The following is a 57671-nucleotide window of genomic DNA, read 5'->3' on the forward strand; positions in this document are numbered from 1 at the left end:
AATGATTGAGAACGAGAAGGAGGCCGGGATGGCCTCGAACACCAGCCCGAAGGAGGCCGCGGGGAACCCGCATCCCGTCGGAACCATTGACAACGCCTGCGCAACTTGCGTATATGATGGTCAATGGACGCCGGACGACATCACGATCAAGATCCACGACGATCTGACGGACGATCCGATCGTGACGGCGGAAATCGGCACCCCGGACGGTACGCTCTGGGTCATGGCCGAGGTGTCCATCGACAATGAAACGCGTGTGATGACCCTCAAGGGCCTGAACACGCATGGGCACGATGTCGGCAGCCAGGAATACGGTACCCATCGGCTCATCCGGTTGGCCAAGGTCGTCATGGAGGTGATGGATGTCGATCAAACAAACATTGAAGGAGCGATTCGGCGGTCGGGTGCAAATCCAGGCCGTCTCCCGCGTCCCTTCCGGATCAAGCGTTCGCCTCCGTCTCAGCGTCCTGCCGGAAGCAAAGCCGAACACGCCGAAGGCGGCGGTGATCCTGGCGCAGCGGCACCTGGGGATGAAGAAGGCGCACATCGCCCTGACCCGACTGCTGGATGAAGGCAGCGTCGTCGTGGAGGTTCCCGTCGTGGAAGATGTCGGTGTCCTGATCCAGGAACTCACCGAGGTCGGCCTCGACGCGGCCCTCCACGAGCCGCCGGAGACGGTGGATGTGAAGGCCCTGCGCGAGCGGGAGGGCATGAGCCAGGAGGAGTTCGCCCTCTGGTATGGTCTTGACGTCTCCACCCTGCGCAACTGGGAGCAGGGTCGCTCACAGCCCGACCGGACCTCGCGGACGATGCTGCACATGATTTCCGTGTCGCCGCGTCAGGTCAGGGAGAGCCTCGACCGCGCCATCGCGGCCGAGTGATCCCGGCACCAGCCGAAGGGCACAACGACACCGACAGGGCGGCTTCGTGCCGCCCTTCGTCGTTCGGGGATCAGGTTCGCAGGCCGTAGATCATGCGGTCCAGCAGCCGCATCACCCGTTGCGCACCGTCTTCGTCTTCCGCGACATCGAGGGGCCGCTGACCGCCGAGATCCGGATGCAACGTCGTCAGCCACGCCTGAGCGTCGGCGTCGTCGGACCAGACGCTGGCCGTCCGCCGCACCATGGCCATGACCTGCTCATCCGGGTTGCCCACGCTCTCCTCCACCGCGCCTGCCTGTTGGCTGCGACATGCGTTATCATATCCAGGGTTGATGGCGGAGAGACAACGCTGGAGGGCATCATGCACTTGGATCTGGAGGGAGGAGCACCGGACAAGGCCACCCTGCGGTCTCTCCTGCTGCAGTCCGTCGGCGAAGCCCGCGCGCAGGGCATCACCGGCCGCGACGCCCTGCTCGACCACGCACAGGCCGCCGTCGCCCGTTGGGCTGATGAGTACCACCAGACCGTCGATCTGGCTCAGACCAGGGCGCGGATGCTGCGCTTCGCCGGCGGGGTGAACGCCGCCTTCTGGGATCAGCCGATCCCTGAGCGGGAAGCGCTGTCTGAAGGGCTGGCGGCGCTGATCGACCACGCCTGGCGGAATTATGCGTCATGCCTGTGGGCGGAAGACCTCGCCCAGGACGATGATCCGCAGTCCGTCTGGCCGGCGGTCGCATGGGCCCTGCGCACCCGCGGAGCGCCTGATCCCCGTGCTGTCTGGCTCGCCGACGCCATCGAAGCGGCCGGCACCGGGGAAACGCGTCCATGATCCTGATCCAGATGGCGTTGGTGCCATTCGGGGACGTAATCGCCGGCGAGCATCCGCTGGTCACGGGGGCGATCTCGTCAGCCGTCGGCAACGATGGCCAGCCGGCTCATGCCTACCGGATCACCGTCCTCAACGCGGCCGGGCCGGGCCATGTCGTGAGCGGCACGGTCTCCAAGACGGCCTCCGGCCACCGGAACCCGCTCCACCTTCTCGCTGCCGTCGCCGCCGACGTCGATCTTCAGGTGCTGGGCAGCAACTACGCCGCCACGATGCTCGACCTGCCAGCCGACGATCCACGGCGCCTGATGGACCGCCGTCTGAAGACCAACGACCGGGCCGACACCGCCATCGCCGCCATCCGCTCCCTGGCTGCTGCCGGTGAAGATGGCCGCGCGGCCCTGGAGCGCATCGAGGCGGCGCTGGTCGTGGCAAGAGCCGGCGCCGCCGGGCAGCGCGAAGCCGAGGGCTTGCTGACAGATCCTGACATCATCGACGCCATCGCCGACGGATTGCCGGTGCCGGGGACACCCGGTATCGACTACGAGATCCGCAGGTTTGTCGACGATGACGGAGCAGTGGTCAGCGTTGCTGGCGGTGGCAGTTTTCTGGCAGAACGCGGTCGGTACGCTGACCCGGCGGCGAAGCGTGAGCAGATCCTGAGCGACCATGACCGCGGGCTGAAACGGCGATGAGCATCGACTTGAACCGCCTCATCGCTCGACATCAGGACCGCCTCGACATTGGGATCGCGTCTGATGCCGAGATCGTTCGCGTGATCGTCGACAAGATCGACGACGCGCCCGTCAGCGAGATCGATGCCTGGCACATCATCGCGCTCCGCGACCGCAGCGGGGACGAAGGGGCGGACGTGTCGCTGCGGTATCTCGGCTTTGCGCATCGAGGGCCTTGGATCACCTCCGATGTCCTGTCCATCTCTCGGGATCTCAGCGCAATCCAGACCAGGACCAAGGTCTATACGCTTCTTGATCCGGCCCCTGGTGAGATGATTCATCCGCGCTTGGTCGGGCTGGTGAAACAGGCGCTCGTCAGGTGGGGTTTCGACGAGGCACTGGATCTCGGCGTGTCCGACAGAGATACCACTCGGATGGAGTGACTGATGACGACCCGAGACGATCACCTCGATCTCGTGGCCCGCCTCCTGGGTGCTGCCGACAACTTGCCGACGCCGGAAGAGGCGCGCCGCAAGGCCGTCGACACCGGCCTCACTCTTGGCCTTCCGCGCGTCTGGCTGCACGCGCTGCCCACGATCGATCTGCTGCCCGAAGGCTACCGCGATGGTCCTGGCTCCGACCGCAGGTACGAGCCGGACTCCTTCCTGAAGTTCAAGGGACTGGAGCATGCCGTCCGGTCTGGTCGTGTTGCCGATCTCAGCCCCGATGATCTCGACCTGATCGCGGAGGCGCTGGAAAACGAAAGTGCCGGCGACGGACCCAGATGGATGCACGACCGGATGGAAGACGTGCTGTTCATCCTGGCTTGGCCGAAGCGCACATACGCGCTCCATGTCGACCTTCGGATCGCCGCCGAGGGCATCCTCGATGCGCTCGACGCCTCGCCGTCGTCGCTGCTCTACTCCAGCCCAGCCGACATCGATCAGGAGTGGCAGTCGGCGACGTACCGGATCCATGCGCTCGATCCCGACGTCGTGCTGCCGGAAACGTCGCCGTGGCCGGATCTCGCCGCTCTGCTGCGCGCCGTCGCCGATCGGATCGCCGAGGGCTTCGAGGCCGGGCAGGGAAGTCTGCGCAGCGCTGGAGCAGATGTGGCGCAGCATCTGCTCGAAAAGGGTTGGTCGCGCGAGCGCGTGATCGCCGATCTCGCCATCAACACCACTGAGATCGAGCGGATGCGGGCAGCCGGTCGCTTCCCTGTCCGCAGCGGCGACGGCCAGCAGGAGCCGCTGTTCGGTACGCATTTGCCTGACGCGGCCGCGGTCTGGCTTCGCGCGGAAGTGACCGCCGCGATGCTCGCTGCCCGCGACCGGTTGCCCGCCGAGCGGATCGCCGCCGAGGTCATCGGCGTGGCAGAGCGGGAGCAACAGTAATGACGGATCTGTTCGGCTTTTCCCCATTGGGGAAAGGCCGCCAACGGAGGTGATGATGACACCGCACGATCGGGAACTCGTTGACTTGCTCTGGGCGGCGTTGCCGCCAGAGGGGAGGGAGGCGTGGGCCGACATCTGCCGGCATCTCGGCCCGGAACGCCGCCGGGAAGAAACGCGCGATGTCGGCCGGGTCATCAACGACATCGCCCACGATGTCGCCGTGGTTGTTGGCGACCCTGCGGCGGTCGCCCGTGCCGTCGAAAGGGCCGTCGCGCTCCGCCAGGCCGACAATGCCGCTTCCAACCGGGGGAGCGCACGCATGGCGGTGATCCGCGCGGCCATCGACGCCGGAATGAGCGGGTTAAAGTCCGTCGCCTGGTATCGCGGTGCGGTCCTCGGCTGCGGGCTGACGCCGGCGGAACTGGTCGCCGCGGGCCGCGTCGCGGAGGCCATCGCCGCGGCGGCACGCGCCAAGCCGGACACTCCGTGACCGACCTTCCACCACGACGCCCGCCCTTGGAAATCCTGGCGGCCGCCGCCAGCACCCGAAGCGTCGACCAGGTGACGCCCGACGACCTTCGCCTGGCCTTCGGCGCCGTGCTGGCTGGCACCGCCGACCCGATCCAGATCAGCCGGGCCCGCCGCGCCATCGCCGACGGCGACCCGCTGGTGCTCTACGTCGCCTGCGGCCACAGCGAGACGGCCGTGGAGCGGTTGCTGGAGGCCCTGGTTCGCCTCGATCCGACGTCCGCCAGGAGTGCCGTCGTCGCCGCAATGCACCTCCGCCTGACGCCCGCCCTGATCGCCGGCTGGGCGCGCCTGGGCAAGGGATAATGCCTGAAAAAAGGAATGATCATAGGGCGAGGCCATCGCGCCAAGCCGTTGTGACGCCAACACATTTCAGCGCCGGGATGACCTGATTTCGGAATTGTTCGACAGAAGAATTCTTCTGGCGTTCGCGCGATGTGGCGGAAGGTCAGCGGGTCTTGTGCGGCAGCACGATGCGGAGCCTGGCCTTGGCCATGTCGAAGCCGGTGAACATCGAGTTGGCGCGCTGCAGGTCAGCCGGCGTGATGCGACCTTCTGCGATGGCGCGGTCGTCTTCATCGCGCCATCGCTGTTTCCGCTCGTCGGCACGTAGGGTCTCGTCGTCGCTCAGCCCACAGTACGCGCGCATGCCGCCCCTCCACGTAGTCCAGATGATGGTGTGCCGGCACCGGCAGCGCGTCAACGGCCCGGTGTTAGAACAGCGACAGTTGCCGGGATGCCTCCTCGACCCGCTCGGCATGCCGCCGAGCCGCGGCTTCCGCCGCCTCCATCGCCGCCTCCATCGTCGGTGCGACGCCGTTGCCGACGTGCTGACCGGCGCCATCGCCGGCGGCCGTGACGACCCAGGCGAATGCGCCTTCCGAGCCTGCCATGGCCGTAACGGTCAGGACGCAGCCATGGGCCGATGCTTTGGCCGCCGTGTAGGTTCACCTGGTCTTCCTCGGCACGCCATCCTCCACCGCTTCCCGCCGGCTTCCTCGCTGCCGACGCCGGTCTCGACGGCGATGTCGACACCGCCCGGGCGCTGCTCGTCGTCGCCGTCGTCTGCGCGATCACTGCCGTCGCTGCGCTGGACCTCGACCGTACGGCCCGGCTGCTCGGCCTCATCGGCATCCGGAGGCGCTGAACCGGCACCGCTTTTCGACACCGTTCCGACCGGCCGAAAAGAGCCGGCGGGCATATCAGAGAGGGAAGCACTCCATGAAGAAGAACACCACCACCGCCCGCGCCGCTGCGCTGCTGGCCCTAACGCTGGGCCTGACGGGCTGCGCCGGCATCGGCGAGATCGTCGTCCACCGCGGCAGCCGCTCGACCGCGGCAGCCGTCGCGCCGTGATGGAGGTCGTCATGAACGTCACCGCCGTCTTGGTGCCATCGCAGAAGATGTTGGAGAACGCCCAGGGCTACATCGCGGACCTCGAAGCCAGCGATGCGGAAGTGCTGGCCGGCCGCACCGGCCATTACTGGGTCAACTTGGCTGGCCCACTGCTGGCGCACACGCGCACCATTGCTCGCGCATACGCTGGTATGCCGGCCGGCATGGCGGCCCTGGCGGCCCTGGCTGACCCGTCTGACGCCGCCTGGATCCGCGCTCTCCTGCTCGATCCCGACCGTCGTCAGCGCCTGCTCGCCGACATGGCGCACGTTCATCCCGCCGGCAGCGGGCCGCTGTCCGATGCGCTGATCTACTGGCGCCGGACCGTGCCGCAGATGTCTTCCGAAACCCTTCGCGGCGCTGTCGCCGTGGCCGTCGCGCTGATCGACCGGCCGGTGCCGGCGCCCGTCCCTGAAATCTACCCGACCCTGGCCTGAGCGCCATCATCACAGGAGCAAAGCACATGACTTCGATCGCCCCGCCGCCCGGCACCCCGACATCTGCCAGCGTTTACGTCCTCGGCGGCAAGCCCATCAACTTGCCGACGGAGCAGGGGTCCGAGTAGCAGAGGAACAGAAAGTCCGATTGGCGCATCATTATGTTATTTCGTTGGGCCCTTCTGACGAAAGGCACGGTGAAACTCGACACAGCAAGCCAGGATGATATCCTTACGAAGGTGGAGGCAAGGGGCATTCACAGAATTGCCATTAAAGAGGATGGTCAAATGCCGCAGCAAATGAAAAAGTTCATAGACATTGTCAACAAGTATAATGAGGCCCTCATTAAGAGCCAACGCATTTTGCTACAAATAAGTCAATTTGGAACTGGATTCGAGTCAGAGGGCGTTGTGATTTCACATTCTGGCCATGGCAGGCCAGAGCAATATTATATCCCAGCAGATGCCAATTTGACTGATGATGTCTTGAAAGAATGTGAAGGAAAGGATGGAGACGAACTGCTAAATATTCTTACAAAATCAGGAATCCTGAAGAAGATATCTGCGCAATAATTCGACTTTGGCGCTGGCGGTGTCGGAAATCATGTGTTTTCCGTCAGGGGGCGGAAAATGTTCGCGAGACGGCGCAAGCCCCCGGAAATCGTGAACGGCAAACCCTGTCGGATTGGTCGGCTGTACGGAAACGGCTTCAGCGGGGATTTTCGTGCAACCGGCCGCCCCTTATGTCGGTTTCCTGTTCCGTTGGCCTATGGCAACGATTCGTGAAATATTGACACACTTCTCAACGCAACCATCTGATAAATAACGATACAGCACCCGCTGAGTGGCAGTTCCAAGCCTTGAAAAGGGCTGGCTCCGATAGCGAAATTCCACTGCCTCCTGCACAGGTGTTTACGAAACTATAGGTTCGTGAACGCCGAAAACGCCGATTCCCGCCTAAGCAATTTCAAAGGTTTGGCACCGGCCCATGCACAGGGGTTTAGTGAACGCCTCGGGCCTCCAAAAGAGGGGTTTGGTTTAGAAAACTCTGATGTATGTCTATAATGTCGGAATCGTTGCCGTAGGCCCCGTTGCTCCCGGAACCCCTGTTGCTGGTCGCTCCGGCTCGGACCTCTGCCGGTGTCATGACGAAGCATTGTGGCGATCCGGGCCTGCCTGCCTTGGGGAGACGGACGATGATCCAGAAATCGCCCATTACCTTGTTGAGCGTAGACCCAAGGGGCACGGCGTTCCGCCCTCTCACGGTCTTGACCTGAATTCCACGGAACGCGACTCCTTCGCCGTCATACGCGACGATGTCGATGCCAGCAGCATTCCGTGCGGTCGGCATAACATTCCATCCGATGGTCGAAAGATGAAAGCACGCGTAGTAAAGGCCAATGTTCCCGGTAATTTGATTGGACACCATTTCTCCCCTTTGCCTTGAACTTGCCTACGCCGAAACCGCTCCCGAAAGCGCTGGCTGAGCCCTAACAACCAAGCATGGCTGCGACAGCACGCCCACCCCGACGGGCCACCCGGTCCGCAGGAGCGCTGCCCCCAGAAGGTTCAGGCAAACGGAGTCCCCGAGGTCACTGGTCATGGGCGCAGGTCCTGCGGCCTTGGCCTGGAACCGGTGAAGGGCAGCCCGCGCGTCCGCGACATGATCGACGGTGGTCACCGATCCCTTTCGTCCGACGCCGCTGACGAACGCCTCGAACAAGAAGACTTCGCCGGGACGCGTCGGCAACGTTGTCCAATCCAGGGATGCCGTAGCGAAGGGACACGCCTTCAGGAGTCCGGCCAGGATGTAGGGCACGACAACAAGGCCCGTGACCAGCGCACCGCAGCCTGCGCCGGCGCTGAACGGGCGGTTGGCCTCGCCGGATCGGCCGCGGGTCAGGTACTCCGGTAAATCGCGCATCGGCACATACATCGGGGCCTCGAACCCGAGCGCCAGCGGGCCGGTGCGCATGACCTCCCCAGACCGCTCGATGAAACGGTCCACATCGCCGCCACTATCGGAAAGCGATGGTCCCTCAATGGCCCAACCGAGGTTCTTCTTCTCAGGCGATCCGATGTCGACGACGGCGACGTGCATGCTCATCCTTCCGATCGTGCTGGGACTGAACATTGGTCAGGTGTGGAGCAATTCGATGGCCAGAACGTCGCCAGCGAGGCACACGATGCCGCAGTCCTCGGCAACGGCCTCCGCCTCGGCGGTGAACCGGCTGGTCGTGACTACCATGCCTCTGGCGTCGGGCATGTGGTGCTGGATGCTGCCGACGAGTTCGCGGACTACGTCCGGTCCGACGGGCCGGTGGAGCGCCCAACACTTGCATTGTACGAACCAGGTCTCCCCACCCCTGACGCACAGCAGATCGATGCCTCCGTCGTTGCGCGGGGTCCGGTGCTCGACGGCGAAACCTTGGCGCTCCATCCAACGGCCAACGTCGCGTTCGAACGCGAACCACTCCGGGAAGGCTGTCGTCACGCGCACCATCTCGCTGCGCAGTAGACCGAGTGCGGACCGGCTGCGGTAGACCACCGACCGCAATCCGCCACGGACGGAATGGGGCCGCACGAAGGTGTGACGCTCGGGGATGACGTGACCGAAGCGCCGGGCGAGTTCCATCTGTAATGCGCTCGCTCTGTAACCTTTCGGCAAGCGACGGATATGCCCGGCTCTGACCTGCCCCTCCTCCCCATGATCCCTGAGCCCAAGGTGCTCTCGCACCCGGTCAGCCGACACAGACGTGACGTAGGCCACCCGCGGCAGATAAACGAAGCGCGGTTCGTCCCGGTCGGATCGTCGCTCGGTTGGTGCTCGGGGAGCGGCGAGAGAGATGACGCGTTCCCGTTCCTCGACGACCCAGAAATCACGGACGATCGAGGCCAGCACAACATGAAGGATACCAAGCGCCTCACCCGATTGGTCATCGTGCTCCATGTTGGGGGCCACCGTATCGATGTAGGCGGTCTCCGGGTCTATATGGGCGACGCGAAACAGCCGGCTGCTGGTCCGCAGGATGACGACGACGCCACCGATACCCTCGTGGAACTCCGCGCTCACGTACGGGCCGATGCGGATCTCGACTGTCGCTCCGGGTGGAATCGTCCAGCGCTTCTCAATGGCGGCTTCAGTGATGATGTCGGCAGCGATGCCGATGAGTGCTCCCGGCGTGTCGTCGGCGTGCACCGTCTCCCAAGCGTCGCGTTCAGTCTGTGTTGTGTCGATGGGGATGTCAGAACCATCAAGGACGCCGGGCGGAACGATGGCCAGCGCGAGGGGCAAGCATTTCCAGAAGATCGTTGCCAGGTGCTCGTCCATTGACGTTGGATCGATGCGGATCGGGTAGAGGGCGTCCGTGCTCGGATCGAGGGCCGTCCAACACCGACCCGACTCCGTCCACTGTGGAAGTCGGAGCCCAAGATCGAGCGTGTTCATGACAGTGCAGTAAAGGTCGATATGCTCCTCCGCGACATCAGCGCTCTCGTCGTTAATGAGCGCCGCGTGTTCGCGCTCCAGATCACGGCGACATTGGACGTCGCCGGCCAAGATTGCCGATTTTTCCAGGAACTCGGCGAATGTCGACGTGGCCAGGAGCACCTCCGTCAGACGGTTGAGTGTCGGGGTGTGGTGGAAACGCGTCGTCGGTGTCGCATGCTTTACGTCTTCGTACCGCTCTCCCACGGTCTCCGCGTGGACCATCAGGGACATCGCCCACCCCATCCGGACATTGCGATCGGGGGAGCCGTAATCCCTGAACGCCGACGACCAAGTGGCAACGATGGCATGCGCCTCCGGCACGTTCATCACTGGTGACGTTGCGGCACAGCCTTCCACGAAACCAACGCACTCAGTCCATGCTGCGTCGGCTTCCGGCGTCGCCCGGAGATCGTATTCGCAGGCGCCTTCGACCTTGCCCATGCGCTCGATCGCGATGATCAGGCGACCAGATCTCAACGCCTCGAATTCCGCCGTCCCGAGACGAGTCTGCAGGCGCTGAATACGGCTGGCCTTTCCCGCAATGAGAATGTCGAGGCTGGCGCCGAAGGCTGTCTGGCATGGAAACGGCTGTGGGTGCACCCGGCCGTTTTTGCCGGCAATGGACGTGAAGGCGACCACAGTGCCGTTCACGATGCGGAACGGTGCCTCCCATGGATCTCGGCGGCTCTCCATCTCCTTGGCCAGCCGTCGGATCGCGCCGAGTTCGGCTGGCGGAAGCAGGCGGGACCGCGGCCAGCATTCGGGGCGTGCCAGTCGATCCGGCATGTCCACGCTGACCGTGCGTATCGGCATGTCGTGGTCGATGCCAACCATTCCCGTCATGTTTATCCCCTGCATCGCGCCTGATTGCGCGGTGTAGACCTTCTCGCCCGGCATTCGGTTTCAGCCTTGGCCGGTGCCGGTCACCGCCATCATCACCGTGCCCCCGAGGGCGATCCAGCCGGCCGCATAGATCAGCAGCAGGAAGAGCATCGCGACCGAATGAACGATGCCTGTTATGACCACCTGGAAACCAGTCTCCGACCGGGCATCCCGGATCGCGTAACGGCCGTAGTAGACGGGCGCGAACACCACTCGGAGGACGCCGTGCAGTACGGCGCCGCCCGCCCGGACGGGATGGCGCCAGACCAGCACCGCGATCTCGCCGACTTCGTGCACAACCGCGCCGATCCCCTTTCCAGCGCAATCGGCCGCCTGGATCGTCCCCACCAGAACCGCGCGGACGAAGGCCCAGGCGATCGTCAACACGATCAGAGCCCCGATGCCCCACAGGAGGATGTGCAAGAACCCGAGAACGGTCGCGCTGCCAAAAAGCAGGGTCGCCAAGATCAGGAGCAGCAAGATGTCGGTCATTGCTCACCTCCGGCGGCAGAATGGCACCCGGTGTGTACTGGCGCAAGGGATCACCACCTTCAGGGGCAGCGCCGCCGCCATGCTCGCCGTTGTTGCGAAGCCATCGGTCGCATCGTAGCCTGCCGTGCAGGGACGGCAGGTGCGAGGCTGACGTGGCGAAGGGATCGGTGACGAGCATGGGGCTGTCGGAGATCCTCGACGAAGGCAACCCGCCGACGATCGAGCGGCTCCACGCGCTGACCCAGCGTGGATACGCGGCCGAACTTGGGAAGACGGACACGCCGGACGTCATCTGGATGCGGCATCCCGTCGCTGGACAGCCGCGGGTCATCCTATACGGCAATGGCATGATCGCCGTCCTGCGCGACCCAGCCAGCGCGCAGCAGATTGTGCCCGACGACGAAGACGGCTTCCGGACGTTCGTTGCCGGCATTCCAGTCCCGACTTGTTGGCAGCGTGGCGCCGACACCAGAATCCGGATCCTCTTCTACGCGGGGCTGGTCCTGGCCTGGGTCATGCTCTACGCCATGGGGGCCTGGGTGTGGGATGTCGAGCGGAGCCTGCTGTGAGCCCTGCGCCTGACGACGGAACCATCCTCGCCGCGCGCCGTGCCGTGGAAGACTGCCGTGATCGGCTCGGCCCAGAAATCCTCGCCTACAAGGGCGAGTTTGTGAACTCTCGTCTCGGATCGATCCGCTCGGCACCGATCTACTTCCTCGGCCTGGATCCCGGGCCCATCCCGGATTTTCCAAACCTCGAGGCACGGACAGTCGGACAGGACATCGAGGCGCTGCTGGCCGGCGCGCCGCACAAATACCGCGCCGAACGGTGGGGAAGGGGAAGGCGGAGCGATCTGCAGGATCAGGTTCCAGAGACGATCCGTCGCATCCTCACCCTGCTTGACGGTCGATCGGTGGACCTCGACGAGGCTTACGAGATCCCGATCAGCAACCTGTGCTTCAAGCGCTACTGGAACGAGATCGCCGGCTCTAAGGCTCAATACATCGACCTTGCCCGACGGTGTTGGGCGGCTCATCTTCGGCTTCTGGACGTCATCCGCCCGGTTGCCATCGTGGCGCTCGGAACAGGGCAACGGACAAGCGCAGCCGCCTTCTTCGAGGCGCAGGCCCGGGAGGACGGGCTGTTCTCGCAGACGCGTGTGTTCCGGGCTGGAGCCGCCCGGAAATACGAGATCGCGGTTCAAGGCACCCCGACGCCGGTGTTGTGCTTCCCGCACTTCAGCCGTGGCCGGGGCATTCCGCCTGCGGAAGTGTTGGAGTGGGCCGTTGGTCAGGTGGCGCCTTCCACTGGCGGCTGATGGTGGTCGGGGAAGACGGAAAGCCCAGTCCGCCCCCGTTGCCCTTTCGTTCCTCTCTGCCTTATCCTGCTGCCGGAACCAGGAGATTCGGCTATGGACGACAACGGTGAACACGGCACCGACATCCACGTGCACACCGGCGGGCCCCTCTCCGCCCACCACCTCCTCCTTGGCTTGGCCCGAGAGCACCGTGTCGCGCTCCACACGTTGGCTGACGACGTCGACCACTCCGTCCTGGCGGCCGAGGCTCTGGAGATCTGGCAAACGGCGCCGGCCATAGACGGCTCCCGGTGGCGCTGGCTCCTGCTCTCGCGGGGGCTTGTGATTGAGGAAGCGCCCGGCGATCCACACCGTCTGCGGCCGCACGAAGCGATCGTCTTGACCGTTACACGATCAATGCTGCCAGATCGAGAGGCGGTCGGTGCCTTCCGGAAAGGGCTGAGGTCCGCTGGCGCGTCCTGCTCCCTAACCCGCATGGCGAGGACCGTCGCGCGCGAACACGATACGGTCGTGGCCTGATAAGCGAGTATGTAAGCCCCCGGCGTTTCCAAGCGCCGCCTGAAGATCGGGGAGAAGATGGGCGGCCAACTGGCCGCCCTCTTGTTTACCGGAAACAACTCTTCTGCTCTCGCGCCGAACCTATTGCCCGTCCATGCGCTGCCGGACCTGTGCCACCGAGACGACCACGTCGAATGCCGCGCAAACGCGAACGCACTCGGCGAGATGGACGGCGTTGTCGATGTCGAACAGGTGGATCCTGCGCCTCCGATCCGGCCAGTATGTGCTATAGGCGAGCGCCTGCCCGAGGGCATGGCGCCAGTGTCGGCCTTCTTTCACCTCGACGATTTCACTGGACGACAGCAGATCGCACCAGCCGGAACCGCACCTGACCTCACGCTTCGCGCCGATCCGCAGGGCCTCCTGGTCCCGGTAATACGCCTCCCGCTGCACGGGCGACAGGCGCGTGAGCGTCCTGCGGTCGCCGGGGACCGTGACGACCGTCGCCTTCAGGTTCTTGGCCTTAATCTCCGTTCCAGCCGCCCTGGCCACAGGCTTCGCCGGTTTCGCCTGCGTCGTGTTCGAAATGCCGGCGTCACCGGCAAGATGGCGCAGCGAAACACGCGCCCCACGGTATGGCATCGTGCGGTAGGCAGCCTCCGCCGGCTCTGAGGGCACCGGGGTCATGCTGGCGGCGGAAGGGAGTGGCTGGGGCGCGTCCACCGGCTGCGTAACAGCGGTGTCTTCCGACGGCACCGGTTCGTCGCTGGTAACCAACAGCGCAACCTGTTCGCCAGGCTCCGCTGCGACACCCGCTCTCTGCGCCCGAAGCCATGCTAGGTACGCCTCGCGCTTTTCCCGCTCCCTCTGCGCGTGGGGAGAAAGCGGTGGTGGTGGAAGGGTGTTGATCGACGGACCACCGCGGATCCTGCGGGCGCGCGGCGCCGGTGTTGCTGGCTCGACTCCTTCAGGCGCCTTTCCCGCTTCCTGTTGCCGTCGCCGCTTCCGTGCCGATCTTTCGGCATCGGGGGCAATGGGCGTCCACAAAGACGATGGGATCAACCCGCTGGTTGGTTGCGCCGATTTTTTGCGCTGCTTGGGGGCTTTGCGCCCGCTGCTGCGAACCGGTTTCGGCCCAGGGTTCAGCAACTCGTCGAACGAACTTTTTCCCGGCCGCCACCCCCCTTTCTTCGGCGAGTTCCGCCCCTTGCCCTTTGCCACCACATGCCCCCGCAGACACCTTACCGCCCAGCGAGATTACCGAATGATCGTGGACGGTGAAAGGCGGCACCTCGGCACCGTAGTGTCGGTTTCCCGCGTCGCGCGGAGGCGAAAACCGCCGTCCCGATGCGCGGCAGATCAGAACAAGGGGTGGGTGAACGCGGCCCTTACGCGATCGAATGGGTGACCGGTCGTCAGGAGGACCGGTCGAAGATCTTCCGCGCGAGGGAGGTCAGCCGCGGAAAATCGCCGCGGTGACGTTGTCGCGGAACAACTCAGCCTCGCGGACATAGATCGCCGCAACCTTCGGATCCGTATGACCGGGTTTGTTTCATGACACTGGTCAAGGACTGGCCATGGCGGCCGGCCTCGGTCGCTAGGCCGGATCGGAGGCTATGCCCCGACCAGCGGCCGAGCAGGACGGGTTGGCCGTTCTTGTCGGTGACGACTTCCTCGGTTCCGTCGCCATGCCGGTCGCGCTCAATGAGACGGCGCCAGGGCCGGTCTTCTGGCTCGTCGGAGAGCGCCACGGCGGTGATGAGGCGCCGCACGATGTCCGCGACGCTCTCGCCGGATAACCGCTTGTCGGTCGGCCAGCCATATTTCTTGAGGCCAACGAACAATGGCGCCGTCGGCTCCTGGGTGCCCCTAACAGCGCACCACTCCTCCCAAGCCCGCACCGGGCAGCAGGGGTCGTTCGGGGCGCCCGCCCGCCAGATAGCCTTGTGCGCGCTGATGTGGTTGGCGTCGCCGGTCTGGCTCGTCTTCGAAACCCTGATTCGCAGGACCAGCCCTTCCGGCCGCTCGGAGACGTCCCGGAGATCCAACGCGACCGTCACTACGGCGGGTGCATAAAGCCGCTTTGGTTTGCCCCTGTCACTCGAAGGTGGTAACAGACCCGTCCTGATCGAAAGGAGGTCCTTGGTCATGACTGCTTCGCTCGCGCCGCTTTCGTACTGGCTCGATGTCGAGGCCATGACACCACCGAAGGAAAGCCTGGATGTCCGCGGAAGCCGCTGGAAGCGAACCTCCCGCGTCAACCGTACCGACACCGTGGAGTGGGCCTTCCGCACCCGTCCCGGCGTCAAGGTGGTCAACCGGGTCCGCATCGGCCTGCTCAACCTCGACGATGCCGCCAAGGAGATGGTCCTCGCCCTGAAGGGCAAGATCAAGGAAAGCCCGGACCCCTATCAGGAGCCGAGCAAGGAAACCGGCTTCCTCGCCACCTTCCTGGTCGACCGCGACGGCGCCCCCGTCCACGGCTCCTTCCAGATCACCGCCCACGCCTGGAAATGCGCCCACCTCCTCGGCAACACGGACCTGGGCACCACGATCGCAGATTTCCGCAAGGCCGAGGAGACACTGTCGGCCGCCTTCAACGCGGCATTTCCGCATGCCGAAGACAAGCCCATGCCGCTCTCCGGCGACTGGATCGTCAAGGCCCACGACGTGCTCATCACCGGCCTCGGACGCCTGCCGGCCGCCGTCATCGATCCCAGAACAGCCCCGGACGACGCCACCGTCGCCATCCTGCTTCAATCCCACAACGACAGGACCGGCACCCTCACGCCCGCCGACGCCGGGTCGCTCAATGGCTTCTTCTTCGACGATCTGGAGCGCGTCATTGCCGACGCCGGCAAGAAGCCGGTCAGTGGCGGATTGGCCGCCTATCTGGGCCCAGCCTTGCCCGAGGACGACCGGAAAGACCTGCTGGCCGACGATCAGAGCCGTGCCGTCGCCTTCTCGGCTCCGTCCATGCTGCCGCTGGGCAAATGGCCCTCACGCGGCACCGATCCGCAGGCCGCCGAAGCCAGGCACAGCCTGTCGCTGATGCAGCAGGTGGCGGTGAACGCCGCCTTCGACGTGCTGTCCGACGATGCCGGCCTGTTCTCCGTGAACGGTCCGCCAGGTACCGGAAAATCGACCCTGTTGCGTGACGTCATCGCCCAGGTCGTCGTCGAGCGCGCGGCGGTCATGGCCGCCTTCGCCAAGCCCGCGGATGCCTTTCAGCCTGGTCCGCAGGTCCGCATCGGCAAGGACATCTATTCCTCCTGGGCGCCCGACGACCGCCTGCGCGGGTTCTCCATCGTCGTTGCCTCCAGCAACAACAAGGCGGTCGAGAACATCACCCTCGAATTGCCCGACGCCAAGAGCATCCAGCCGTCACATCTGTCCGGCCTGGACTATTTCACCGATGTCGCCCAGAACTTCATGCCGGATCCGGAAACCCGCGCCTGGGGGCTGATCTCCGTCGCGTTCGGCAACAGCCAGAACCGCCGCCGCGCCGCCGAACTGCTGTGGAATTCGTCCCAGAGCGCGCCGCCGAAATCCGGTTCCGCCAAGAGCGCCGCCCCGTCCGCGGCGTCCAAGACCCTGGCGTCCATGCTGAAGGACGAACCGGGAACCAGGGACGGCTGGACCAGGGCCGTCCGCCGTTTCGCCGTCTGCCGGTCGGAGGTCGAAGCCATCCTGAAGGTCTTCAAGGATCTCCAGACGCTTCCCATCGCGGTCAAGGACGCCATCGAAGCCGGCGGGATCGCCGATCTAGCCCTGCAAGACGTCACTGCTCAGGTCGAGCAGGCCAAGGAGGCCGTGGCCGCCGCCGAGACGGAGATGAACGACGCCGCAGACCGGCTGCGCCGGGCTGAAGCCGCGCTCGACCGCCTTCCCAAGGAGGCTGGCTGGTTCAGCCGTCTCATCAACCGGACGGGCGCGCAAGCCACGGACGCCGAGCGCGCGGCAGCCCGGCAGCGCTGCACCGAGACCGACCAGGCGCTGGAACGCTGCCGCGAAGCGCAGAAGGCGGCGTCCCAAGACGTCAAGGCGGCCGAGGGCCGCTTGGCCAAGGCCAAAAGCGAGATGGGGGCGGCCATGTACGCCCATGCGATGGCTTCCGAAGCGCTGAGCAAGGCCGAAGCGCGGATCGCCGGCATGAAGGACCTCATCAGGCCCGAGAATTTCGCCGCATTGAGCGAGGCCGAGCGCCACAAGGTCTCCCTCTGGGTTTCCCACGAACTCGACGTCAAGCGGGAGGCCCTGTTCCTCGCCGCCCTGGAGGTGCACAAGCAGTTCGCGCTCTGCTCGGAAGGGCGCGTCCTGGAGAACCTCGGCCTGTTCTTCCAGCACCTGACCGGCTTGCGGGCTGTACGCAAGAGCGATCCCGCCACGGTGCGGAATCTGTGGGACACCCTGTTCCTGGTCGTGCCGGTCATCTCCACCGCCTTCGCGTCGGTCGGGACCATGTTCGCCGAGGACATCGGCCGGGAACAGATCGGCTGGCTGATCATCGACGAGGCCGGCCAAGCCCTTCCGCAAGCCGCGGCCGGGGCCATCTGGCGCGCCAGGCGCACCATGGTCGTCGGTGACCCCGAGCAGATCGAACCCGTCTCCACGATCGCGGAATCCGTCTCCAGCGAATTGATGGCGCGCCAAGGCGTCAGCGATCCCCGTTTCGACGCCACCATGGCCTCGGTCCAGACCATCGCCGACAGCGTCAATCCGTTCGGCGGCTTCCTCGCCAAGCGCGACCGGGTGACGGTCAAGCGCCGCGTCTGGGTCGGATGTCCGCTGAAGGTCCATCGCCGCTGCGTCAACCCCATGTTCACCATCGCCAACCAGGTCTCCTACGGCGGTTCCATGGTGCTCGGCCGCCCCTCGCCGGACGAGAGCGCCTGGAAGGGACCGCGGCCGGAATACGGCCCCGGCGGCCTAACGTCCTGCTGGCTCGACATCTCGGGATCCTCGACCCCGACGACGCACTGGATCGAGGACCAGGGCCTGAAGGCGCTGGAGATCGTCGCACGCCTCGCCGCCTTCGACCGTGACATCGGCACCGCCCTGACGGACGCCGGCGGCAAGCCGCTCCGCGCCCAGCACCTCAACAGGAACGGCACACCCAACCTGTTCATCATCGCGCCATACGCCTCGGTCGCGGAGGAGTTTCGCGCCCTGCTCCGCAAGCACAAGGAAGAGATGTTCGCCGGACTTGCGGACGAGGTGGTCGAAGATTGGATCAGGACCTCGGTTGGGACGGTGCATTCCTTCCAGGGCGGCGAGGCACAGACCGTGATCCTGCTGCTCGGCGGCAACCCGGCCAGGGAACGGGGCATCGCCTGGGCGGCCGAAAAGCCGAACCTGCTCAACGTCGCCGCCACACGCGCCAAGGCGCGCTTCTACATCATCGGCGACAAGGCGATCTGGACCAGGCTCGGACCGGACACCTTCGGCCTGATCGCCGACACCCCGGAGTTCCCGACCATCCTTGCCGAGCCGGCCTTCGTGCGGCAGGCCGACAAGGAGCGCATCGAACGCATCTCCACGCTGGACGGCCATCTCCAGGTCCTGGCCGATGCCTTCGCCCAGGCCCAGCGCCGCATCGTGATCACCTCACCCTACATGACGCTGGACGCGGTGGGCTTCGAGGGCCTCAATCTTCCGGCCTTGATCCGGGCGGCCGGCGGGCGTGGTGTGCGGGTGGGCATTTACGTCGACCCGACGCAGAACCGGAAGAAACCCGATGATTACCGCCAGGCTCTCCAGCGCCTGGCGGACGCCGGCGCCATCGTCCGGGAGACATCTGGCTTCCACAACAAGTCGCTGGTCGTCGATGAGACGGAGATCGTCGAAGGGTCCTTCAACTGGCTCTCCGCCCAGCGCCGGGCCGGCATGACCTTCCAGCGGCACGAATGTTCGCTCCGCTACCGCGGCCCGAAGGCGGCGACCTTCACCGAAGCGGCGGTCCAGGAATTGAAGGAGCGTTGGGAACGGCGGGACGCGGCGGCATGATCCTGATGGCCATGCGCCGAAAATTGGCTATGTCGCGGATCCGGCGGTAGGATGCTGCCGGAGCCGCAGCCGGGAAGCCTCTTCCAGAAGGATGAGGAGGATGTCACCCACAGGATGCCAAGGCGAAGCGGATAGTCGGACAAAGCGAAGCGTGAGGGTGAGCACAGCATGGCAAAGAGCGTTCTGCCGGATGGCTACGCCGAGTGGGCTGAGAGCATCAAGGCACGCGTTCAGGCGGCTCAGACGCGTGCCGCGCTGGCCGCCACCAGGGAACTGATCGTGCTCTACTGGGAGATTGGCCGGGAGATCCTGGACCGACAGGAGCGACAGGGATGGGGTGCCAAGGTCATCGAGCGGTTGGCCGCTGACCTGCGAACCGCCTTCCCGACGATGAAGGGCTTCTCGCGCACGAACCTGCTATACATGCGTTCCTTCGCGGCCGGCTGGCCTGACCGAGAAATTGTCCCACAACTTGCGGGACGATTGCCGTGGGGGCACAATCGAGTCCTCCTCGACAAGGTGAACGATGCCGACGCGCGCCGCTGGTATGCTGCGGCCGCCATTGAGCATGGTTGGAGCCGTGACATGCTGGTGCACCGGATCGAGCACCGGCTGCGCGAGCGGCTGGGCAACACGTCCGACAACTTCGGCGTCACGCTGCCGGCTCTGCAATCTGATCTGGCGCGCCAGACCTTCAAGGATCCCTACCTGCTCGACTTCCTCACGCTGGCACCGGAAGCGCGTGAACGGGATCTCGAACGCGGTTTGCAGGAGCACCTCAAGAAGTTCCTCCTGGAACTCGGCAAAGGCTTCGCCTTCATGGGCACGCAGTACCCGCTGCAGGTCGGTGACCGCGAATTCTACATCGATATGCTGTTCTTTCACACCCGACTGATGTGCCACATCGTGATCGAGTTGAAGGTTGGCGAGTTCAAGCCGGAACATACCGGCAAGATGAACTTCTACCTGAATGCCGTGGACGATCTGCTCAAGGGGCCGGGGCACAATCGCAGCATTGGCCTGATCCTGTGCAAGGAGAAGGACCACCTCGTCGTCCAGTACGCCCTTCACGGTGTCGAGACACCAATCGGGGTGGCCGAATACGTGGTCGGCTCGCCACTTCCTGAGACGCTGTCCGACATGCTGCCGACGGTCGAGGAATTTGAGGCGCAACTCGGCGAAGCATCATCCCCGGAACCGCCGGCGTCCTATGGCGGTCATGATGCGCAAAGCAAAGCCGAGGACCGAAATGATATGTCGGAGGACTCCGAGGTTCGTCCCGGCGGCTGAACCTGCCGAAGCGGCCTTCGATTGGTCGATGACGCTGGATGCGGTTGGCGTCAAGGGCCGGCCAGCCATGATCCAGTTGCCAGCGGGCGTGGCGTACAGGTGGGCATCTATGTCGATCTGACACAGAACCGGAACCCTGGGGCTGGATGTGTCTACTTCCGAAAGTTGGCAGGTCAGCCTATCCTGCCTTCGCTCTGTGCTATCGCCATCTCGATGACTTGGAATACCGTCGGTTCGACTCTCGGAACCTGCTGGGAGAGATCATGCAGAAAATCCCGACCATTGATTTCTTCAGTTTCCATGAGCAATTCAGCAAGAAGTTCGACGAACTTCCAAACATGGCCTAATCCCAGAAAATGTCTGGCAACAGCGACATAGAGTGGGAACTGGCCATCATGCCCCAACTCATGAAGATGAACTGAAGCATTATCCTGATCTCCAAAGTATCCTTCTGAGCCTTCCTTGTGAGCGACGCCGAGTTTCTCTGCGTGTAGACGATCGGCAGCCAAGCCGGCGGCCGCGACCAGAGCCCCGCCTCTATGCGATTCCATCGTTGGAGGATTGGGGACCTCGTATTCCGTGTGTCCCTGGCTGTCGGCATTCGCGACGCAGGCCACCCTGGTCACCCTGAAGCCGTTGGCCATCGCCATCACCGCGTGACCAGCCTCATGATAGGCTATGATGGCCGTTTGCTCTCTCGACATGGGACTCTCCGGTGAACGCTGGTTGTGGGAGGCATCGGTTGATGGGATTGCCGGGTTTGAACGGCATCAGCCGGCTTCCTGGGCAGCGATCGCGAACCACTGTTCAAGCGGCATACGATCCCGGGTTGGCCGGCCAGGCACCGTCAACGGTCCGCCCAGGATCGCCTCTCCCCGGCGGACCCAGCGATGTATCCTGAAGGTGGCCTGGCCGGAGCCGATCCCGGACCCCGCCCAGTGCTGTTGCAACGTTTCCGCCGACAGCGTTGGCGCGAGAACGCTTCCGCACCGGCTGCAGGTCTGCACCGCCACGCCATCGCGAACCTGGAACCATGGCAGGGGCACACGCCGCTCGGCGCTGCGGCGAAGCGAATCCGCGATGTCGAGCGGAAGGAGCCCCGCATCGCCATGCCTCGTGCCGAGGATGAGGAGAGCGCGATAGGTGTTAGGTAAACAACGGGAAGGGTGAACTGAACCGGAACGGCGGCTTGTCTGCTGGACTCCCACGCGACTGTCCGGGAAACCGACCTTTGGCGGCCAGTTCGGAAACTGTCCGGCAACATCCGCTTTTGACGGGTTTCCGGACAACTTGAATGCCGGACGGGATGACGGACAGGAAGGCACATCCCGGTGTTCTCAGCCCGTTCTACCTTAGCGTTGTTTGCCTAACACCTATCGCGCTCTCCTCAGCATCCTCCAGTCGTCCTTGAGGTCTCGCCAGGATCCCGGAGAACACCAGCCGACGTGCTGGATGGTGTCCGTATCGTCGCGGAAGATGAAGGGCATCGCTCTTCAATTTTCTTGTCAGGGATGGAGGGTGAGCAACTGCTCCAGGACAAGATTCCAGTCTTTGTTCCGTGCTCCGAGCGCTGCGTTGAACCCGCGCTTCCCAATGAGATCGATCATCACTTGGTGTGCGTTGCGGACATTGGAAGGGTTGTGAGAAACCACCCCCAGGGGCACCGGGTATCCGGTGCCGTAGGCAAGCGGAGTGTGGACCAACGCCACGAAGCAGCATCCAGGGACTAGGAGCATCTCGAACGAAGGCGGGAGTGATTGCAAACCGCCTTTATGCGTGAGGATCGTGTCGAACAGCATCGAAAACCGACGGGCGAGATCCTGCTCGTTCTGGGAGACCAGAACCACCTCGAAGCCATCGGCCCCCTCCCGGTGCTCGGCGCTGGTCATGGGTGAGCCGCGCTCGCCGGCGTCCGGCGCCGCGCGTCGAAGTTGGCTCCGCAATATCTCGACAAGACCCTTCATCTCCGCCGAACATCCCCAATGGGGAATCGAGGGTTTCCACCAGATCGCGGCCGGCGGCCGCGCCGATCCGGGCTGCGCCGCCTTCCATTGGGTGATCGTCTCGACGATCCGCTTCCGGTTGGCCGGTGTCCAGATCGTGCCCGCAACACGCAGGGTCGATGCCTTGCCGGAAGCATCAGACTGCATCCGTATTCGGTCAAGCAGCGCCTCCGGGTTGAAGCCGTCCCGCCACTGGAACGGAGAGACCTGTTCAGGCGCACATTCGACCAGGAGACGGAACGCCTTCTCCGTAGAGTCATCGGAGACGATGGTGCTCTCCAGCAGATCGGTGCAGGCACGGACCACGTCCGAACGCTCTCGCAGGGCCGCCGCAGACATCCAGTTACCGAGGTCCGGATTGACTTCGTTGTCCTCGGTCAGGCGGACGCTGACGGGCACCAGGGTCCAGACCCGATCACGGGGCTGCACGTCGTCGACGCTGTAGAGATGCTTGATCGGATCGTTGATGTTCTTCCGGTTCGCCTGGATTTCGTCGAAGGTCCGATGGAAGACCTTGCGAATCCGATCCACCGGTGACGAGACGGTTTCCTCGTCCGTCACCTTCAGCAGGGGGAAGCCCCGTTCGAAATTGCCAAGCGGCCGGTGACGCACCGACTGAAACGAAATCAGGTCGAAGGTCTCCCATGCATGCGTCGTCTCGACTTCCCCGATGCGAGGTCGGCCGAAGCCGTCATCGAACAGTCTGCGCCCCTGTGCCGACAGGTGAATGCGCCCGGTCTTGCGTTCGACGAATCCCAGGTCATAGGCTCGATTGATGACGTAATCACGCTCCGTTACCGAAAACCCGAAGAAGTCTCCGATTTCCGGTTCCGAAAGATCATCGATCTCGTAAAGCAGCCGCAGCAGAAATTCTACGGGCAAAGGCACATTGCTGAGAACGGCTGCCTTGTAGCGGATGCTGTATACGCGACACGGCAGGCGAACATCCAGGCGGTTGAGTTCCAACGCTCCGTCGTTTTCCCCGTCAACATCCTCCGCGTCATCGAAGGGATCCCCGAAATCGGGGTCGAATGCCGATTCTGACATCGTCCGTTACCTCTCCTCCGCATCGTGGAACGCGGCAAGCCCTTCCGCCTGCAAGCCGCGCGCCTTGCTTGCCACCGCCGCCATGGGGCTTCCCGCCGGCCAGCCTTTCGACGTCCCGACGATGACGAGGCGGTCCATGGCGCGAGACAAGGCGACGTTGATCCGGTGCGGCTGGGACAGGAAGCCCTGCTTGATGGTCTTGCCGGCGTCGCCTTGCGGACCGTCTTCGTTGTTGCGGACCAGCGACAGGATCACCATCAGGTTTTCCTTGCCCTGGTAACTGTCGACCGTATCGACCCGGATCGATTCGCGCAGGGCCAGGCTGATCCTCGCCGACAGAAGGCTCTTCTTGATCAGATTCACCTGAGCCATGTAGGTGCAGATGATCCCGATCGGATATTCCAACGGCTTGTCCGCTGCCTTGTTCGTCTGCAGCCATGCCTGGAAGGGCTCATGCCGGTCGAGATCGCGCAGCAGCCGCATGACGGCGCGCTCCTCGGCGGTGTTCTGCCGGCTTTTGGAGTGCTTCACCTCGGTGTCGAAAGCACGGGCGCCGGCTTTTGCCGTGTCGATCCACACCACGGCCTTGGACAGGTTCCCGGGCCAGGTCCCCTCCTGGACCTTGGGGGCTGCCCGTCCGTGCTTCAGCGGCGAGTCCCGGTAGAAGACCTCCGACACCAGGCGTCCGATCGGCTCGATCATGCGGTACTGGATCCGAAGCGTCTGGCCGACGGCTCGGCCGTACGGTGACGTGAAGGTGCGCTCGAAATCGCTGCGACGGACTTCCTCCCGCGGAATGCCGATGCGCTTCGCCGTCTCCGCGACGTATTCGCCCACATGGAAGGGCGGCAGTTGCATGTGGTCGCCGACGAGAATGACACGCTTGCCGGACTGCATCGGCACCGCCAGTTCACCAGCCGTGCAACGGGCGGCTTCGTCGATGATGACGAGGTCGAAGTTGGACTTGAGGCCGAGCGAAAGGCTGCCCAATCCAACGCAGGTGCCGCAGACGATCTGCCGCGTGCCGACCAGAAACTCCTCGAAGTTGCGATGGCGCGAGCCGACGTGACCGATCCAGTCGTCCATCAGGTCGACGGCCGAGACCAGGCGGCGCAGTTGATCCGGCATGATGGGCATTTGCTGCTTGCGGGCGAGCGCTTCGGCGAGGACCTCGAAGGTGTTCGGCTCTCCAAGATCCAGGACTTGCTTCTTGCGCACCGGGATGTCGCTCTGCAACTCATCCTCGGCATCGGGGAAGTCTTCGTCGTTCAGAGCCTCGGCGACCCATTCAGGGTCGTCCGCATCGCCGGCGGTAGCGGCATCCTGGCCGGTTGCATCCTGGCTGGCCCCTTCCAGACCTGCGTTTTCGTCATTGTTGATGAAGACCTGGGGAACCGCGAGGTAACCGACGGCGGCAATCTCGTATGCCGACAAGCCGATGTTGGCGAGCAGCCGGAACACGGTGTCCTCCAGTTCGGCCCGTTCTCCGCTTCCCCGTCGGTTGCGGTCATTCTCCGGCCTCGGGCCGTGCTTCTGCTCGCTGGCCAGGGCGCCGAGTTTCTTCAGGACGGGCCGGACCGCGGTCACGAGATGGTGGAAGGACTCCAGGTAGGATGTCCGCAGCCCGAGCCGCTCTCCAACCACCATGATCTTTTCCTTGAGGCGAGCGCGGAACTCATCGCGGTAGCGCTGCTCCAGGCTGTCCTTATGATAGGGGCGCACCGTATCGGACAGGTCGTTCTTGTACCCGACCCGGACCAGGCTGATGGTTTCCCCGGCTTCCGCGAAAAGGTCGATGACACCCTTGGCGGCGTTGTCCACCGCTTCGTGCGCTTGGCTCGCCAGAAGGATGCGACGGGCGCCGCCCACGGTCAGCGCGTGGTGGATGATGGCCGCGATGAAGGTCGTCTTCCCCGTTCCCGGCGGGCCTTGAAGAAGGCCCAGCGGGCCGGTCGTCCAGAGGATCTGGAAGGCTTGAACCTGGGATTCGTTGAGGCGGTATCGACCTTCGAGGTACTTGCCGTCGGGCACGGCCGCACCCTTCACGCTTATGGGCCAGACGGAATCCCGGTGGGTGAAGTGGTCCACCAGGTTCTTGATGGCGGCATCGCCGCCGAGGATGCGGGTGATCGCACGTTCCCGTCGGTTGCGGCTTTCTATGGATTTCCGGCTCTCGAACCGCAGGCGGTTCCCCAGGGCGAACAGGTTCGAACCGTCGAAGGATCGGTAACGGGGCGAGTCGATCGCGGCCAGGTTGCCCCGGGTGGCGCCGACATCCAGCACCCCGACATGGACCCAGTCGCCGTGCCGGTTCGGCGTCTTCACACTGACCCGGTCGTCGGCATCGAACTCCAAGGCTCCGTGCAGCATTCGGCAACGGATCAGGATGAGTTTGCGGGAGATGGAAAAGTCGACCTCATGGTCGATGTGCGCTTCGACCACGTCCTCCAGTTCGACGTCCATGAGCGTGCGCCACAGACCCGCGACATCGACGGCCGGCGTCCCGGCCGGCGGTCGGCCGGTCGCTGCGGCTTCGGCCTCTTCGTCCAGGTTGAAGTCGGTATCGAGCCCGTCTTCGATCCCGGTTTCCTCATCCGCTACCGGATCCGCAGCCTGCCCGCCTTTGCGCGACTGGAGTTCGGCAGCGACCTCCGGCAGATCGAGCAATGGGCGCACGCTTTCCGGGTCGGTGAACATTCCCCTCTGGAAGAGGATGGTGGCCGCGACACCGCAGCAGCGATGACGCTGCGCCAAGCCGACCTCGTCCTGCGACAACGCGAGTGCAGACACCCGCCAGGGCCGGCCTTCGCGGGTGAGATGGATGGCGAGGCGGGCGCTGGCCCCCGTCACCGTCACCATCCTCTCGCCCACTTGGCGCCGCACGCCGATGTGGTATTCGCCGGCATCCGGCCGCAGCAGGAAGTCGTCGGAGACGCCTTCGGGGATGGCGATGGTCAGGAGCAGCCCGCCGTTCCCGCGAGGCCGTCGCAAGGCGCTCAAGGCATCCGCGAGCGGTGCCAAGGTGGCGAAGACGGGTTCCTTTTCCCGGCAGGTGCCGAATGCCTGCGCCAGTGGAGCCAGGCTCTCCGGTTCCAGTTCGCACCGTTCCAGCAGTTTCTCGGCGATCACCAGCACGCCGCACCGGTCGCGTTGGAAAGCCGTGGCGGGTTCTCTCGGTGCGTATTCCAGGGTGTAGCGCTCTCCCTCCCCCGGTCCGGGCAGGTCGACGACGTCGATCAGAACCGGGGTCACCGCGGCCGCCCTCCCCCCGTCGGAAGTGGCGCCAGGATCGGCGGCGGTATCCCTCGGTGGACAGAGGATGTTGGCCGGGGACAAATCGCCATGCGCCAGATCCTGGGCATGCAGGCCATCGACGATGCCGATCAGGCGTAGCAGAAAGTCGACGATCGCCGGCGTGCCCTGCAAGGGGCCGGTGTCCTTCGGGGCAGTTAGCAGGTCCTGAAGCGACGGGCCTTCCACCCAATCCATCACGACGGCCACGCGGTCGATAAGGTAGGAGACATCCCGGATGCGGCAGATACCGTCAAGGGCGAGGTCGGCCAAGTCCCGGGCCCGTTGGCAAAAGGCGAGGAGCCGGGAGCCGTCGGTCCTTTCTTCCAACCAGTTAACACGGTTCCACAATTTTACCGCAAGTTGATCGCCGTCTTCGACAGAACGGTAGAGCCTGCCGCGTTCGCTGGACGAAATCGTCTTGACGGATGGATAAGTCTCCATGAATTCGATCAGGTCTTCATGGGTGCGGAACCGATGCAGACGTTCGAGCGTCTCCGCGTCCGCCTGGAGCGGCTTGGTCGCCACGTTGAAGGCGTCCAGCATGGCCTGGGCGTTGGGGAAGCGTTTCCTGACATCGGGATCCAGCGCCTGTTCCAGCCACGGGTGGAGGCTGGCGAACGAGCCGTTCGAATCGGCGGCAGGGGCCCAAATCGCGCTTGCGCCTTGAACAGCGTCCGGCTCACGGCCAAGCAGAAGCCGATGGGCGACGCAGCCGAGCAGGAAGACGTCCTTGGCGAAGGGGCTGCTGACCTGCCCGGACTGCGTTTCCGGATAGGACACTGGCTTTGCCAGCAGGGAGTACCGGTCCTCGGCGATCGTCCTGCCTTCGGGAATGCGGGCGGCGAACAGGTGGGAGAAGCGCACGGTGGACGGCAATTCAACCCAGACGCTGTGATCTCCGATGTCGCAGTGGGAGACGTCGAGCGCGTGCATGCGAGCGGCGTTGGCGAGCATGGTGCGCACGAGGTCGATGCGCACGTTCTTCGCCATCGTCCGGCCCTCGCCGGACATGAAGCGGCTGAGGCGCTGGGTTTGGCGCCGGCGCTCGAAGATCTCCCAGTAGCGCAGCCCCTTTTCCGGGTCGGTGACCTTCTGGCGGAGCAGCGCATATTCCATGTCCTGGCTGCGCTCCAGGAGGTGGTTCAGCACCGTCCGTTCGCGACCGATGATGCCGGCGCGCCCTTCGGCACTGTAGAATTTCGGGTCGCACTTGGAAAAATCCCAGTACCGCAGCAGGCCGCTGGTATCGGCGGCCTCTGTCTCCTGGGCATCGTACTCGGCATAGATCTCGCCATGCCGGTGGATGACATCGGACACCACGCGATAGGCATCGAAAATCCGGTTGCGCGGCTTGAAGTAGTTTCCGCTGCAGAAAATCTGGTCGAATCGCGCCTTCCAGGGACCGCCCTTCCTGGTCAGCGCTTGTTCGGGTTTCGTTACCCCCCGGTTCGTCAGCGCCCGATTTCTCTTTTCGACGTCGACGATCATCTTGCAGAAGTCGTCGATACCGAAGACGAAACGACGTTCTCTTTCATGAATTTTTCGGAAGTCAACTGAACCGACCATGATGACACAGGAGTCGATCCGCGGCACCGCGTCCTTGACGCGCATATGAGTCAAGTGTCGGTTTATCATGCTGGAAAGGACGCGCGCATTATTATTGATTTTATGGACCGGCGATGCCCCCATATCCTTGTTGTTCTGATACCATTTTTGGCCATCGGACGCGACTTGACCACCCCACTCCTTGATGTCGGCGATGACGATGCGGTCGTCGAGCACGATGACGACATCGATCTCTTTCGGGTGGGTGTCCGGGGTGGCGGCTTCCAGGTTGGCATAGCCGTACCAGTGTGGCGGCAGCAACTTCGACAGCGTATCGATCCCGGCCACTTCTCGATGGTGGATCCCTTCGGCCTTGAGGGGAGTGATCAGCATGTTCTGTCTCTGGCTGCGATGCAGCAACAGGTGGTAGGCGGCTCTGGTTCGTTGGATAATGGATGCTGTCTTGGTTTGGTGGCAATAGTTAAGATTGTGCTCCCCCGCCTTCTATGGTCGGAAAAGTCGATGTCTGAAGTGCGGCTGACATCTGGCAACGGCAATGTTGTCGCGGAAAGACCATCGGAGGCAAGGAGGGGCTGCTGGATGACAGCCCTTCCCTGGCTCTCGCGTAGATCATGCCGGCGTCGGCGCGAACGCCGCGTGGATCGGCCCCCCGTTCCAACCTTCAAGCCGGGCCAGAAGTCGGTTGGCTTCCGCGCTGTCGTCCAGGTCGAGGCCCTCGAGCCGCGCCGAGTACGTGGGCTCATCGGATCGATCAATCTCGAAGGTCGGCTCGACGGTGGCGTCGGAAAAATGCAGTACAAGAACAGCGCGGAGTTGGGGTTCTGCTTCGATGCCCATGCCCATCAGTTCCAGACTATCCTCGTCGTAGTAACGCTCGACATACCGGCCAATGAGCAGGTGGACGCCCTCGGAATGCAGGTCATCCAGGAGATCCCGGAGCCGGGCCAGCGCCGAGAAACGTTCAGTCGGGAGCATCCCAGACACCTGCGTGATGACGTTCGCAACGCGATCCAGCACGTCGGCCTTTTCCAACGTCTTCACCGTCCGCGATGCGGTTGGTCCAGCGATGCGGTCAGCCTCTTGGACCACCTGCAACAGCACCTCCTCCGGAAACTCCTTCAAGGGCAACCGGAAGCGCTGCAGGTGCGCAACGATGCGCTCATGGGCGTGGTCTCGAAGATCGAGGCTGATGTCGCACCCGTTGATGCGCTCCATAAGGTCGACGAAGTCGTGCACGGAAACGCCGAGAAGGTCAGCAACGATCTCAACGACCTCCTTACGGGTCGGCTGGCCGCGCAGCAGACTCTTGATGTTGCTCAGGCTGCAGGACACACCACGCTCCGTCACCGCCGCCGCCAGCGCATCGTTGGTGAACGCCCGGTTGGGATGGGCCGCATTGAACCGGCAGATGGCTGCCCTGACCTTCTTTTCGTTTACCGGGACCACACCATTCCGGTAGCGCCGAACCCGCTGTTTGTCTGCCATTGCTTGTCTCCGTATCGCCTGATGACGAGCGGATATTCGCGTGACATCGCCACCGAAGCCAACTGGGATGAAGGGTTTGTCAACGCTCTTACCAAGTCGAGATAGGACGATATGGGTCGAGATAACGCCACACTGCCAGGAAAGAAGCGCCAGGGCTAAGACTGCTTCCTCCGCTCCCGAGGCGGTTTCCCCAACGGACCAGTCCTGTATTCCACCAGCGTCAGCCGAATGGGTGTCTGGGCCAGGATGTTGACGGCCGTCCTCACCTCCGCAAAATTCACGTTGGAGTTGGAAACACATTGGGGACGACGTGAGCACGCAACATGGAATGCAGCCCCTTGAAGGGAAAGCCGCTTTGCGCAGGATTCAGCACCAATGAAGCCTTTCAACGGCTCTGCCGCCTCTCCGATATGGTTGATAGGCGATTCAAATCCGGGGCCATGGGCGCTGAAGTTGAAGTTCCCGCTCGACGACAGACACCCGACACGGCACAGCATCTGGACGCCAGTCTGGGATCGCATCCAGGATCGGGTTTTCCGCAGTGGGGCACTGCGCCTCGATGACCAGAACCTGTTCGTTCGCAATGCTGTCGCAGACGCCGCGGTAAAGCCGCGGCCGACCGCTTTGGACTGGACGAACAGGGAACTGTTATCTCCACTTGAAGGGTTGAGAACAGACCTACAGAGTTTTCAGCCCGGGCTCGTACTTGCCTTCGGCCAGTTTTCATTCGAGTTTGTCCGGCGCGCGCTCAACATCACTCCTGCCTACCCTTGTAAGCATTGGGGACTAGGGAATTTAAGGCGAGCATTCGATGACGCCATCGCCGCATTCGACCCCGACGTGACCAATGTCGTCCCGCTACTGCATGCGACCATCGCCCGCGGCAAATTCCTGGATGCTCACGCGGCGTTCGGAGGCCATTACTTCAACTATGTCGGCGACGGTCTGGCGAAACTTTTGTTGACTCGGCTTAGGAACGCTCCGGTCTGGATCAAAAGCCCTCCTTCTGCTCCGGATTCCTGAGGACCCAGGCAGGAAATTGATCAGAGATCGTCCTGGGCCACCGCTAGTTCCGGCCAAAATCGAAGAGCCTACATAACAACGTGCCGGTTCCGGGTATCCTGACTTTCGACGTCATCAATTATGATTTTCGTTTGGGGTGGGCTCAATATCGGTGGGTGAACAGAGAATAAAAAGTGTATTCCTCAACAACGATCACTATGATGAAACCAAGCCGCTGCACACTGATGCTTCTATGAATGCATGGGGCTGGTGGCGATCTATCAACGCCCCAACACCAGCAAGCCCGCGCCCGAGCATCCCAAGTACCCGTACCTGCTTGGCGGCCTGACAGTCCGTTTCAAAAGCCAGGTGACGGGAGGTGCTTGCGGTTTGGGTGGACGAGGCGGTGCAGCATGATCCTGATGGCAGCAAAAGTGACCATGGCCTCTGCAACGTCGGTTCGTTCCTCGTAATCCTTGGACAAGCGTCGCCATCTTCCGAACCATCCGAAGGAACGTTCGACCATCCAGCGGCGGGGAACGAGGATGAAGCCGCCACCAGCAACGCGCCGGAAGATGATCAGCGTCAGCCCGAGCAGGAAGCAGGCGAGGATGACCGGCATCCGATTGTAGATGCTGTCGGCGAAGATCGCACGCAGCCAGCAGTAGAGCCGCTTGATCCGTGTCAGCAACGCTACGGCGCTATCGGCGTCCTGAGTGTCGGCGGCATGGAAGATGATGCCGAGCAGGAAGCCCGAGGTATCGACAGCGATGTGACGCTTGCGGCCCTTGACCTTCTTGGCCGCGTCAAAGCCTCGGGAGCCACCTTTTACGTCGTCTTGACGCTCTGGGTGTCGATGATGGCGGCGGTCGGGGTAGGAGCGCGGCCCTCTTGCTCGCACAGCATCACCACCAAGTGATGGCGCAGGCTCTCCCACACGCCGGCTTCCAGAAAAGCCCGGAAGTATCGATAGGCCGGCGGCGGTGGAAGGTGGCGCCATTGGCAACCGGTCTGCACGACGTAGAACAGCGCATCCAGCGATCGTCGCATGTCCGTCCGTGCTGCGAGGACGACCGCCGGGTTTCACCGGTGGGATCAACGGTTCGATCAGGCGGTACTGGTCATCGCTCAAAGCCTAGCCGGCGCCGTAAGCACCAACTAGCCGGCGGTTTTCGGGCGTCCACATCGGCAGCCACCCGCAGTGGGGTTCACTCTCAACAGCCGAGGCCTTCGACCATCGCACCATCAGCGCCACTTTCGAAGCAGGCTGTTACGGCCCCACAAGTCGAGGCTCTCATCGGCCGATAGATGTGATGATAGAGGGCAAGTCGGAGCAGAGGCTCTGACCCAACAGCGCCTATTCGTTCACGACATTGTAGCGTCGGAGTTCCGCCGGCGTCAGCCAATGCATGTCGACGCTCAAGGTGTCGGTGATCGGTCGCATCAACTCCGACGACACCGTCATCTCCATCAGGTAACGAGATTGTTCCGCCGCAATCGATGCGGCTGCGCGCTCGACGATGTTAACGACGGCGTAAGCCCCGGCGGCTCCGTTTTCACGAATCATTCGGGTAACCTTGGCGATCAATTCGTCATTACCGCTGACGGTGCTGTTGTGAACGCCGACCTTGGCGGCCGGATCGACTGCCCGGAACACCCCGCCGATGAAGGCATAAGTACAAGCGCTGGCACAGGAGGCCCCTCTCGGCACCCGCGTCGCCAGCCCCGATTTTCGCAGGAAACGGCCGATCTCTAACGCCGCCATGACGTTGCCGCCGGGTGAGGAAAACCATACCTCGTCGATGCGTCCGGCCTGCTGCACGGCCCGCCTGAATTTGGGCCCGTCCTGCTGCAGGAACTCGCCGGTGACCCAGAGGATGCTCTGCCCAGCCGCCGACCGCTGCTCCAGGTTTATGGCGCTCGCTGGCACCGATAGGACGCTGGACAGCAGCGCAGCCAACGGGACGATGCTCGACCTCATGCCGCCTTCTTTTGCCAAGCCGAGGCGCCTGGCGCGCGGCAATACTCGACCTGATCGACCTGCTCTTTCCCTTCGATCCACACCACCTCGCGGGCAATGCGGCAGACCGTTTCCATCGGCGCTACGGCCAACGGTTGGGAGGCTGGTGCTGGCTTCAGCGGCATGTCCGATGGAAGCGAAGCGGTTTGGACTTTCTCCTTCCTTGTCGGCTTTTCCGTCTCGGCTTTCCGGATCGAAGGCATCGCATCGGGAACCATGGCGGCGTATCTCGCTGCCGAGATCTCGACGACCCCGCCATTGCCTGGACACCGGGGGGCTTCCAGACGGTACGGCTTTCCGTTCTGCGGATCACAGTAGACCACGGGACCATGGTAAGGCGTCTCGGAGATCGGCATCTTGACCGTCTGCGTGCCGGCTGTTGCCGCCGAGCCGATCGGCACGGTTCGCGTGCTGACGATCTCCGTCCGGCCGTAGACGCCGGAGTTCTTCGGGCTCGCCCAGTGCATCGTCGTGCCGTCGTTCAGCGCCGCCTGCGTGGCTTCCTGCTGCTTGGCCCGGTCGACGTCATCGATGATCTGGCCCACCAGGGAGCCGGCGATGAAGCCTGCCACACCACCGAAGAGGGCACCGCCGGCTGCTCCCATGTCGCTGTTGCCGCCGATCGCGGCGCCGACAACCACGCCCAACACGGTGCCAAAAGCACCGCCGGCCTCCTTCGCGTTTTGGGCGTTGCATCCACCGACCAGAACGCTGGCGCCTATCATCAACGCCACCGCACTATTGCCCGCTCGGTCCACATCCACCCCCGTTTGACGCTCCCCTTTGGATAATGCTACAGGTTGTTCCCGCGGAGTCAATGTCGCCCCTCGACCAAGCGTCTGGACTAGGTATCCCCTTATCAGCCACGCTGTCGGTTCTTCAAAGTGACCGTCACAAGCCAATCAACAGCATTCACCTCAAATGCCGTTCTATGCTATATATGGCGCATGCCGATCCAGAGACGCTACCGCTTCTTGTATCCGATCGACTGGCCACAGATCAGCCAGCGTATCCGGTTCGTAGTGGCGGAGGGGCGGTGCCAGCACTGCGCCCGCCCTCACGGCCGCGAAGTCAGGTGCCTGCCGGACGGCCGCTGGTACGACAGCGATGTCGGCACTTGGCGCGACAGCCATGGTCACCAAGCGCCTTGGCCTGACATCGTCGAGGCGGTCACGATGAAACGGACACGGGTGATCCTGGCGGCCTGTCACAAGGACCATGATCCGACCAACAACCGCTCGGCCAACTTGGTGGCGCTCTGCCAGCGGTGCCACATGCTCCACGACCGCGAAGAGCATCGCCGGCGTTTCCGCGTCACCATCCTCTTGCGCCGTGCGCTTGGGGACCTGTTCGGCGGTGCCTACCGCTACTGAAAGATTGTCGGTCGGCACCACCACGCTTTTTCCCACCTTCAGCGGCGCCATTGGATCGCGTGTGACGGAGATGCAGCCCCACCGATGCGAGCCTCACTCCTGCGGATTATCGGCAGCCATGTAGGCGCCAAAGGCATCCTGGAAATCTGGATGCCAGCGGGAGAGCGGCGGCCGGTTGCGGACGATGTCCTCGGCAGCCCAACGGATGCGCCGGTTATCCATCTCGCGCGTGACGTCGTTGTCCGGGTACAGGATGTAGAAGTCTCCGGCCGCCATGGTGGGCAGCATGAAATCGACGACCTGTTCCGCCGTCCAGGCGCCGGCGGGCTTTTCGGTCACTCCGCGCGCGCGGGTGAGGCCGGTGTACACGAAGCCGGGGATCAGCAGGTGTGCGGTGACTTGGCACCCGTCCGTGTTGCGCAGTTCGTGAGCCAACGCCTCGGTGACCACCTTAACCCCGGCCTTGCTGGTGTTGTAGGCGGTGTCGCCGGGAGGGCAGGTGATGGCGAGCCCTATGCCGCTGGCCGCTCCGGTGATGACGGCGGTGCGGCCGGGAGAAAGGGCTGGGTGCAGGTCCATCGCAGATTCCTTTGGTGGGGGTTCGGCTCGCTTTGGTCAACCGCCCTTGGCTGGCTGTCCACTTTACCGCTTCAGCGGCCGGCCGGTCACGCCGCGTCCCGCCGTTGCTGGCGCAGCGCATCCAGGTCCTGCGACTTTGCCTGCAGAGCAGCCAGATGGTCCGGCTCCAGGTCGCCCACGAAGATGACGTCGTGCATGACGGTGCCCATACCTCGCTTCAACAGGCGCGCGACGAGGGCCTTGACCGGCATGGTTGGCGCGTCCGCCAGAAACTCGACCGGCTGGTCGTCCCACAGGGGCATGATCACGCGCGCCGCTACGCCCGCCCTCTGCAGCGCTTCCAACGCACTGAGGATCTGCGCCAGAACGGCTTGGCGCTTTTGCCGCACCAGACTGTGCCTGCCTGTTTGTTCGATCGTTGAAGCGGCCATGGCTGACCTCCCGCTCCAGATCCAGGAGGATGCCTGCATGATCTGGGTGCTACCTCGGGTTCAACAGCCGCACGGCGGTTGAGGTTTCGCGCAGCCGGGTCTGCCGCTTGCCTGCGAGCCCTTTAGGACCAAGGATGGCGGTTCCCATCACTTGGTCGGTCTCGAAACGGAAAGGCACTGGCTCCGCCATCGACACCAGTTAATGCTTTCGAGTCTGCTTGCGATTGATGGAGAACTTCTGCTCCATCCGCGATGATTGGGAATAGAACCGAATTTGACGCAACCCATGGATGAATCGAATGGTGACAATGCCAAAATCAGTCGGCAATATGGCTCTCTCTCGCGTTTGATGCTGCCCGACGGATCGACGATTTTGCTAATGAATTTTGATCAATTCTTCGCCGCTCTCAACGTCCTGCTAGAAGAAATCGAGCCGCAGGAGACGCGATCAATCATCCGCCTGTATCTCGGCCTTCCTGAAAAAGGTGCCGTAAGAACCATGGCGGCGGTGGCGCGAATGCTTGAGGTCAAGCCAGGTAGGGTAAAAAGTTCGCTAAGTGAAGGTCGCAGGAAGTTACGCCATAAGATCAAGTTTCGAAAAACGACCGAAGCGGGATTGATTGCAGAAATGCGTAGTGAAATCACGGTGGATCGTGATCTCGCGAAGGCTCTGTTCGACTGGCTGTACAAAGGAAAGCCGGCATCGAATCCGGCTATGCAGGTCCGCTTCGTCCTGCAGATCATGTCCGAAAAGTCCGTCGGCAAAAATTCCTTCTCCACACTTGCCTCCAGCGTTTCAGCCGAAATCCGGACCGGCTCCACTCACCTCTCTCCACGAACGCCCGAGCAATTCGTTGAGCGATTACTGTCCCAGGCATGGTTTCCCGATAGTGATCACCCTCCAACGGTTCCTCCCGCTGGCGAGAAGCCCGCTCGGGACATTCCAAGGCTCGACCATAAACACTCCTTCCGATGCCTGCGTCTTCCTCGTGAGTCGCTGAACAGGCGCGCGTTGGGCGTCGGCATATCGGGGAGCAAAGTCGGGCGGTTTCGCAGTAAGCGCGACGGATACAACCTCGTTCCACATGAATCCAAGGCTGAGCGAGCGTACATCGAGCAAATCGACTCCGCCTCGACGGTGGACTGGTACCGTGTCCAGCCCTTGGCCATCTCCTACCGCGCGCTCGGGAGCGAGCGTGTCTATTATCCGGATCTGATGCTGCGGATGAACGACGGTAGGGTGCTGGTCGTTGAGGTGAAGTCGGCTCTTGAAATATGCACCATCGATACGCTGAGAAAGGCGGTTGCCGGCAGGCGCTATTGCAAGGCGAATGGATGGGGATATTTGCTGGCCGACGAAGCCGGATTGGGCGTCGGACAACTCATGAAATATCCCGTGCCGCCTGTGGAGAGGCTTGCGGACTTCATCCCCGCGGTCGATGAAACAGGAATCAAACGTCAGGACTTCATGTCCCGCTTTCCAGCCGTCGGCAGGCTTCGCGGCCAGGAGTTGATCGCTCTGCTGCTCCAGAACGACCTTGTGCTCCAACGTGAGCCCTCCTGGCTTATTCGACGCGTACCGGCAGAGTTCGGGTGGAAATCCCTTCTGCCACAGGAGGCGAGCGCACCAGCGTCTCCGGTTAAGAGCACCTGACAAAACGGCGTTTGGGCTGTTGAGAGGGGGATGGCTGCACCTCTCGTCTCCGACGCCCTTTTGGGCCGTGATTGAACCGTTACTCCCACCGGAGCCGCCAAACTGAAGGGGGGCGGTCTCGGCTGGACAACCAAGTGACCCTGACCGACATCCTGTTCGTGTTGCGCTCCGGCATTCCGTGGGAACTGTTGGGCATTGAGATGGGATGTGGTTCGGGCATGACCTGTTGGCGCCGGCTGCACGAATGGCACGAAGCCGGCGTCTGGGAGCGGCTGCATCGCGTGCTGCTCGACCGGTTCGGCTATGCCAACGCCATCAACTGGGATCGCGCGGCGATGGACAGCGTCAGCGTTCCAGCAAAAGGGGGCGAGGAGACCGGGCTGAACCCGACGGACAGCGGCAGGCCGGGTTCCAAGCGGCACATCCTCGTCGATGCCAACGGCATCCCCCTCGCCCTGAAAATCTCGCCGGCCAACCGGCATGACAGCCAATTCCTGGAGGCGCTGGTCGATGCCGTGCCTGCGATCCGCCAATGCGTGGGCCGGCCAAACTGAACGCCGACAAGGGCTACGGCTTCGCCCACTGCCGGCGGGTACTGTGCCGGGGAGCGATCATCCTGCGCATCGCCCGGCGTGGCATCGAAAGCAGGGAGCGCCTCGGCCGACACCAATAAGTGGTCCAGCGGACGCTCGCCTGGTTCGCGCGCTTCCGTCGCATCGCCGTCCGATACGAACGCCACGCCGACATCTTCACCGCATTCCATAAAATAGCCGTCAGCCTCATCTGCTGGCGATTCGTCCAAAGATGGTTCTGTCATCTTATCCGGTGTGGCCAGGAACAGCGTTTAAGAGAATCGCATAGCAAGATGAAGCGCGTGCGGATACATACCTGAATATGCAATTCCGCTATGATTGATCTTGAACGGGGTACTTTGATAAGCATGAGGTCAGAAACTCTTCTGGCGAGAAAATTCATGCGTTTTCGGCTTTCTCTCCTGGTGGCGGCTGTTCTCGTGACAAGCGGTTGCGCGAGCACGGCTCCAAAAGCCGTGCAGACAGCCACCGGAGAAAAGGTAAGCATCGGATATAATGGTGCTATCCATCAAGGGAATGGCTGGTTTGTTCAGGTGACCGAACAAGACGGAAAATGGAAAATCGTTGAGGTCACGGCCAAGCCAGAACGACGCTGGAAGGAGGAGAATGAAATCCTCTGGGTAAGGCGTGATCGCAAGTCGATCGAGCCTGCGTTTGAGACCAATATGGGCTATAAGCCGTCAGTCAATGAAATCGAGTGCAGTCCATTGTTGGATAAGCATACGCAGTATGATGCGTGCAACAGTCGACTAACTAAGGTTAACGTTGGCCGGAGCATTGGAAAGAACGTCCTTGCGGCCGCTATGACCCTCGGCATGGCAAGTGGGACGAACCGTGGAATCGATCACGACCTGATTCATCAGATCATGAAGGACACGGAACTGCTCGACGCTCTTACTAAACCCGAATACATGAACGTTCTCAAAATCGAAGACACCAACCAGACCATCATACAGGAGAGCCGGCGCGCAACCATCAACGATCGGGCCGCCGTCCTGAACGCACGGCTCAAGGTCCCCGATCAGGTAGCACGAGGGCTTGCGGTCACGATGAGCCAGGCTGCGTACACAGCCCTGCGCCGGCAGGAGAAATACAGAGTTTCCCACGGCTCCCCCCAAGGGATTGGTGATCTGGCATATTCAGAAGTCGCGGAAGCAACCGCAAGCAATACCCATTGCGCGATGGTCAAAGGTTCTATCAATATCCATGGCTACAGCGCTCAAGGAAGCCTTTATATCAACCCAAAGGAAACGCGGTCTGTTAGCGCACTATATTGTACTCTCGACGGTACGCCGTGGTCGGAAACGAACAACGCCATGTGCATGCAAGCCGATGGCAAGCGCATTTGTGACAATTACTTCGCGGTGGCACGTTGAGGCGTCGTCACCTTAACTATATCATTACCCGATAATACAGGTCGTTCCTTTTATTTCAACCGCAACCGGGAGAAAGCCTCTGGACCTCCAATTGCAGATCAGGGGCAGATGGATCTGCTAGTTTCTCAAATGCCTTCCCTCGCCCCTACCTGGACCACACCATGCCCAACGGATTGAAGGAGATCTTCCCCGACTTTGCCCTGACGCGGTCCGGCGCCGTGATCCACCTCGCGGTGATCGGCTTCACGGATCGGCTGGAACGGTTCGCCGCTTGGCTCCCCGACGTCGCGCCTACAGCGTCGCACCGATCGACGATGTTCGATTATGAGGTCTTCGGCGCCAGGAAGAAGGAAGATGTGTTCGACCTTTATGACCACATCCTGCGGATCGAGTTTCCGGCGGAGGCGGAGGCGATTGCCTTCGCCGATTACTGCGGCCAGGACCTATTCGCCAAGAAACCGGCCTACAAGCGGAACTTGGTGCCGTTGAAGTCGAAGCCGAAAACTGTTGCTCCGACGAGCGGCATCGCTCTGCCACTCTTGCGATCAGTGCCTATCCGGGGCTGCGGACAGGATAAGCCGTTCTTGCACGAGGTGGGTGTGGCGGCCGCCCTCGTTTGCAACGAGATCGACCAGCGCGCGGCTACCATCCGGCTTGGCCTGAGCGGACGGGTCGCACTGCGGCGTCGACTGGTCAGGATCGGATGGCTGGCGACTTGGCCGGCTCGCGCGAAAGTCGTGACATACTGCTGCTACCTGTAGGCCGCTGCACTCGACGCCAGCCGGCTGGTGTCATTCTGGAGTCCGCCGGAGGAAGCGCGCCTTTCGGGACCGCTCCCAGTGGCCAGCGGGATCGGTCGCCGCTTCACGCCAGAAGGTGCGCCACTTGACGTAGCGCGAACTGGCGGCCGCCAGGGCAGCGTCCAAGGCGCCGTATCGAAACAAGGCGGCATTGGCCATGCTGACGATCAGCGGGTTGGGGTGCATGCGCCCTTCCACGTCCTGCGCCAGGAGCCGCTGTACCGTTTCCTCCTCACCGGATCCCAGGTCGTCAGCGATCAGCGTCAAAGCCATGGCGGCACTCCATGAGACGCCGTGGAGACAGTGGACCACCACCCTGCCCTCCGGCTTCTGCTCCCGTATCCGCCGACCGAACTCAATGACGGCGGAGACGTCGTCCATGGTCGGACCTCGGAAAGAACCGTAGACGGGAATCGCGATGTCGTCGAACAGTAGCGCCAGAAGGGCATCGACATCGCCGAGCGTCGCCTGTGCACAGGCGAGGTCGAGATCCGCCACTGAAATGTCGGATGCAGTTCCGCGGATGGACACGATCGCGTCGGCGCCCTCGAATCCGCCGTCGAGCACGGCTTGCTGTGACAGGACCCTTAACTCCATGTCCCCCCAACCACCGTTCACTTATCGGCTGATCTTACGCAGGGCGCGACAAGACACCAGTCGGATAGCAACACCGGAAGCGGACCGACCGGGGTGTTTTTCTCGGCGGCTCGCTCCTCCCGGACATGGAGAAGCCGCTTGCCGACGCAGTCACCAGTGGCACACTGTTCCGCAACCGTCCCTTATGGGATGGACCGGTCCGATAGAGCAGTCGGGTTCGGCTTTGATTAGGGATGGCAACAGATGCTGCTAAAGACAATCCATTGGGACGACCGATTGTGCACAATGAAGGAGCACAATCAATGTCCCGTACCTTCCGTCGCCGACGCGACGTCATCCAGCGCCAGCGTGAGATCGACTGGTATTTTCAGCCGTGGGAACATGGCGAGGATGAACCGAATTGGAAGCGCTACGTAGAGAAGGGCTGGCGGATCGGAGGCCGCCGCTTCCGCCGTGATGCCACTGCCATCGATGAGAGCCTAGTCGTCCTCCACCTGATTGCGTACTTCCACCGCGAAAGCCGGCCCGGCGAGCGCAGTGCTCCAGCCCACTTTCGGCGGACCTACAACGCCCGAAACCGGTACGCCGACCGCAGCGCCATCCATCGGGCTCTCGCCTGTGGCGATGACAACATTGTGCTCCCGGTCCGGTGCCGTTCTGTGAACTGGGATTGGTTCTAAGGAATGAGGGGCGGGCTTCGGCTCACCCTTCCTCACCACCATCGAAAACGTCGTTGGTTTCGATCGCATCAACGGCCACGCTATCATCGTGTCATTCTTGACCCGCTCCTACTCCTGGAACAGGAGCGGGTCGATCCTCAACCGTATCTGCTGTCGTGACGCTGTTGCTATTTGCAACACCCCTTCCCTCTTTCACTACTCCTTCGCTCAGGATGCAGGCATTCGCAGATGCGCCCATGGCGGGTAGTCGGTTTCAGCCATCACAGCCGTTTCTTGACGAATGTGGGCGCTACCTGTATCCAAGGTTCAAACGTCACTTTTGATCGGAGCCGGGCTTGCTAGGGGATAATGTGAAGGCGTTCCGCGAGCGCCTTGGCTTAAGCCAGCCCGAATTCGCGGCATGGCTCAACGAACGGCTCAATCGCCGCTACGACAAGCAGAAGGTCAGCGGCTGGGAGCGCGGATCCGACAAGCCGCCGCAGATCGTGGTCGATCTGCTACATCGCGAGATCGCCGGCCTCGGCGTGAAGCACGGCCCTGCCTTGGTCGTTTCCGTCAGCAACCAGAAAGGCGGTGTAGGTAAAACGACGACCAGTGTGAATACCGCGACCATGCTCGCCCAGAGCGGGCATAAGGTGTTGCTGATCGACGCCGATCCCCAGGCCAGTGCCACGATCCACCTTGGCTTCAACGCAATCGACCTGCACCGCCAGGGTCGCACGCTCGACGCCGTACTCCGGAAGGAAACCACCCTCGCCGATGTCGTGCTGAGCGTGGAAGACACCGGCCTCGACATCGTGCCGTCGAGCATCCGGCTGGCCAAGGTGGAGGGTGAACTGCAAGGACAAGTCACCGGCATCTTCACGCTTCGCAAGGCCCTCGCTCCGCTCCGCGAAACCTACGACTTCGTCGTGATCGATACTCCGCCGCACTTGGCGCAGATGACCATGAATAGCCTGACAGCATCCGACACCGTCCTCATCCCCTGCCAGACCGAACTTATGTCGGTACTCGGCATTGAGTACATACTGGAATCGATCTCGGACATCCGTGATACCGTCCAGTCGACGCTGACGGTGCTCGGGATCCTGCCGACGATGTTCAACCAACGCCTCACCCAGGATCGGGAGTCGCTGCTGGAACTGCAGAAAGCGTATTCGGGAACCACGCGGATCTTCGATCCGCTTCCGCGCGCCACGGTCTATAGCCAAGCGTTCGCGGCCGGGCAGGCGGCCGTGAGCGCGGTGTCGAACGCCGCCGGCGCCGATTCCTTGCGTACCGTCGCCGATGCCCTTGTAGCCGAGCGCACCAAGCGCTTCGGCCTCCGTATGAGCGAGGTTGCCCATGTCGCGTAAACTCGGACGGACCAACAGCGCGATGCTGGGCGCCCTGCGCGAAGGCCGCGAGAACAAGCCTGTTGGGGAGAGCGCCCTCCCCGTCTCGTTTCAGAACCGGAACGGCCGCACAGCCCAGGTCGAGGTGGACTCGATCGCCACGAACCCCGACCAGCCGCGTCGCGATTTCGACAAGGCCGAGTTGACGGCGCTCACGGAGTCCATCGAGCGTTATGGCTTGCTTGAGCCGATCGGCGTGAAGCCGCTCCCCAATGGGCTGTACCAACTCGCCTACGGTGAGCGGCGCCTGCGCGCTGTCCGCGCATTGAGCCAACCGACCGTTACCGCCGTCGTTCTTGATGCAGATGCGCCTGCCGACGAGATCGCGCTCGTCGAGAACCTGCTTCGCTCCGACCTCAGCCCCTTCGAGACCGCGGATGGCTTCGCCCGCATCATGGAGACGCGGGGCTGGTCGCAAGGCGACATCAGCAAGCATTTCGGCATCGCGAAGTCGGAGGTCTCAAGGACCTTGAAAATTCTCGATCTGCCTGCCCGGATCCGCGAGGAATACCTCCAGGTCCAGGTCCCGATGAAGGTGCTGAGGGACATCGCCGGCCTGAAGGACGACACGGCCCAAACCGCCGCCTGGGAAAGAGCGAAGCGCACCTATGCCGGCGCCCAGTTCGAGCCTGGGGAAGGCACCAAGGCACCGAAGACGAAGGCACGACGCTCTTCCGAGGACCCTGCCGAGATCGCACACTCGACCCTACCGAAGCGCATCGCCCGAAGCGTTCTAACGACGCGCGATGCCTTGGTCTCCCTGCGGACAGAGCCGACCGGCAAGCCGTTGGCCGATACGGACCGCACGATGCTCCGGGAAATGCGGGACGCCATCGATGCCCTGCTCGTTGACGAGCCGATAGGATGATCTGCAGCATGGGCCGGGTGGTGCTAATTGCAACACCGCGGCGACAGCGGGAGCGCTTTGGCCAGCGTTGCAATTAGCAACGTTACCGCCATCTCACGGGCACCAAGTTTCCGGTGCCCTGCCCTTTCAACCTAACGAATGGCGAAGACCGAAGAGTTTTCCAGGGGCATGGCATGACAGAAACTGATCGGCTGCTTGCACTCTCGACCGACGATGTCGAGCGCGATTTCGTGGCTGCAATGGTGCCCTTAATCCAGAACGCCCATAACGGCAGGCGCTCACTTCACTGGCGGACGCCGATGGCCTACCTACTGAACCATGGCCAGTCCTGGGCTCCCGTTCCGTTACCTACCTCCATCATGCATGGAGCGCTATCAGACTGCTTCACGAATGCTTGGAAGACCGTACAAACGCAGCCAGACCTGCGGTATGTCGAAGGCTACGGTTACGATCCTGACATAGGTTTCCCCATCGAGCATGCTTGGTGCATCGATTCTGCAGGTCGCGTTTTGGACCTGACGTGGCGGGATGCGACACGCTGCAGGTACTTCGGCGCCATTTTTCCGCCAAAGGCCGTGGTCCAGATCCAGGCCCTCACTGGCGTGTATGGCGTCCTGGATGGCTCGAGGTGGCGCAGCGTGGAGCCGTTGCTTAAGGCCATGGCACAACAACCCAAGCCCCTCCCCGTTCGATGAACCGGAAAAGAGGGCCGCTCACCAGCGGAGCAAGCCTTTCCAGGCTGACAAGCCGATGCCGGAGGATTGCTTTTGACTATCGTCTCCGATCTCCTCGGCCTCGACATTTGCCGCCGGTAGAGCCGGTAGGGCGCCCACTGGCTTCGGCGCTCCTGCCATCGACGCAGCCACCGGCAGTGGAAGACCGACAGCACGACACAGGGTTTCCTGCAGGTACTGCTCGGTCGAACCCACTCGACCTTCCCGTTTTGCTTGGTTCGCGGCTTCTAGAAAGGCGCCCTTGAGATTCGCCAACGGGTGGTCGCCCGAGCGCGGAACGGCGGCGACAGCAAGTTCGAGCGAATCGAACACAGCACGCAATGTCTTAGCCTCCGCAACGTTTTCTCGTGCCTGAGGCATGCCTCTTAGACTGCGGAAGAGGGCGGTGATAGACTCTTCGGCAACATGCGCGACGAGCCGCTGACGGGCAGCCAGCGAGTGGTCCCGCCAGAGCAGGTTGGCCATCGCGCCCACCTCCCTCGAGCCGATCATTGGCGTGAGATGCTGCTGGAGTGATAGCGCATCCTTGACCGCCGCTCCCGGACTCGGAGCGCGCATGATTCCGGCAAGAGTGCCCGCCTTCTCAAGCACCTCGACAAAGCGAAGCCTCGTGATGGTTTCTCCGACCACATCCCTCCTGCCCTCCTCCGGCGCCTGGGCGGCCTCCAGGCATTCGGCGATGGAAGGTCGCTCGACAATCGACAACCCGATCTCCAACGCAGCCAAGAGCATCTCGGTCTGACGGTCCCGACCCTGGTCGGGACCAAGCGCAGCGATCCGACCCATCAGTCCAGACCTTGCTGCTACCGGCCCGAAGGTCGCCAGAATGAGCGCCGCGGCCGCGCTCGGCGACACAGGCTTGCCATCCACGCCCTGCTGCTGGGCAAGGCTGACCACGTCGCTCTCGTCCAGGGCCGGCAGTAGATCCTCCAGCACCTGCGCAAGGTGTGGCGCGGTCGCGACCGTGTCGAGCCCCCCGGTCATGCAGCCGGCCAGATCATCGGCTGCGCTGCAGGCCGCAGCCGTCAGGTGAATCTGGTACGGTCTGAAACCGGCGCTCTTCCGCCTGGCGCGGCGCATCGCCATCCGTTCGGCGTTCCTCGAGCGCTTTGGTTCGGTAGTATCGGTCGTGGATTTTTTGGCCATGGTTTCCCCTTTCTAGGCGCCCAGAACTGGCCTTGCATAATGCCGACCGGTTTTTGAAAAAATCATCGAGCCGCCCGAAAAGCGGACGCACCTGCAGTTGGGCTGAAAGCCTTGCTGTTTACGGGTTTCAGGGAACCGGAGACGTGGTCTTGACCGGCGGTCCCGACCGGGGTCGCGACCACTGCGCTTTCCGCGAGCGTTACCCGATGTGCTGCCTTGTTCTGCTCTCGGCATGTCGGAGGCGTATGAGGTAGTGCCGCTGCTGGTCCCGGGGCGGGCAGGGCGTTACACGCGCAGAGTCGCGACCTCGAAGGTCGGTAACGGGGGGCGCGGCCTTGTAACGCTCGGTGCCGGGCAGGGCGTTATCAGAACCGCTTTCGGAACAGGTAGCGGGTCAAAGGCCAGCCTTGGGGGCTGGCCTTGGTGCCGAAGAACGTCAGCGGAGAATGCCGGTGGTTACGTGGTAGCCAATGCCTGTGGAGAGTAGGGGGACGATCGCCGGCTCTCCAGCGTTTCCACAGCCGTGTATTCCTCGACGTACGGAAGATCTCGGCCTCGGAAATCGGGATGCCGGCATCAATCGTCGGTAGTGCTCCCCTGACAAGCCAAATGATGCTTTGTATCTGAGATAGGGGGGCAGGCTGACGCTCCATGGTCAGCGACGCCAATCCAGTCTGACGCTTGAGGTGCGGCCCAGGCGTCAGACGGCCGTACCGGTCGGACTCATTTCAGCACGATTTCCAGCGCCCGCTGTGCTTGGCTGTTCAGCAGGGCGAGCGCCTGCGATATGACCTCGGCTTCTTTCGCGAAGGATGGGGACACCTTCGCTAAATCAAAGCCTGGCAGCAGGCCGGCGAGACGCTTCAGATCGGCTACACACTTCTCGCGTTCGTCTAATGAGACTTGGCCTTTGCAGGGCCCGACCTTGAACGACTGCCAAATGTCGACAACAGCCGCCGTGCTGTCCGTCAGCCGTCCGACTTCGGCGGCAGCCGGATCGGTTACCGTCTTCGCCGCCGTAGCGATCCGGATCTCGGTGTCGAGCATCTTCGCGTTGATGATCAGCCCATCCGGGGTGATGCCCCGGATGATCCCAATTTGATATGCCGAGATGGCACGCGCAAGATCCTTATCAAGAGCAGACGTGGGAAGCGCCGTCACCATCGCCACTGCCGCTACAACAATTACTAGAATCTCTTTCATTTCGATACTAGCCTACATTCCATACTTCTCAAGGGTATCAGAAGTGTTGAGCAACGTCGATCTTTCTTCACGCTTGGATACTCTGGACTGCGAGGAGTGATTGATATTTGGTCTTGCGGGCAAGTGGCTTCGGCATGACGACGTACCCTTCCGCTGCGGATCGGCAGGCGCGGTCAGGTGCATGCCGATCAGCCCTGGGGCACGGTTAGCGGGGCCAGCCCTGACGTCATGGCGTCAAGCAATGCGGCAGGTATTCGCGGCGCTGCGACTGGGTGGTGAAGACGTAGGTGCAGATGATCAGCCACTCCGCGCCTCGTCGTGATCGACGGCCTTGAGAGCGCACGCAGGCCCTCGACCAGACACATTATCGGCATACGCAACGCATAGCGGTGTGGATGCGATTGCAATGCGGACTCAGCCCTGTGCAGCGGCGTCGATCACCGGCACTTCCATGTCGACCCGCTTGAGCAGGCTCCGCCGGTCGCGGCGGAGCGCACTTTCCGACACACGGTCGATCGGGATCGGGCCACGCGGTCGGCCCTGGTCATCCAGATCCTCCGGCTGTGCCAATTGACGCAGGGTCCGGGCGTTCTGCTCGGCGAGGGCCTTGCCGCGGCGGATCTGCTCCAGGAACTGCTCCGAGGGACGTAGCGCGTAAGTGACGTCCACGATCTCGGGGCCGGCACCGCGCTCCGATTCCTTTTCGTAGCCGGCCAGCACACCCTGGGTCACCAGCACCTCCACGGCGACCTTGATCGCGCGCAATGTATCGCGATGGCGCTTGGAGCGGTTCATGCCGCTGTTCGTGATGATGTCGCCGGCACGGATCGCCATCGGCTCGACATCGCCGCTGTTGTGGTAGTGCAGCGACAGGCTCTTGTAGAGCCACCAGGAGACTGGGTTGCGGATCTTCATCAGCATCTCATAGGAGATGCTCTGGAATTTTAGCGACATGATCGCCTTGGCGACCAGCGGGTTGAATTCCAGATACGTTTCTGTGTTTCCGCCAACCTCGCCGTCGTCGTCGAGACGGACAGAAACGCCCTTGCCGCCGCGCATGGCGACAACCGGAAACGCGGTCGACTGCAGCAATGTCGCGCTGCCACCCGGATGATCCGCCGGCTGCTCGATAGTCAGGAAGGTCTTGCTGAGGATCAGCAGCGCTTCTTTGATCTCGGTGATGCTGAGCGTGCGTCGGACCCGAGCCAGTTCCTTCTGGATCTCGTAGAAGGAAAACCGCATCTGGACTTTGGCATTGCGTCGGTTGTCGCCATCGACCAGCATCAGGCGCGTGCGTTCAGTCGCCAACCGGCGGATCACCTCCTCGACGACTTGCTCACGCTCTCCAGGCAGGGCCTCGATGCGCACCGTCTTGTACTCGGCATCAGTGCGCACCCTGCGCGTGACACGGGCCGGATCAAGGGTGATCACGTAGGGCTCGCCATTGTAAGCGAAGGACCGTGTAACGGACTCGACATGGGCATTGTCGCGGCGTTCCTCACCGCCGCGCTCGCCAGACGCAAAGACGAAACGAGGTGCCAGATCATAGAGGCCAACGGCGTTCGTCTGCCGGGCGTCACCGTCCTGCTGCTCCGGCTCATGAGACCAGAGGGCCAACTGCAGCGTCGAGGCCACTTGGCTTTGTGTCACGCTGTTGTTGGTCATCGATCCACCTCCTCCACCCGATCCACGACAATGGGCGAGGCTGCGCCGACGGGCAATGGCTCCTCCTGTAATCATGCCCGATTTACAGGCCGGCTATGGAGGATTGGTTCGCGCTTATGGAGGATTGGTTCGCGGCCTTGGAGGATTGGTTCGCACCTGCACCAGTACGACTCGACGGGCTGCAAGGCCGCCCAACGGTCCACAACAGCGCTCAAGCCGAATCGGGGGAGCGGGGGAGCGGGGGAGGGGAGGGTTACAGAGGAGCGGTTCGCGCCTTCCCGGGTCCCGCGCATTTCCAGAAACGGTCGTCCCCGCGAACCAGTCCTCTATATCTGGAAACGTTTCCGGATATGGTGATTCCTGCGGCCACATGCTCGGAAACGATTTTCCGGAAACGATATGGAGGAGCGGTTCGCGGCTCGACGTTTCCGTAAACTTGGCCGAACTGTCCATGAAATCGCGGCCTTCAGCATTTAATGGAAACAGTTTGAAGGGCCTTCATGCCCTACCATATTCAGCCCGCGAGCCGTTCCTCCACCCGGTCCCCGGCCTGAGTCCCTCCAGGCTCACCCCGCGCACCAATCCTCCATAGGCGCGAGCCAGTCCTTCAGGAATCCGATTCGCAGCCGCGCCGCGCACCGATCCTTCAGGCTCGCGAACCAGTCCTCCATGGTCGCGTACCGGCCCTCCATGGTCGCGAGCCAATCCTCAGTAGGCGCGAACCAGTCCTCTATGGAGGAATCCGCCGCGTTTGTCAGGCTAACCCAGCCCCGGAATCCTGAGCGCAGATCCGCCGACATGTACCGGCGCCCCATCTGCGGAGTCAGCGATGCCAACCCCCAATACCGACCAGCCGAACACCGGACAGGAGACCACCCGCTGGGGCCGCATTCCGGCTTGGTGGCTGAGCCACCCGGACATCGACGCCGACGGTCTCGCCGTCCTGGCCGCACTCTCGACTTACGCAAACGCCCGCGGCGAATGCTGGCCGTCACAGGCGACGCTCGCCACCGCCCTGAAGCGCAGCCGCTCCACCGTCAACCGCATCCTCGGTCACCTTGCCGCGGCTGGCGTGATTGAGGTCGAGCCGCGCAAGTCCGCCACCGGCGGCCGCCTATCCTGCCTTTACCGCCTGCGACTGGAGCCCGGCAGCGGTCCGATCGTCAACGTCCAGACGATGCCTGTGCGGCAGCGCGACACCGATGTCGCTGTGGCTGACTCCCCCTGTGCGGCAGTGCGACAAGAACAACTGGATTCAAACAAACCAGACTCGCTCGCTGGGCGCGGGCGCGAGGGTGTCAGCACTGAGCGGGTCGAAGACCACCCGACCAGAGAGACGCAGGCCGTGACAGCCGACTGGATGCCGTCCGCCGCAGACCTGGCATGGGCCCGTGCCAAACACACCGGCATCGACCTCAACCGTCACGTCGAGGGCTTCGTCCTGCGCTGTCAAGCCCACGGCTACCAGTACCGCGACGTCGGCGCCGCTTGGAGGTCCTGGCTGTTGCAGGACGTCCAGGCCTGCAAGGCTCCGCTCATTCCCGGAACTCCAATCGTCTCCGGAATGTCGCGCATGGCCGACAAGACCGCCGCCGCCCGCCAGCAGGTCGACATCTGGGCCAGCGTCGCCAATCGTCTGCGTCAGCGGCCTTCGGCGGAAACCGGCGCGGCCTCGTTCGGCGGAGGATGGTGATGCAGAGGCCAAGCCTTGTCACCGGCAACGTCGTCCCGCTGCACACGCCGCCGCTGGCCGTCTACGATCCGACGCAGCCTCCCTCCCAACGGCACGCCGCTCTGCTGGGAGGGCTGCCGGAAACGCTGCAAGCCATGGTCACTGGCGGAATCACGCAGCGCGCCTGCTTCGACGAGGCCGGCAGTTTCACTGAATTACGGGAAACATGGTTTCCACCGAAGGTCGTTGAACCTGCCGACGCCAACGCCGCAGCCATGGCGTTAGCCACGATCGAACACGAGATCCTGGCGCCGGTCGATCCCGGTTGGCTGCTGGCCCGTCTGCTGGCTCTGTTCGCGCATTGCCCACCGCGCTCGAACCCACTCGATCCGGCTGTCGAACGGATGGTCGCCAGCGACTGGGCCGAGGACCTGGGCGAGTATCCGCAGTGGGCGGTGGATCAGGCTGTCCGCATCTGGCGGCGGACGAAGAAGTGGCGGCCGACGATCATGGAGATGCGGGCGCTGTGCGACGAGGCGGTCGCGACTGAGTGGACCCTAGCGGAACGTCTGCGCCAGATCGCTGCTGTCAAGCCGGGAGGGACGGGGAGGGAAGGGGGGAGGGACGTTCGAGCCCTGGCAGGGAGGGCGATCAGGTCGATGTAGAGGCAGAGGTTTGGTCGCGAGGGTCGTCCGCGTGGCCATCGATCATGGTGTCGGATTCTGGGTTGATGGAAAACTCCCTGAAGAGTCCGGCGAGCCAATCGAGGGTACCGGGAGCGTGAAGGGGATCCCACACACCCTCTTGCCACTGCCCTGCCGTGCTGAAACGCATCCAGCCGGGGTCGTCCTCCTGCCAGTTCCTCTGACCAACTCAAGTCCACCGGCCGGCCTGCATAAGCGGCCCGAACGAACGAAGACGGCAGCCGCCAGTCGTCGACGCGTAACGCCCCTGGCTGGGTGAGGCGCAGGTCTGGCCGGAAGCGTGGGAAGATCGGCATCGAGACCACCCAGGCTCAGCCTGGTCGACCGCTTTGAAGATCCAGTTGTTGTCCTCATCCCACACGCCCGGATCGGCGCCGGCGTGGGGGTGATAGCGGCCCCAGGTCGGCAGATCGGGAAATGGCGCTTGGTGCACACGACCGACCTGCAGCCAGCCGAAGATGCAGTGCATGCGCTTGCCTTCGTACCGCGGCGGTCGGCCCGCGCGGCTAGGCACCAGCCGGTCGTAAAGCCCCCAGAAGAACACATCGCCGACCCTGACGCCATTCTTGCGCAGGATCTTCAGCGCTTGGCCCGCCTGGCCGAACAAAGGCTTCCAGTCTGGCGATCGCGGCCGCATCTCATGATGTAGGTCGGGGTCGAGATGCGCGAGGGTGTCGGTGGTCACCCGTACCCTTTTCGCCTTCGGCTTCCTGCCGTCGGTCTGTTCATGCTCGACGACGATCTTCCGGAAGGCGCGGTGCCCGATCACGTAATCGGCAAGCGTCGTGTAATGTCCCTCCAGCCCGGGCGGGCACGGCAGGTCGGTGTAGCGGATCGGCGCGCCACGGTCATAAGGGATTGGCAGCGGGAAAAACCGTCCGTCCTGCAGGATCGGGCTCGGCTTGCCGCCGTAGCCGGTGTTGAAGCCCTTGCGGCTCAAGATAATCTTCATAGCCCCGTCCTCCCCAGCGACTACACACGGTGCGACCGTCGAGGGCAAACCCGGCTGAAGGGCGAGCCGGGGGAGGTTGGCACCAATCCGGCCGCGCGGCTGTTGTCGGGGCATGCCCAACTGGAGGGCCCAACCATGACGCCGCAGACGCCGACACACGAGAACTGCGGTCTGGGCGGCACGCCCGACAACGACAGCAACGGCGGCAATGTGACATCAGCCATCTGGCCCCAGGACAAGCCAACCGCCGACACGAGGCCCGCGAGCCCGGTGCCCGTCTGCGTCTCATCGGCAGCAGCGAACGGCACCACCAATCCGACCATGATCAAGCAGTACCAATAGGCTCGAGATTTGACGCTGGAGCGTCCGGACGATCTGCATTGGTGCTTCTGTCCTGGCCCTGGTGGTTGGACTGACCTCCAGGGCTGCCTCCGGACCGCCCGTGGTGTGTCCGGGCACCGTCATCGTCATACCGGCACCGGCTACATGCGGTCGTCGTCACCGGTCAGCCCCAGGTCGACGTCCAGGCGGCCAGACACAGGCGGTCCCTGGCACCCGCGCCCGGTCGGAGAGCCAGGCCGGGGAGCCAGGCCGGGGAGTCCGGGCGCCTCGCCGCATCACCGGGAAGGGCAGGGCGGCGGCGACCCAAAAGGGCCTTCCGGCCCCCAGCCTGCGGCCGCAGCGCAGCCGGCATCTGCCCCTTGGGGGGTAGATGCACCGAAAAAGGATCTGTCCGACGCTGGCGGCGGGCGGCGTTAGGGGGATGTTGGATGGCTGGCAGCGGTGAGGGCCGGGCGGGGAGGGCGGGAGCGGGCGCGCCACCCATTTCCTGACTTCTCTGATGGCCAGCATGTCAGGAAAAGCAGCCGGCGACGACGACCGATCGAATCCTTCTTCTGGCGAGGGTGATCATGCTCTCCGGCGATGTAGCCGTGCCGTTGATCAGACTGTTCTGGGATGATCGCCTAGAACCGTACTCTGGTTCGATCAATGAGCCTGGAAGCGGGGGTAGGCGCTTGAAGGGCAGGAGATGCGTCCAGCGAGGTTCCCTGGCCCCTTCATGGGCTTCGAAAAACCCGAAGGCACAACTGATCTGGGTGTGACAGCACCGCAATTACGCGAGACGGGAGGCTTTGCAAGGGAAATCGTCGCATGGCTTCCGTCGTCTTTGAATGAGGCTTTTCCCAATCCCAAAAAAGCGCGCGCACGCGCACATTCCTTTTCTCCTCTTTCTCCTAGAGCGCCTGAAAGCCCAGTATCCATGCGGGTTTCCAGATGTTTTCCTGACATTATGGGCGCTCTTCCCTGACGTACGGGGCGCTGTTTCCTGACTTACTGGGCGCTATTCCCGAACATGCGCCATGCCAACAATGTCAGAGAAAGATGCTAAAACTCAGCAGTGGCACCAGTTCGGTGATTTCCTGACGTACGGGGTGCACCTTCTTTTCCTGACATTGAGAACGGCAATCATGTTAGAAGTTTCGCGGACTCGCAACACAACATACTGATATTCAATGGATTTTTCCTTTTCTGACGTACGGGGCACTATTCCCTGACGTACGGGGCGCTCACCAGAAAGGCTGAAATTGAGATCGTCGCGAGAAAGTGAGCGCGGCGGAAATGTCTTGAAATGCTGCCAGTGTCAAGTCATTGGACTATATCACGTTTTCCGTTATATGTCGGATTTCCCAAGCATTTTCAGCATTCTCCGAGGAAAACCCCGGCGTCTCATCCTCGGTCGCAGTCCCTCTGGAAATAGCGTCATGGGCGATTTCCTGACATGCGGCCGCAATATGCCAAGGCCTTCTAAACGTTAAATTTTTCTCGCTTTTGCGCCTCGCGGCTTGTTCGCCCCAATTTTCTGACGTTTTTTTCTGACTTTACGGAAAGGGTATCTTGTCAGGAAACACGTTGTTGCCCTATCATAAGAACAGAACATGAACAGGAGTTCGTAAGATGGGAGGTCGTCGCCGCCCTACCCCCCCGCAGTCCGAAAGCAAGGAAGCCGTCCTTCCCGCCGTCCGCGATGGTGAAATTCAGCCACCGGAGAAAGCGCGTCCGAAGTCATATGGAGACCCGACCGACCCGTTTTCTCCAGCGACCGTGCCGAAGGCTGTTGGCGCCACCGTCGTGCGCCGCGTCGTCGAGCCGGGAAAGCCTGATCCAGGGCCGCTGTCGGCCACCGAGCAGCAACTCTACACGCTGCTGATCGCGCTCGCTTATCCGCGCATTATGGAGACTGAGGTCCACACCTTCACGCTGGCGCACATCCGCCGCGCCTGGACCTACCGGATGCGCATCCCCGACAGTGCACAGCGGGCCGCTGATGATGCCGCAGCGGATGGAACCGATAACCCGCTATCCGTAGCACTTGCTGGCGGACACCGCTCCTACGACCGCCTGCGGACGATGTTCGACCGCCTGTTGACCACTTTGGTGGAGTGGGACATGTGGGGCGAGGATGGCCGGCCAGGCTGGGCGAAGAGCACCTTGCTCGCCTCCTGCTCCGTTCAGGAAGGGGCTGATGGCGACCTGGTGGTCAAGTATGCCTTCGCTCCGCATCTTCGCCCACTGATCGGCGATCCGGCCCTCTACAGCAACCTGCGCCTTCGCGTCCTCTTCGCCTTCACCTCGTCCTACGCCATCCCGCTCTACGAATGGGCGCAGCGCTTCGCAGACCGCCGGACGCTGCCGTGGCGAGAGACCATGACCGTGGGCCGGCTCCGCGAACTGCTCGATGTGACGCCGGGCACGCTCAAGGACTGGGCGCAGTTGCGCCGCCGCGCCCTCGATCCAGCCATCCAGCAGGTCAACGCCTACAGCGAGTTCGACCTGGATTATGAGGTCATCCGGGCCAAGGAGCGTGGGGCGCCGGTCGAAGAAGTCGTCTGGCAGATCAAGCGCAAGTCCCGTGAGAGCCTGTATGCCCTGACCTACAAGACAGCCGACCGTCAGAAGCCGAAGGACGCTCCGGGGGCCTCGACCCGCCCGGCCAAATCGCCGGCTCCGTCTGCCGCGACCACCAACAAAAACAACACCAGCGCGCCCGTCGCGCAGCGGCCGTCGCAGTTTGGCGGCTGGAAACTCTGAGGGGAGGGACGCGCACATGAACATGATGACCAAATCCGTCGACGGTGATGTCGACGCCGGAATGGCCGCCCTGGTGAAACTCAACCTGGAACAGGCCCTCATCCTCGGCTTGGCGCAGAAATGCGATCTGGTGAATTCGATCCACGGCCACATCTCGGCCGATGACTTCGCCGACAGCGGCCACCGGGAAGCCTTCCGGCGGATCACGAACGCCGCCAGCGAAGGACAGGATGCGGTGCCGCTGATGGCGCTGCAGGACCTGCTCACCGATGGCACTCTCGACATCGCGGACCTGCGCAAGCGCCAGCCCCTCGTCACCGCCAAGGGACGCGCGCTGGAAAAGCAGATGCTCGACTACGCTGACAAGGTGAGGGAGATGTCGCGGCGGCGCTCGCTGATGGCTCTGCTCGACCAGACGCGCGGACGCATCAACGGCTCCTTCGATGGCGACAATGCGGACGCGCTTCTCGATTTCGTGCTGTCGACCTGCCGCGAGGTCGTGCACAGCCGCCGCGAACTCGGCGTGAACCGCCGCACGGCGGCGCAGCGCCTCGTGGAGCGCTTGGAGCAGGGGCAGATCGAGCGCTACTCCACCGGCCTGCAGGTTCTGGACTCCCGCATGCTCGGCGGCCTGTACCCCGGCCGTCTTTACGCCTTCGCCGGCGGGGCGAAGTCGGGCAAGACAACGATGGGCCTGACCATCTCCCACCACCTCGGCCGCGCCGGCGTCCCGCACATCTACGGCTCCTGGGAGGTCTCGGCCGACGAACTGGAGCAGCGCCGCCTCGCCTACGAGGCGGGCGTCGACCTTTACGCCCTGACGCCGCTAAACGGTCCGGATGGACGGCCGCTGCCGATCGATCCGGAAATCCTGGCTCGCCTGCGCTACGCCGCCGGCAACGCCGCCGACTGCGTGTGGTACCTGCACGATCCGCTGGCGAACGTCGCCAAGTTCCGCCGCCAGGTCGAATACTACGTCGTGAAGCACAACATTCGCGTGGCTGTGATCGACTACTGGCAGTTGATCGGCTCCACGCCGGGGGATGTCTCACGCACCGAATTTCTCAACCAGGCTGCCCAGGAACTTGCGGAAATCGCCAAGGTCCTGAACATCGCTCTCGTCGTCGTGGCACAATCCAACACGCGCGGAGAGAGGGACACGCTGTTCCAGGCTGACGGCCTCAAGCGCGCCTGCGACCAACTCTATTTTATCAAGCGCTGCTATCAGGGTCTCCGCAACAAGCGCGACAAGTTCCTGGATAACGGGGACTCCGAGAAGGCCGCCGAGATCGTGATCCCAAATGAATCACACCGCTGGCTCCACATGGAATCAAGCCGGTACACGCCGGTTGCCGACGCCGGCAACGATGTGACGCCGCGCCTCCGGCTGGCCGCCAACGGCCTCGCCTTCGTCGATTACGACGACGATCTCTGAGCGGAGGTGAGTATGGCCATTCCCACCTCCTTCCTCGACGCCCTGCGCGACCTGGTGCCCATCTCCGACGTGGTGGGCCCGCGCGTCCCGCTGAAGCGGGCTGGGCGCGAACTGAAGGCGTGCTGCCCGTTCCACGCCGAGAACACCCCGAGTTTCTACGTCTCCGACGAAAAGGGCTTCGCGCATTGCTTCGGCTGCGGGGTTCACACCGACATCTTCGGCTTCCTGATACGCCACGACCATCTGGAGTTCCCAGAGGCCGTGGAAGTCGTCGCCCGGATGGCCGGCCTGCCGATGCCCGAGGTCGATGAGCGGTATCGGGACCACTGGCGCCGGGTGAAGGCGACGACAGATCTGCTGCGTGACACGACGGCATGGTTCGAAGAGCGCCTGTGGGCGCCCGAAGGGGCCGAGGCCCTGGCCTACCTGCGCGGTCGTGGTCTGTCCGACGACGTGATCCGGAAATGGCGTTTGGGCTACGCGCCGGCCGACCGCCAGGCGCTGCGGAACGCCCTGCGCGCCAAGGGCTACGGCGACGACCTCGGCGTCCAGGCCGGCGTGCTGATGGACAAGAGCAACGGCGTCTTCTGCCCGCTGGCGAACCGCGTCCTCTTCCCCATCGCCACGAAGGGCGGCTCGGTCGTCGCCTTCGGCGGCCGGCTGCTCGGCGCCGGCACCGACCACCCGGACGCCCCGAAATATTGGAACACGCCCGAGACGGTTGCCTTCCGGAAGTCGACGACCCTGTTCGGCTTGTCGCGTGCCAACGTCCATGTCCGCCCCGGCACGCCGCCGGTGGTCGTCGAAGGCTACATGGACGTCATCGCCCTTCACGCCGCCGGCATCGAGACGGCGGTGGCGCCGCTCGGTACCGCTTTGACCGACCAGCACGTCGAGATGTTGTGGCGCTTGCATCAGATGCCGGTGATCTGCTTCGACGGCGACCGCGCCGGCCGGGAAGCCGCCCGCCGCCTGTGTGAGCGTGTCCTGCCGCTGATCCACGGCGGCCAGTCCATCCGCATCGCCTTCCTGCCCGCCGGCCTCGACCCGGACGACCTGGTGCGCCAGCGTGGCGCCGAGGCCATGCGCCGCGTCATCGAGGACGCGATGCCACTGGTGGACGCGATCTGGCATCTGGAGACGGATGGACAGCCGAACACGCCGGAAGCCATCGCGTCCTTGAAGAACACCCTCTACGCCGCGGCGTCGCAGGTGAAGATGGACGCCACGCTGCGCGATGCCTTCTTTGCCACCTTCCGCGGGCGCCTGGACCGGCTGCGAGGCAGCGGGCGCGGTGGCGCCCAGGTGATGTCCCTGCGCCGCGCCAAGGCCGACGCCGACCTTGAGGCGGAGCGCCTGCCGATCCTGCTGGTCATGGCGGCCGTGCGGAATCACCCTGAGATCGTCCAAGCGCATCATTTCGCCGCGGCGGCTGGGCTCTCGGCCCTGCCGGCGGCCGTCCAGTCGATCGACGTGGACGGCGACCTCACCGCGCTTTCGACCGTCGTTCTGGAAGCCCTCCACCACGCCGACGGCTTCCAGGCCGCGCTTGCCGAGGCCGTCACGCTGGAGGGGCGCTTCGGCGTCGACCTGCGCCGTCCTCTGCGCCTGCTCGACAGTGCCGACCTGCGGGCCTATGGCGAGTGGGTGGCGCCTGGCACCGACGCCGCCGAGGTATGGGAGAGCCTGGCTCCGCTGCTGGACTGGCTGGCGGAAACCTACGGCCAGGAGGATGTTGGTGAGGCGTTGAAGCGCCGGGTTGAGGCGCTGATCGCCCTGCTGGTCGGCCAGCCGGACCGCGTGGTCGGTCGGATGACCGAGAGCGTCTTCGAGGCCCTGCTGGGCCTTGCTGTTGCGCTGGAGCGCACCAGCGACATGCCTGGTGCTGAACAGGCGGTGAAGGCTGCCATCGTCGTGCTCGTCGGCGTTGGCCAGGAAACCGTTGGAACCGACAGCGCCTCGGTCATGCGCTCGGTCGCTGAGAGCCTGGACGACGATGACACCGGTGCTCTGGTGCTGATCGAAAGGCTTCTGGCACACCGTTCGCGGGCATCGGATGACGAGATCGACGCCGTGCTGGCGGACGTGCCGCGTTTGTTGGAGGCGTTCACCGAAGAGGAGGTGCCCGCGGCAGCATGATGGCGGGCCTCCTCGCCTTCACCCACGCTGCTGGCCTTCGGCGCCGAATAGGCCCATCT

The 57671-nt window shown here is 63.2% G+C and carries 53 protein-coding genes and 2 pseudogenes; 32 read left to right on the top strand and 23 right to left on the bottom strand.

Going from position 1 to position 57671, the window contains the following annotated elements:
* Position 1: 1 nt before the first annotated feature.
* Positions 2-571 carry a hypothetical protein gene (locus tag AL072_RS35090; RefSeq protein WP_045586329.1) on the top strand — a complete coding sequence of 190 codons (570 nt, stop codon included), beginning with the start codon at positions 2-4 and terminating at the stop codon, positions 569-571.
* A complete protein-coding gene (locus AL072_RS32685) occupies positions 531-881 on the top strand; it encodes a helix-turn-helix domain-containing protein (RefSeq protein ID WP_052710508.1) in 351 nt (116 codons plus the stop codon). Before AL072_RS35090 ends, AL072_RS32685 begins: the two co-directional genes overlap by 41 nt.
* Positions 882-951: 70 nt before the next feature.
* On the opposite strand, the gene AL072_RS32690 is transcribed toward AL072_RS32685, so the two are convergent.
* On the bottom strand, positions 952-1155 hold the full coding sequence (locus AL072_RS32690; protein ID WP_060721764.1) for an MbcA/ParS/Xre antitoxin family protein: 204 nt from the start codon (positions 1153-1155) through the stop codon (positions 952-954).
* Between the two features lie 87 nt (positions 1156-1242).
* Here AL072_RS32690 and AL072_RS32695 point away from each other — a divergent pair, with 87 nt between their 5' ends.
* The 6 genes from AL072_RS32695 to AL072_RS32720 are packed head-to-tail and all read left to right on the top strand — an operon-like array spanning position 1243 to position 4609.
* A complete protein-coding gene (locus AL072_RS32695) occupies positions 1243-1710 on the top strand; it encodes a hypothetical protein (RefSeq protein ID WP_045586328.1) in 468 nt (155 codons plus the stop codon).
* Positions 1707-2402: a hypothetical protein gene (locus AL072_RS32700; protein ID WP_045586327.1), complete on the top strand. Its 696-nt coding sequence runs from the start codon at positions 1707-1709 to the stop codon at positions 2400-2402. The genes AL072_RS32695 and AL072_RS32700 overlap by 4 nt, the downstream gene beginning before the upstream one ends.
* Positions 2399-2824 (top strand): hypothetical protein, encoded by a 426-nt coding sequence (locus AL072_RS32705; protein ID WP_045586326.1) that lies wholly within the window; start codon positions 2399-2401, stop codon positions 2822-2824. The genes AL072_RS32700 and AL072_RS32705 overlap by 4 nt, the downstream gene beginning before the upstream one ends.
* A gap of 3 nt (positions 2825-2827) precedes the next feature.
* Entirely contained in the window at positions 2828-3775 is a 948-nt protein-coding gene (locus tag AL072_RS32710) for a hypothetical protein (protein ID WP_045586325.1), read from the top strand.
* A 52-nt stretch (positions 3776-3827) separates the two neighbouring features.
* Complete coding sequence (locus AL072_RS32715) at positions 3828-4265, top strand: hypothetical protein (protein WP_045586324.1); 438 nt, start codon at positions 3828-3830, stop codon at positions 4263-4265.
* Positions 4262-4609 carry a hypothetical protein gene (locus AL072_RS32720; RefSeq protein ID WP_144428465.1) on the top strand — a complete coding sequence of 116 codons (348 nt, stop codon included), beginning with the start codon at positions 4262-4264 and terminating at the stop codon, positions 4607-4609. Before AL072_RS32715 ends, AL072_RS32720 begins: the two co-directional genes overlap by 4 nt.
* Positions 4610-4751: 142 nt before the next feature.
* Here the strand turns inward: AL072_RS32720 and AL072_RS32725 are convergent, their stop codons facing one another.
* Positions 4752-4952, bottom strand: coding sequence for a hypothetical protein (locus AL072_RS32725; RefSeq protein ID WP_045586322.1), 201 nt, complete (start codon positions 4950-4952; stop codon positions 4752-4754).
* 64 nt (positions 4953-5016) lie between these two features.
* Positions 5017-5196: a hypothetical protein gene (locus AL072_RS32730; protein ID WP_045586321.1), complete on the bottom strand. Its 180-nt coding sequence runs from the start codon at positions 5194-5196 to the stop codon at positions 5017-5019.
* Positions 5197-5228: 32 nt separating this feature from the next.
* Between AL072_RS32730 and AL072_RS32735 the strand changes: the two genes are divergently transcribed.
* From AL072_RS32735 to AL072_RS34750, 4 genes are all read left to right on the top strand, one after another.
* A complete protein-coding gene (locus tag AL072_RS32735; protein WP_045586320.1) occupies positions 5229-5450 on the top strand; it encodes a hypothetical protein in 222 nt (73 codons plus the stop codon).
* A gap of 74 nt (positions 5451-5524) precedes the next feature.
* Complete coding sequence (locus AL072_RS36105) at positions 5525-5659, top strand: hypothetical protein (protein ID WP_281178721.1); 135 nt, start codon at positions 5525-5527, stop codon at positions 5657-5659.
* 11 nt (positions 5660-5670) lie between these two features.
* Positions 5671-6135: a hypothetical protein gene (locus AL072_RS32740; protein WP_144428466.1), complete on the top strand. Its 465-nt coding sequence runs from the start codon at positions 5671-5673 to the stop codon at positions 6133-6135.
* Positions 6136-6332: 197 nt separating this feature from the next.
* Entirely contained in the window at positions 6333-6707 is a 375-nt protein-coding gene (locus AL072_RS34750) for a hypothetical protein (RefSeq protein WP_144428467.1), read from the top strand.
* An 880-nt stretch (positions 6708-7587) separates the two neighbouring features.
* Here the strand turns inward: AL072_RS34750 and AL072_RS32745 are convergent.
* Genes AL072_RS32745 through AL072_RS32755 form a run of 3 tightly spaced genes read right to left on the bottom strand, consistent with a single transcriptional unit; the run spans position 7588 to position 10998 of the window.
* Positions 7588-8235: a hypothetical protein gene (locus tag AL072_RS32745; protein ID WP_045586318.1), complete on the bottom strand. Its 648-nt coding sequence runs from the start codon at positions 8233-8235 to the stop codon at positions 7588-7590.
* A gap of 36 nt (positions 8236-8271) precedes the next feature.
* The gene (locus tag AL072_RS32750) at positions 8272-10521 is read right to left on the bottom strand and encodes a restriction endonuclease (protein ID WP_052710506.1); all 2250 of its coding nucleotides are present in this window, start codon (positions 10519-10521) and stop codon (positions 8272-8274) included.
* A 6-nt stretch (positions 10522-10527) separates the two neighbouring features.
* Positions 10528-10998, bottom strand: coding sequence for a hypothetical protein (locus AL072_RS32755; RefSeq protein WP_045586317.1), 471 nt, complete (start codon positions 10996-10998; stop codon positions 10528-10530).
* A 152-nt stretch (positions 10999-11150) separates the two neighbouring features.
* Here AL072_RS32755 and AL072_RS32760 point away from each other — a divergent pair, with 152 nt between their 5' ends.
* From AL072_RS32760 to AL072_RS32770, 3 genes are all read left to right on the top strand, one after another.
* Complete coding sequence (locus tag AL072_RS32760; RefSeq protein WP_144428468.1) at positions 11151-11567, top strand: hypothetical protein; 417 nt, start codon at positions 11151-11153, stop codon at positions 11565-11567.
* Positions 11564-12316: a hypothetical protein gene (locus AL072_RS32765; protein WP_045586315.1), complete on the top strand. Its 753-nt coding sequence runs from the start codon at positions 11564-11566 to the stop codon at positions 12314-12316. The genes AL072_RS32760 and AL072_RS32765 overlap by 4 nt, the downstream gene beginning before the upstream one ends.
* A 93-nt stretch (positions 12317-12409) precedes the next feature.
* Positions 12410-12835: a hypothetical protein gene (locus AL072_RS32770; RefSeq protein WP_045586314.1), complete on the top strand. Its 426-nt coding sequence runs from the start codon at positions 12410-12412 to the stop codon at positions 12833-12835.
* 120 nt (positions 12836-12955) lie between these two features.
* Here AL072_RS32770 and AL072_RS35095 read toward each other — a convergent pair whose 3' ends face one another.
* Complete coding sequence (locus AL072_RS35095; RefSeq protein WP_158511128.1) at positions 12956-14035, bottom strand: hypothetical protein; 1080 nt, start codon at positions 14033-14035, stop codon at positions 12956-12958.
* Between the two features lie 275 nt (positions 14036-14310).
* Positions 14311-14964 carry a site-specific integrase gene (locus AL072_RS32780; RefSeq protein ID WP_045586313.1) on the bottom strand — a complete coding sequence of 218 codons (654 nt, stop codon included), beginning with the start codon at positions 14962-14964 and terminating at the stop codon, positions 14311-14313.
* Between AL072_RS32780 and AL072_RS32785 the strand changes: the two genes are divergently transcribed.
* Positions 14963-18820 carry a phospholipase D-like domain-containing protein gene (locus AL072_RS32785; RefSeq protein WP_045586312.1) on the top strand — a complete coding sequence of 1286 codons (3858 nt, stop codon included), beginning with the start codon at positions 14963-14965 and terminating at the stop codon, positions 18818-18820. The two genes, AL072_RS32780 and AL072_RS32785, sit on opposite strands and share 2 nt — an antisense overlap.
* Before the next feature lie 168 nt (positions 18821-18988).
* Positions 18989-20110, top strand: a complete 1122-nt coding sequence (locus AL072_RS32790) for a PDDEXK nuclease domain-containing protein (protein ID WP_063840414.1) — start codon at positions 18989-18991, stop codon at positions 20108-20110.
* Between the two features lie 173 nt (positions 20111-20283).
* On the opposite strand, the gene AL072_RS34755 is transcribed toward AL072_RS32790, so the two are convergent.
* From AL072_RS34755 to AL072_RS32805, 4 genes are all read right to left on the bottom strand, one after another.
* A complete protein-coding gene (locus tag AL072_RS34755) occupies positions 20284-20814 on the bottom strand; it encodes a M41 family metallopeptidase (RefSeq protein WP_144428469.1) in 531 nt (176 codons plus the stop codon).
* An 801-nt stretch (positions 20815-21615) separates the two neighbouring features.
* Complete coding sequence (locus AL072_RS32795) at positions 21616-23160, bottom strand: hypothetical protein (RefSeq protein ID WP_045586311.1); 1545 nt, start codon at positions 23158-23160, stop codon at positions 21616-21618.
* Positions 23161-23166: 6 nt separating this feature from the next.
* The gene (locus tag AL072_RS32800) at positions 23167-28392 is read right to left on the bottom strand and encodes an AAA domain-containing protein (protein WP_045586310.1); all 5226 of its coding nucleotides are present in this window, start codon (positions 28390-28392) and stop codon (positions 23167-23169) included.
* A gap of 237 nt (positions 28393-28629) precedes the next feature.
* On the bottom strand, positions 28630-29505 hold the full coding sequence (locus AL072_RS32805; RefSeq protein ID WP_045586309.1) for a hypothetical protein: 876 nt from the start codon (positions 29503-29505) through the stop codon (positions 28630-28632).
* A gap of 375 nt (positions 29506-29880) precedes the next feature.
* Here AL072_RS32805 and AL072_RS34760 point away from each other — a divergent pair, with 375 nt between their 5' ends.
* Positions 29881-30528: a hypothetical protein gene (locus tag AL072_RS34760; protein ID WP_144428470.1), complete on the top strand. Its 648-nt coding sequence runs from the start codon at positions 29881-29883 to the stop codon at positions 30526-30528.
* A 337-nt stretch (positions 30529-30865) separates the two neighbouring features.
* On the opposite strand, the gene AL072_RS34765 is transcribed toward AL072_RS34760, so the two are convergent.
* The 4 genes and pseudogenes from AL072_RS34765 to AL072_RS32825 all read right to left on the bottom strand — a co-directional run bounded on the left by AL072_RS34765 (position 30866) and on the right by AL072_RS32825 (position 33252).
* Complete coding sequence (locus AL072_RS34765) at positions 30866-31444, bottom strand: transposase (protein ID WP_245637109.1); 579 nt, start codon at positions 31442-31444, stop codon at positions 30866-30868.
* A 47-nt stretch (positions 31445-31491) separates the two neighbouring features.
* Positions 31492-31557: pseudogene (locus AL072_RS36395) on the bottom strand (hypothetical protein); the annotation flags it as partial.
* Between the two features lie 307 nt (positions 31558-31864).
* On the bottom strand, positions 31865-32467 hold the full coding sequence (locus AL072_RS32820; RefSeq protein WP_158511130.1) for a COG3904 family protein: 603 nt from the start codon (positions 32465-32467) through the stop codon (positions 31865-31867).
* A 17-nt stretch (positions 32468-32484) separates the two neighbouring features.
* Positions 32485-33252, bottom strand: coding sequence for a hypothetical protein (locus tag AL072_RS32825; protein ID WP_052710502.1), 768 nt, complete (start codon positions 33250-33252; stop codon positions 32485-32487).
* Between the two features lie 450 nt (positions 33253-33702).
* Here AL072_RS32825 and AL072_RS35430 point away from each other — a divergent pair, with 450 nt between their 5' ends.
* Positions 33703-33900 carry a hypothetical protein gene (locus AL072_RS35430; protein ID WP_245637110.1) on the top strand — a complete coding sequence of 66 codons (198 nt, stop codon included), beginning with the start codon at positions 33703-33705 and terminating at the stop codon, positions 33898-33900.
* 93 nt (positions 33901-33993) lie between these two features.
* On the opposite strand, the gene AL072_RS32835 is transcribed toward AL072_RS35430, so the two are convergent.
* Positions 33994-34479 carry an SDR family NAD(P)-dependent oxidoreductase gene (locus tag AL072_RS32835; protein WP_144428471.1) on the bottom strand — a complete coding sequence of 162 codons (486 nt, stop codon included), beginning with the start codon at positions 34477-34479 and terminating at the stop codon, positions 33994-33996.
* Positions 34480-34565: 86 nt separating this feature from the next.
* Positions 34566-34910 (bottom strand): glycosyltransferase family protein, encoded by a 345-nt coding sequence (locus tag AL072_RS32840; RefSeq protein WP_045586306.1) that lies wholly within the window; start codon positions 34908-34910, stop codon positions 34566-34568.
* Between the two features lie 286 nt (positions 34911-35196).
* Between AL072_RS32840 and AL072_RS34010 the strand changes: the two genes are divergently transcribed.
* The 4 genes and pseudogenes from AL072_RS34010 (at position 35197) to AL072_RS32860 (ending at position 39294) form a co-directional block, all read left to right on the top strand.
* Complete coding sequence (locus tag AL072_RS34010) at positions 35197-36564, top strand: TnsA endonuclease N-terminal domain-containing protein (RefSeq protein WP_082109450.1); 1368 nt, start codon at positions 35197-35199, stop codon at positions 36562-36564.
* 30 nt (positions 36565-36594) lie between these two features.
* A pseudogene (locus tag AL072_RS34015) lies at positions 36595-37378 on the top strand (IS5 family transposase); the annotation flags it as partial.
* Between the two features lie 159 nt (positions 37379-37537).
* Positions 37538-38533 carry a hypothetical protein gene (locus AL072_RS34770; RefSeq protein WP_144428472.1) on the top strand — a complete coding sequence of 332 codons (996 nt, stop codon included), beginning with the start codon at positions 37538-37540 and terminating at the stop codon, positions 38531-38533.
* A gap of 161 nt (positions 38534-38694) precedes the next feature.
* Positions 38695-39294, top strand: a complete 600-nt coding sequence (locus AL072_RS32860) for a hypothetical protein (protein WP_060721767.1) — start codon at positions 38695-38697, stop codon at positions 39292-39294.
* Positions 39295-39324: 30 nt separating this feature from the next.
* Here AL072_RS32860 and AL072_RS32865 read toward each other — a convergent pair whose 3' ends face one another.
* A complete protein-coding gene (locus AL072_RS32865) occupies positions 39325-39930 on the bottom strand; it encodes a hypothetical protein (protein ID WP_060721768.1) in 606 nt (201 codons plus the stop codon).
* 302 nt (positions 39931-40232) lie between these two features.
* Here AL072_RS32865 and AL072_RS32870 point away from each other — a divergent pair, with 302 nt between their 5' ends.
* The 3 genes from AL072_RS32870 (at position 40233) to AL072_RS32880 (ending at position 42872) form a co-directional block, all read left to right on the top strand.
* Positions 40233-40610: a hypothetical protein gene (locus AL072_RS32870; RefSeq protein ID WP_060721769.1), complete on the top strand. Its 378-nt coding sequence runs from the start codon at positions 40233-40235 to the stop codon at positions 40608-40610.
* 350 nt (positions 40611-40960) lie between these two features.
* A complete protein-coding gene (locus tag AL072_RS32875) occupies positions 40961-41965 on the top strand; it encodes an AAA family ATPase (protein ID WP_060721770.1) in 1005 nt (334 codons plus the stop codon).
* The gene (locus AL072_RS32880; protein ID WP_082405210.1) at positions 41955-42872 is read left to right on the top strand and encodes a ParB/RepB/Spo0J family partition protein; all 918 of its coding nucleotides are present in this window, start codon (positions 41955-41957) and stop codon (positions 42870-42872) included. The genes AL072_RS32875 and AL072_RS32880 overlap by 11 nt, the downstream gene beginning before the upstream one ends.
* 713 nt (positions 42873-43585) lie before the next feature.
* Here AL072_RS32880 and AL072_RS32890 read toward each other — a convergent pair.
* From AL072_RS32890 to AL072_RS32900, 3 genes are all read right to left on the bottom strand, one after another.
* A complete protein-coding gene (locus AL072_RS32890) occupies positions 43586-44752 on the bottom strand; it encodes a hypothetical protein (RefSeq protein ID WP_144428473.1) in 1167 nt (388 codons plus the stop codon).
* A gap of 723 nt (positions 44753-45475) precedes the next feature.
* Positions 45476-45955: a hypothetical protein gene (locus tag AL072_RS32895; RefSeq protein ID WP_045586358.1), complete on the bottom strand. Its 480-nt coding sequence runs from the start codon at positions 45953-45955 to the stop codon at positions 45476-45478.
* A 414-nt stretch (positions 45956-46369) separates the two neighbouring features.
* Positions 46370-47620, bottom strand: a complete 1251-nt coding sequence (locus tag AL072_RS32900; protein ID WP_052710515.1) for a replication initiation protein — start codon at positions 47618-47620, stop codon at positions 46370-46372.
* A gap of 829 nt (positions 47621-48449) precedes the next feature.
* Here AL072_RS32900 and AL072_RS32910 point away from each other — a divergent pair.
* Entirely contained in the window at positions 48450-49313 is an 864-nt protein-coding gene (locus tag AL072_RS32910; protein WP_045586360.1) for a helix-turn-helix domain-containing protein, read from the top strand.
* Positions 49313-49957, top strand: coding sequence for a replicative helicase loader/inhibitor (locus AL072_RS32915; RefSeq protein ID WP_045586370.1), 645 nt, complete (start codon positions 49313-49315; stop codon positions 49955-49957). The genes AL072_RS32910 and AL072_RS32915 overlap by 1 nt, the downstream gene beginning before the upstream one ends.
* A 208-nt stretch (positions 49958-50165) precedes the next feature.
* Here the strand turns inward: AL072_RS32915 and AL072_RS32920 are convergent, their stop codons facing one another.
* Entirely contained in the window at positions 50166-50948 is a 783-nt protein-coding gene (locus AL072_RS32920; protein ID WP_052710517.1) for an Nmad3 family putative nucleotide modification protein, read from the bottom strand.
* 135 nt (positions 50949-51083) lie between these two features.
* Between AL072_RS32920 and AL072_RS32925 the strand changes: the two genes are divergently transcribed.
* From AL072_RS32925 to dnaG, 4 genes are all read left to right on the top strand, one after another.
* Positions 51084-51290, top strand: coding sequence for a hypothetical protein (locus AL072_RS32925; RefSeq protein ID WP_045586361.1), 207 nt, complete (start codon positions 51084-51086; stop codon positions 51288-51290).
* A 1614-nt stretch (positions 51291-52904) separates the two neighbouring features.
* Positions 52905-54038, top strand: coding sequence for a replication initiation protein (locus AL072_RS32930; RefSeq protein ID WP_082109453.1), 1134 nt, complete (start codon positions 52905-52907; stop codon positions 54036-54038).
* 16 nt (positions 54039-54054) lie between these two features.
* Positions 54055-55473 carry a DnaB-like helicase C-terminal domain-containing protein gene (locus AL072_RS32935; RefSeq protein WP_045586363.1) on the top strand — a complete coding sequence of 473 codons (1419 nt, stop codon included), beginning with the start codon at positions 54055-54057 and terminating at the stop codon, positions 55471-55473.
* Positions 55474-55485: 12 nt separating this feature from the next.
* On the top strand, positions 55486-57612 hold the full coding sequence (gene dnaG, locus AL072_RS32940) for a DNA primase (protein ID WP_052710518.1): 2127 nt from the start codon (positions 55486-55488) through the stop codon (positions 57610-57612).
* Positions 57613-57671: the final 59 nt, after the last annotated feature.

The sequence above is a fragment of the Azospirillum thiophilum genome (assembly GCF_001305595.1).
Classification (GTDB): Bacteria; Pseudomonadota; Alphaproteobacteria; order Azospirillales; family Azospirillaceae; genus Azospirillum; species Azospirillum thiophilum.

Coding starts and splice junctions, on each gene's coding strand:
- AL072_RS32900 (WP_052710515.1), bottom strand. CDS start 47,620: ATGACCAACAACAGCGTGACACAAAGCCAAGTGGCCTCGACGCTGCAG.
- AL072_RS32705 (WP_045586326.1), top strand. CDS start 2,399: ATGAGCATCGACTTGAACCGCCTCATCGCTCGACATCAGGACCGCCTC.
- AL072_RS32800 (WP_045586310.1), bottom strand. CDS start 28,392: ATGCTGATCACTCCCCTCAAGGCCGAAGGGATCCACCATCGAGAAGTG.
- AL072_RS32745 (WP_045586318.1), bottom strand. CDS start 8,235: ATGCACGTCGCCGTCGTCGACATCGGATCGCCTGAGAAGAAGAACCTC.
- AL072_RS32915 (WP_045586370.1), top strand. CDS start 49,313: ATGCAGAGGCCAAGCCTTGTCACCGGCAACGTCGTCCCGCTGCACACG.
- AL072_RS32715 (WP_045586324.1), top strand. CDS start 3,828: ATGATGACACCGCACGATCGGGAACTCGTTGACTTGCTCTGGGCGGCG.
- AL072_RS32930 (WP_082109453.1), top strand. CDS start 52,905: ATGGGAGGTCGTCGCCGCCCTACCCCCCCGCAGTCCGAAAGCAAGGAA.
- AL072_RS32840 (WP_045586306.1), bottom strand. CDS start 34,910: ATGGCCGCTTCAACGATCGAACAAACAGGCAGGCACAGTCTGGTGCGG.
- AL072_RS32865 (WP_060721768.1), bottom strand. CDS start 39,930: ATGGAGTTAAGGGTCCTGTCACAGCAAGCCGTGCTCGACGGCGGATTC.
- AL072_RS34755 (WP_144428469.1), bottom strand. CDS start 20,814: ATGTCGAGAGAGCAAACGGCCATCATAGCCTATCATGAGGCTGGTCAC.
- AL072_RS32750 (WP_052710506.1), bottom strand. CDS start 10,521: ATGCCGGGCGAGAAGGTCTACACCGCGCAATCAGGCGCGATGCAGGGG.
- AL072_RS32700 (WP_045586327.1), top strand. CDS start 1,707: ATGATCCTGATCCAGATGGCGTTGGTGCCATTCGGGGACGTAATCGCC.
- AL072_RS34770 (WP_144428472.1), top strand. CDS start 37,538: ATGCGTTTTCGGCTTTCTCTCCTGGTGGCGGCTGTTCTCGTGACAAGC.
- AL072_RS35430 (WP_245637110.1), top strand. CDS start 33,703: ATGAAACGGACACGGGTGATCCTGGCGGCCTGTCACAAGGACCATGAT.
- AL072_RS32710 (WP_045586325.1), top strand. CDS start 2,828: ATGACGACCCGAGACGATCACCTCGATCTCGTGGCCCGCCTCCTGGGT.
- AL072_RS32925 (WP_045586361.1), top strand. CDS start 51,084: ATGACGCCGCAGACGCCGACACACGAGAACTGCGGTCTGGGCGGCACG.
- AL072_RS32755 (WP_045586317.1), bottom strand. CDS start 10,998: ATGACCGACATCTTGCTGCTCCTGATCTTGGCGACCCTGCTTTTTGGC.
- AL072_RS32695 (WP_045586328.1), top strand. CDS start 1,243: ATGCACTTGGATCTGGAGGGAGGAGCACCGGACAAGGCCACCCTGCGG.
- AL072_RS35090 (WP_045586329.1), top strand. CDS start 2: ATGATTGAGAACGAGAAGGAGGCCGGGATGGCCTCGAACACCAGCCCG.
- AL072_RS32870 (WP_060721769.1), top strand. CDS start 40,233: ATGTCCCGTACCTTCCGTCGCCGACGCGACGTCATCCAGCGCCAGCGT.
- AL072_RS32910 (WP_045586360.1), top strand. CDS start 48,450: ATGCCAACCCCCAATACCGACCAGCCGAACACCGGACAGGAGACCACC.
- AL072_RS32740 (WP_144428466.1), top strand. CDS start 5,671: ATGAACGTCACCGCCGTCTTGGTGCCATCGCAGAAGATGTTGGAGAAC.
- AL072_RS32795 (WP_045586311.1), bottom strand. CDS start 23,160: ATGTCAGAATCGGCATTCGACCCCGATTTCGGGGATCCCTTCGATGAC.
- AL072_RS34760 (WP_144428470.1), top strand. CDS start 29,881: ATGAAGCCTTTCAACGGCTCTGCCGCCTCTCCGATATGGTTGATAGGC.
- AL072_RS32730 (WP_045586321.1), bottom strand. CDS start 5,196: ATGGCAGGCTCGGAAGGCGCATTCGCCTGGGTCGTCACGGCCGCCGGC.
- AL072_RS32895 (WP_045586358.1), bottom strand. CDS start 45,955: ATGAAAGAGATTCTAGTAATTGTTGTAGCGGCAGTGGCGATGGTGACG.
- AL072_RS32685 (WP_052710508.1), top strand. CDS start 531: ATGAAGAAGGCGCACATCGCCCTGACCCGACTGCTGGATGAAGGCAGC.
- AL072_RS32825 (WP_052710502.1), bottom strand. CDS start 33,252: ATGATAGGCGCCAGCGTTCTGGTCGGTGGATGCAACGCCCAAAACGCG.
- AL072_RS32780 (WP_045586313.1), bottom strand. CDS start 14,964: ATGACCAAGGACCTCCTTTCGATCAGGACGGGTCTGTTACCACCTTCG.
- AL072_RS32835 (WP_144428471.1), bottom strand. CDS start 34,479: ATGGACCTGCACCCAGCCCTTTCTCCCGGCCGCACCGCCGTCATCACC.
- AL072_RS32735 (WP_045586320.1), top strand. CDS start 5,229: ATGCTTTGGCCGCCGTGTAGGTTCACCTGGTCTTCCTCGGCACGCCAT.
- AL072_RS36105 (WP_281178721.1), top strand. CDS start 5,525: ATGAAGAAGAACACCACCACCGCCCGCGCCGCTGCGCTGCTGGCCCTA.
- AL072_RS32785 (WP_045586312.1), top strand. CDS start 14,963: ATGACTGCTTCGCTCGCGCCGCTTTCGTACTGGCTCGATGTCGAGGCC.
- AL072_RS32790 (WP_063840414.1), top strand. CDS start 18,989: ATGGCAAAGAGCGTTCTGCCGGATGGCTACGCCGAGTGGGCTGAGAGC.
- AL072_RS32880 (WP_082405210.1), top strand. CDS start 41,955: ATGTCGCGTAAACTCGGACGGACCAACAGCGCGATGCTGGGCGCCCTG.
- AL072_RS34010 (WP_082109450.1), top strand. CDS start 35,197: ATGGATGAATCGAATGGTGACAATGCCAAAATCAGTCGGCAATATGGC.
- AL072_RS32935 (WP_045586363.1), top strand. CDS start 54,055: ATGAACATGATGACCAAATCCGTCGACGGTGATGTCGACGCCGGAATG.
- AL072_RS32770 (WP_045586314.1), top strand. CDS start 12,410: ATGGACGACAACGGTGAACACGGCACCGACATCCACGTGCACACCGGC.
- AL072_RS32725 (WP_045586322.1), bottom strand. CDS start 4,952: ATGCGCGCGTACTGTGGGCTGAGCGACGACGAGACCCTACGTGCCGAC.
- dnaG (WP_052710518.1), top strand. CDS start 55,486: ATGGCCATTCCCACCTCCTTCCTCGACGCCCTGCGCGACCTGGTGCCC.
- AL072_RS32860 (WP_060721767.1), top strand. CDS start 38,695: ATGCCCAACGGATTGAAGGAGATCTTCCCCGACTTTGCCCTGACGCGG.
- AL072_RS32890 (WP_144428473.1), bottom strand. CDS start 44,752: ATGGCCAAAAAATCCACGACCGATACTACCGAACCAAAGCGCTCGAGG.
- AL072_RS32920 (WP_052710517.1), bottom strand. CDS start 50,948: ATGAAGATTATCTTGAGCCGCAAGGGCTTCAACACCGGCTACGGCGGC.
- AL072_RS32805 (WP_045586309.1), bottom strand. CDS start 29,505: ATGGCAGACAAACAGCGGGTTCGGCGCTACCGGAATGGTGTGGTCCCG.